Here is a 55,886-nt window from a genome sequence, read left to right on the forward strand (position 1 = left end):
CAAATATGGAAAGCCGGATTGACCGAATAAAAAAACAGCTGCATGCGGCAAGCTACAAATTAACACCGCAGCGTGAAGCTACTGTGCGTGTTCTTCTTGAGCATGAAGAGGACCACTTAAGTGCTGAAGACGTGTACCTCCTCGTTAAAGAAAAAGCTCCTGAAATTGGGTTGGCCACAGTCTACAGAACGCTTGAATTACTAAACGAACTTAAAGTTGTTGATAAAATAAATTTTGGAGATGGTGTCTCCCGCTATGATCTTCGTCAGGAAGGCGCTGCGCACTTTCACCATCATCTTGTTTGCATCGAGTGTGGAGCAGTGGATGAAATTCAAGAAGATTTGCTCGATGATGTGGAAGCCATTGTGGAAAGTAGATGGAATTTTAAAATTAAAGACCACCGCTTAACTTTCCATGGTATTTGCAGCAGATGCCATTCAAAGCAGCAGGAAGATGAGCAGGAAGATTTAGAAAAGCAGCATGTAGAATAAAACCTTTCGATCCAAGTCGAAAGGTTTTTTTATCATGAAGGAGGCAGGCGGATGAATGACTATGTAAATGATTTCCTGCATTTTTCACTTGTAGAAAAAGGGCTTTCTGATAATACCATTTCAGCATACCGGCGTGATCTTCGCCATTATACAGAATACATAGAAAAAGTAGAGCAAGTGAAAATACCGGATATCACACGGCTGCATATTTTGCATTTTTTAGAACAGCTGCGGGATCAGGGAAAGTCATCGAAGACGATTGCACGCCATATTTCCACGATCCGCTCTTTTCATCACTTTTTAATTCAAGACCGGATTAGTACGCATGATCCGACACATCATATTGAAACACCAAAGTCGGGCCGTACGCTTCCAAAAGTATTAAATATGGATGAAACGGAAGCACTGCTGGCAGCACCGGATACTACAACGCCCCTTGGCATGCGGGACAAAGCAATGATTGAACTGATGTATGCATCAGGGCTGCGGGTCAGTGAATTAACAGCTTTAAACAAAGAAGACGTTCATTTAACAATGGGATTTGTGCGCTGCACAGGAAAAGGCGGCAAGGAAAGAATTATCCCGGCCGGCAGTCATGCACTAGGCGCCATTGAACGATACTTGCAGGAGGGTCGCCCCAAGCTTGTATCACCGAAGCGGCGCGATGAAGCCCTGTTTTTAAATCATTATGGACAGCGGCTGACGCGGCAGGGATTTTGGAAGGTGATTAAAGCGCTGGCGAAAAAAGCCACCATTGAAAAAGAGCTTACGCCCCATACGATTCGCCACTCGTTTGCGACCCACCTGCTTGAAAACGGAGCGGATCTGCGGGCTGTCCAGGAAATGCTCGGCCATGCCGATATCTCGACCACGCAGATCTACACACATGTAACGAAAACACGACTAAAAGATGTATACAGCCAGTTTCATCCCCGCGCCTGAAGAAGGTCAGGCGCTTTTTGTTTTTTATAACGAAATGGATTATACTAGAAACGAGAAGTCAGACTTCTGACAATTGCCAGGCAAAGCATGATTTATCCGGCAGTCTGGGTAAAAATAAAGAAGAATGTGATTAGAAGGGAGAAGCGGCCAGATGAATCATTCATTTAAACGGATTCACTTAATCGTTCTCGACTCAGTAGGTATTGGAGAAGCACCGGATGCTTCTGCTTTTGGAGACGAGGGCGCTGATACGCTTGGGCATATTGCCGAAAAAATGAACGGGCTCAATATGCCGAATATGGCAGCACTTGGCTTGTCAAATATTAAAGAAATTCAAGGTATCCCGAAAGCGGACCGTCCGGCGGCTTTTTGGACGAAAATGCAGGAGGCATCAAACGGAAAAGATACCATGACAGGACACTGGGAAATTATGGGTCTCCGTATCGATACGCCTTTCCAGGTGTTTCCGGATGGGTTTCCTGCTTCACTGATTGAAGAATTGGAAGAAAAATCAGGGCGCAAAATTATCGGAAACAAGCCGGCAAGCGGTACTGAAATTTTAGATGAGCTTGGAGAAGAGCATATGAAAACCGGGGCCCTGATCGTATATACATCAGCAGATTCTGTTTTGCAAATTGCTGCTCACGAGGACATCGTGCCGCTTGATGAGCTGTATCGTATCTGTGAAACGGCGCGTGAAATGACTAAAACCAGTGATTATATGGTCGGCCGCGTGATTGCCCGCCCGTTTGTCGGTGAACCGGGGCAGTTTAAACGAACGGCTAATCGGCATGACTATGCACTGAAGCCATTTGGCCGCACGGTCATGAATGAATTGAAGGATGCCGGATTAGATGTGATTGCGGTAGGGAAAATTTCTGATATTTATGATGGGGAAGGCGTTACCGAAGCCATTCGAACTGTATCAAACATGGATGGAATGGATAAGTTTATTCAAGCGGCAGAAAAAGACTTTACTGGCTTGTCTTTTTTAAACCTGGTTGACTTTGACGCACTTTTTGGGCACCGCCGGGACCCAGAGGGTTATGGCAAGGCGCTCGAGGAATTTGATGCGCGGCTGCCAGAGCTTTTAGAAAAACTGACTGAACAGGATCTGCTTATTTTAACGGCGGACCACGGCAATGACCCTGTTCATCATGGAACTGATCATACACGCGAATTTGTACCGCTGCTCGTTTATTCAAAAGCGTTTGCTGAAGGCCGCGGGCTGCCTATTCGCAAAACATTTGCGGATGTTGGCGCATCGGTTGCGGAAAACTTTAACGTTAAAATGCCAGAGCATGGAAATAGTTTTATGGGGGAATTAACATGAACATTCAACATATTGAAGAAGCTGCCGGATTTTTAAAAGAAAAACTAAATGCCACACCAGAAATCGGATTGATTTTAGGATCTGGCCTCGGCGTATTGGCGGACGAAGTGGAGAACGCTGTTTCGATTCCATATGAAACCATTCCACACTTCCCGGTTTCAACAGTAGAAGGCCATGCCGGAGAACTTGTCATTGGAACTTTATCCGGAAAAACTGTTGCAGCCATGAAAGGACGCTTCCATTATTATGAAGGGTATTCATTCCAAGAAGTGACATTTCCGGTGCGTGTGATGAAAGCACTAGGCATCGAAACAATTATCGTGACGAATGCAGCGGGCGGTGTAAATGAATCGTTTGAGCCGGGCGACTTAATGCTCATTTCAGATCATTTAAATTTAATGGGCGGAAATCCGCTGATCGGCAAAAATGATTCACGTCTTGGCGTTCGTTTTCCGGATATGTCTGTTGCTTACAGCCGGGAATTAAGAGAACTGGCAAAAAAAGCAGCGGAGCGGATTGGCTTGAACGTTCGAGAGGGTGTTTATGCAGGCAATACGGGTCCAGTTTATGAAACACCGGCGGAAGTGCGTATGGCACGTGTTCTCGGCGCGGATGCGGTCGGGATGTCTACAGTGCCGGAAGTGATTGCAGCCCGCCACGGCGGCATGAATGTACTCGGTATTTCCTGCATTTCCAACATGGCAGCTGGTATTTTAGACCAGCCTCTGGCACATGACGAAGTAATTGAAACAACAGAGAAAGTACGCGCGGAATTTCTTGCTTACGTGAAGGAGATTGTTCAATCTTTGTAAAGGTGTGATGGATGAATGAGAATGGTGGACGTAATTCATAAAAAGCGTAACGGACAGGCACTGACAGACGAGGAAATTCAATTTTTTGTTCAAGGTTATACAAAAGGCGAAATTCCAGATTATCAGGCATCCGCTTTTATGATGGCGATTTATTTTCAAGGAATGACCCCGCAGGAAACCGCTGTTTTAACAAAAGCGATGGTTGATTCAGGTGAAACGATTGATTTGTCTGGCATTAAAGGCCATAAAGTTGATAAGCACTCAACAGGCGGAGTCGGAGATAAAGTCACATTTATTGTCGGGCCGCTTGTTGCTTCGGCAGGTGTGCCGGTAGCAAAAATGTCCGGCCGCGGCCTTGGCCATACCGGAGGCACGCTTGATAAGCTCGAAGCGATAGCGGGCCTTCAAATCGAAATGTCCAAAGAGCAGTTTATTGATAATGTGAATAAACATAAGCTTGCTGTTGCCGGCCAGACCGGAAATCTCGCTCCAGCCGACAAAAAGCTGTACGCTCTGCGTGATGTAACAGCAACAGTAGAAGCCATTCCGCTGATTGCCGGCTCCATCATGAGTAAAAAGCTTGCGTCTGGTGCAGACAGTATTGTATTAGATGTAAAAACAGGGTCTGGTGCGTTTATGAAAACGCTGGAGGACTCCGAGACTTTAGCAAAAGAAATGGTGGCCATCGGCAATAACCTTGGCCGCAGAACGGTTGCGATTATTAGTGATATGAATCAGCCGCTCGGATTTGAAGTCGGCAATGCCAATGAAATCAAGGAAGCGGCGGCCATTTTGCAAGGAGAGAACGTAGAAGACCTCCGGACCCTCTCGCTTGAAATTGCTTCTTATATGACAGTGCTGGCCGGTGCGTTCAGCGATTACGAAGAAGCACGTGATGCACTTGAGGCGAATCTGGAAAATGGCAAAGCATTCGAAGTATTCCGCCAGTTTGTGATCGCTCAGGGCGGCGATGTGGGCATGATTGATGATCCTGCTAAGCTTCCACAGGCCGCTTTTCACATTGATGTTGAATCAGAGCAAGAAGGCTTCGTAGCCCAAATTGATGCAGAATCCATTGGGATAGCCGCTATGTATTTAGGGGCGGGACGCGCAACAAAAGACGATCAAATCAATCATGCTGTCGGTATTACATTAAAGAAAAAAATTGGTGACTTCGTTCAAAAAGGAGAGGTACTCGTTACGCTCCACGCGGATAACGCCACACCAAAAGACTCCATTGAAAAAGTAAAGCAGGCATATCGTTTTTCGAATGAAAAAGTGGAACGGCCGACGCTTATTCATAAAGTGATCAGGGACTGACAAATGTCAGTCTCTTTTTTTGTCGAAAATTGAGAGCTTTTTTCTAGTTTTGGCAAGGGGAAGGAAAATGGCTCCTAAAAAAAGAATTGAACGTATCAGCATGTAAAGGAGGAATGACGATGGTAACCATGAAAGCAGAAGCAAAAGGAAAAGTTCTCATTATTCGATTAACGGGAGAGCTCGACCACTACTATTCCGAGCAGGTGAAGGAATTTACAGAGCAGCAAATTGACAGCCATCAAACGCAGCACTTGATTTGGAACTTGTCGGGTCTGCCTTTCATGGACAGCTCAGGTCTTGGAGTGATTTTAGGGCGCTATCGCCAGGTAAATGAAATGGGCGGCAGTGTGACCGTTTGTGGATTGAATACACAGGTGAAACGCCTGTTTCAGCTTTCGGGGCTGTTTAAAATTATGTATGTGGATCAAACTGAAGAAGAAGCGCTCGGGAGATTGGAGGAATCTTCATGCAAAACACAATGACGATCTCATTTAACGCACTGGGAGAAAACGAAGCGTTTTCGCGGGTAGCCGTTGCTTCTTTTGCAGCAAAACTCAATCCGACTGTAGACGATTTAGCAGAATTAAAAACAGCTGTTTCAGAAGCGGTGACAAACGCTATTATTCATGGATATGACAGTAATCCGGCAGGAATTGTTTATATAAGTGCCACCATTGAGGACGGAGAAATCGACGTGATTATCCGCGATGAAGGGCGCGGAATCGGAAATATTGAAGAAGCGAAGGAACCTCTTTTTACAACAAAGCCTGAAATGGAAAGAGCCGGTATGGGCTTTACAATTATGGAGCATTTTACGGACCTCTTGGAAGTGGAATCGAGCACATCTTCGGGTACAGTCGTTCGCTTTAAAAAGCGGCTGGCGGGAAAGCGTGTTAACTGTGTTTAAGGAAAGAGTGGATTTCTTATGAAGCAGGCTGTACAGTTAACCGATGGTGAAGTCAAGGAGCTGATTCGGCAAAGCCAGGAGGGCGACGTGGAAGCGCGCAATAAGCTGGTTGAGTGGAATACACGGCTCGTCTGGTCGGTGGTGCATCGATTTTTAAATCGTGGTCACGAGTCAGAAGATTTATTTCAAATCGGCTGTATTGGTTTAATTAAATGTATTGATAAGTTTGATCTTTCCTATAACGTTAAGTTTTCAACATACGCGGTTCCGATGATTATCGGTGAGATTCAGCGGTTTTTGCGTGATGATGGAGAAGTAAAGGTGAGCAGGCGCTTAAAGGAAACAGCCGGGAAGATGAGGCGCGAACGAGAAGCGTTTATTGCAGAAAGCGGACGCCCTCCGACTGTACAGGAACTGGCCGGAAAGCTTGGTATATCGATGGAGGAAGCGATGATGGCCCAAGAATCTTCCCGGCGTCCGGCGTCTATCCATGAAACCGTTTATGAAAATGAAGGAGAACCTATTACGCTGCTTGACCAGCTTGCAGCACCAGAAGCCAAGTGGTTTGATTCATTGGTTGTAAAAGAAGCAATAGAAAAGCTGCCTGAGCGGGAACAGCTTATCGTATTTCTCCGTTTTTTCAAAGACTGCACCCAGTCGGAAACCGCAAGCAGACTCGGGATTTCCCAAGTTCAAGTATCAAGACTTGAAAAACAGATTATTAAAAGCCTGCGGTCAGATATGAATAAAACCTAGTCGGCACGGGGAAACTTCGTAAAAAGCGGAGGTGCTTGCTATGGGTCAAATCGTGTACATCACCTTAAAGCGCCATGTTCGCCTCGACGAACGGCGCATTTCTTTTTTTGATGTGGCTGAAGCCGAAGTCGACCAGGAAGCAAAGCCCATTTTAGAAAAACTGATTGTGAAAACGGCAAAGCCATCATCAGGCAATGTAGTCATTGTAACGATTTTAGATGTTGTGAAAGCATTAAAAACGGTTTTTCCTGATGCGCAAACGGTTATCACAGGCGATACAGAAACGATTGTCAGCCTGCAGCCTGTACGTGCACGAGCCCCGCTTTGGAAAATCACATTTGTCTGGCTTGTGTTGTTTACAGGTGCTGCACTGACCATTATGAATTTTCATGAGGACGTATCCATGCAGAAAGTGCATGCGATTTTATATGAAAAAATAACAGGCATTAAAAATGAAAACCCGCTTATGCTTCAAATCCCTTATTCTATAGGGCTGGGGCTCGGGATGATTTTATTTTTTAATCGGCTCTGGCAAAAAAGACTCAATGAAGAGCCAGGCCCGCTTGATTTAGAAATGTTTAAGTATGAGGAAGACATCAATGCCTATCTGGCAGCCAATGAAAAGGAAAAGCCGTAGCATGACGACGCTTTTTGTTTTGTTTTTAGGTCTATCAGGTGGATTGGCTACAGGTGCTGGGTATGTGGCGTTTATTTCAGTCCTTGGTGTGATCCCGAGGCTGATGTCAGCCACGAAAACACAGCCGTATATTCACTTGTACGAGCTTTCACTGGTGCTTGGTGTACTCACAGGAACACTTCTGCATATTTTTAATACGCATTTTCACTGGCCATCTGTTACAACTGCCTTTATCGGTTTATTCAGCGGCTTGTTTATCGGCATGGGTGCGGCTGCCCTGACTGAAGTACTGAATGTGTTCCCTATACTAGCCAGGAGAGTAGGGGTTTTTGCCGAGGTGAACATGCTGATGATGGCTGTGGCACTTGGCAAGATAACAGGCTCGCTTATTCAATGGATTTTACTTTCACCGATGTAAAAGGAGGCAGCACGATGATTTCGCCAGAAGAAATGGATGTTTACTTAGAAAAAGAAGCAGGGCTTGGTAAAAGTTTTGATACCGGCATAAGAAGGCTGACAGTAGCAGGGGAGCCGCTTCATATTTATTTCGTTAACGGGCTTTGTGAAACACGGTTTATTATCGAAATTATGGAATCATTGATTGCACTTGAAAAGGAGGAGGGGAAAACGACTGCTGCCCTCGTCAAAGAGCATCTTGTCCATCAGGCAGTCGAAGAAGTCACAGATCCATCAAAGCTGCCGGCTGCGGTCATGTCGGGACTGATTGGTATTTCAGTACCGGGAACGGCGTTTATCATTGATGTAAGAAGTTATCCAGGACGGCAGCCGGCAGAGCCTGATACAGAAAAAGTTGTGCGCGGCTCCCGTGACGGTTTTGTGGAAAATATCATCGTGAACACAGCTCTTACGCGAAGAAGAATTCGTGATGGCCGTCTTAGGTTTGAAATTATGAGAGCGGGAAGTGTTTCGCAACTGGATATTGCTGTCGGCTACATGGAAGGTGTAGCTTCCGATGAATTGGTTGAGCGGGTTAAGAAAGAAGTCACTTCTATCAAAACAGCCGGTCTCCCTATGGCAGACAAAACAGTAGAAGAATTTTTAATTAAACAACACTATAACCCCTACCCTCTTGTTCGTTATACTGAACGAGCGGATATTGCTGCCGCCCATTTAATTGAAGGGCATGTCCTCCTTTATACCGATACGTCACCAGCGGTTATGATCATGCCGGCTACTTTCCTGCAGCATATGCAGCATGCCGAAGAATACAGGCAGCTTCCGGCAGCAGGCACATTTATCCGTCTGCTTCGCTTTGTCGGTTTATGGATGTCCTTATTTCTGCTGCCGCTCTGGTATCTGTTCGCTGCTTATCCCGCCATGCTTCCTGAAGCGCTTTGGTTTATCGGTCCACGTGAAACAACAGAAATCCCCCTTGTTTTACAAATCTTTATTGCCGATCTTGGCATAGAGTGGCTGCGAGTTGCTGCCATTCATACACCGCAGCCGCTATCAACTGCTATGGGGCTTGTTGCTGCCGTGTTAATTGGACAAATGGCCATTGATACGGGGCTTTTTGTGCCTGAGGTAATATTGTATACAGCACTTGCAGCCATTGGCACGTTTTCTACACCCAGCTATGAGCTGGGGCTCGCGAATAAATTGACACGCCTTTTTATTCTGGCAGGAACGGCCCTGTTTGGTCCAATTGGATTTGTTGTGACGGTTATGCTTGTGTTTATATATCTCGTTCGTTTAAAACCGTTCGGCGCACCTTATCTATGGCCGCTGATTCCCTTTGACGCTTCATCGCTTTGGACGATCCTCATTAGACGGCAGGCACCGGAGCAAACCGGAATTCCAGAAATCAACCGAACAGATTTACGGTAAGCAGGAATATTTCGTGTATTGAGCGAGGGGTGAATGTATGATATAGTACTTTTATTCTCATGCCGGGTAAAAGGCATAAAGACAATAGAACGGGGCGATTATGCATATGCACACATATGGGACAGCAGCTGTGAATGACCGCGGACATTTAGAAATTGGCGGTGTTGACGTAGTAGAAGCGGCAGCTCAATTCGGCACACCGCTTTATTTATATGACGTAGCGCTTATTCGTGAGCGTGCAAGAGGATTTAAAGAAACATTTGATAAATTGGGAGTCAAAGCGCAGGTGGCGTATGCGAGCAAGGCATTTGCTTCGGTAGCCATGATGCAGTTGGCCGAACAGGAAGGACTGTCGCTTGATGTTGTATCAGGCGGGGAATTATATACAGCACAAAGAGCCGGGTTTCCCGTAGAGCGAATTCATTTTCATGGAAACAACAAAAGTCGTGAAGAAATCGAAATGGCTTTTGAAGCAGGGATTGGCTGTATGGTAGTCGATAACTTTCATGAATTAGAGCTTATTGGTGAAATCGGTGAAGCCCGCAGTCAAGTGGTGGATATCCTGCTTCGCATTACGCCGGGTATTGAAGCTCATACGCATGATTACATTTTAACGGGTCAGGAAGATTCAAAGTTTGGCTTTGATTTAAATAATGGACAAGCGGAAGAAGCATTGAAACTGGCACTTGAAAAGCCGTTTATCCACGTATTAGGCCTTCACTGCCATATCGGATCGCAAATTTTCGAAACAACAGGCTTTGTTTTAGCGGCCGAGAAAATTATCGGAAAGTTGGCTGATTGGCAGCATCGTCTCGGTTTTGAAGCGAAAGTATTAAACCTTGGCGGCGGTTTCGGTATCCGTTATACCGCTGAGGATGATCCGCTTAAACCAGCCGCTTATGTAGAAGAGATTATCAGCAAAGTGCAAAGTGAAACAAAAAAATATGGAATGAGCATGCCTGAAATTTGGATTGAGCCGGGCCGTTCCCTTGTGGGTGACGCAGGTGTGACAATTTATGAAACAGGTTCAGTAAAAGATGTGCCGAATGTGCGCAAATATTTAGCTGTGGATGGCGGCATGAGTGATAATATCCGTCCTGCTTTATATGAAGCGAAATACGAAGCGGTACTCGCAAACCGTGTAAACGACCCGGTTGAAGAAACGGTATCGATTGCCGGAAAATGCTGTGAATCCGGTGATATGCTCATTTGGGATCTGCCGCTTCCGAAAGCAGAAGCCGGGGATTTGCTCGCGATGTTCTGTACGGGCGCTTACGGCTATTCCATGGCGAACAACTACAACCGTATTCCGCGTCCGCCAGTTGTATTTGCCGAAAATGGCGAGGCGAGACTGGTCATTCGTCGTGAGACATTTGAGGATTTAGTGAAATTAGACTTGCCGCTTGGGCTGCCGCAGACAAACTAATTGGAGCAGGCAGTATGAAAAACAATGTTGTTTTGCTCCTTTTATTCACTGTGCTGGCACTGGGATGGGGACTGTATTACTGGTTTTTTATTGCGGGTTAACATCGCCTCTTGCGGTCGGGCTTTAGATTTAGTAAGATAAAGTACGTGGCGATATCAAGCAGGTAAATCCTGCTAATTGAAGAGGGATTTTAAATGCTGATTCGATATAAAAAGTCGTTTAAAAAAATTGCAATGGGCTTGCTTTCCTACATGCCTCGCGAAAAAGAGCTGCGGACGCTGACCGAAACGATGGAAAGCTACGAAGCAGATGACAGCAGACAGCTGTTTCTTTGGAAAGAGGGCGAGGACATTGTAGGCGTAGTTGGTGTAGCCGTCAGCGATACAAGAGCTGAGATATTGCACATAGCGGTCAATCCGTCTTTCCGCGATGAAGGAATTGGAACGGAAATGATTGCCGCTGTAACAAAATTATTTTCGGACCGGACTGTTGCGCCAAGCGAAGCAACGAACCGATTTTTTGAAAAGTGTACGAAAGAAAGCCGGTAAAGGACGATTATCTCGTCACCTTACCGGCTTTTTTCAATGCGATTGCGGCTGTGCGGGCATCCAATACGTCCGTACGGTCACGCAGTTTGTGTTTGTTGAGTAGAAATTGTTCATTGGATTCCGGCTCAAAAGCAGCAGTAAACTGCTTCAATTCGTTTTGAAGCTGCGGATCCGCAATCGGAATCTCAATTGGCTCAAAAGGAACATCAGCTTTTACATCGTCTGCCGCCTGCTCAATCAGGAGAAGAAAGTGCTCTGGATCAACACCGAGCTCCCTCAGAGCTTCCCGGCGGCGGATCAAGCAGGAGATTGATTTTTGAGCCATGCGGAGTGCGCCGGCTTTGTTTCCGCGCCGGTAATGATAAAGGAAAACAGCACACTGGATAAAGCCAACCCAGACGGAATCACGCGTGCCATCTATTTTTTTCCAATATTCTTCTAGCACCTCGTGGCATTCAAAATAATCGCGGTCAATATGAAAATGTGCCAAAAAAGCCAGGTAAGGTACTGGATATGAATACATTCGGTTTCCCCCAGTTCAAGTGGATGAATCGAAGTAAGCGTATCATGATTTAATCCTTTTCTCAATAGCAGCCGTCTGAATGCGCTGATGACCAGCGGAAGGGAATAGAATGTAAAAAATGCAAGAAGTACAGGGGAGCAACCAATGGAATATAAAGTGAAAATTGATTCTTTTGAAGGGCCGCTTGATTTGCTGCTTCACTTGATCCAGCAGCTTGAAATAGACATATACGATATTCCTGTATCGGAAATTACGAATCAATACTTATTGTATGTAAATGCAATGCAGCAGCTTGAACTTGATGTAGCCAGTGAATATTTAGTGATGGCCGCTACATTAATTGCCATGAAAAGCCGTTCACTGCTGCCGGATCATTCGGCGGAAGAAGAAGATTATATAGAAGAAGAAGATCCGAGAGAAGAGCTGGCCCGCCGGTTAATCGAGTATAAAAAGTATAAAGAGGCAGCCGGCCGTCTTCATGAGCTTGAGGAAGAGCGGACAAAGCTTTTTTCAAGACCGCCCGCAGACCAACTTTTTTCATCTAATGAAGAAGGGCCGCTCAATGTGTCCCTTTTTGATATGCTCGGCGCTTTTCAGAAAATGGCCCGCCGTAAAAAGCTGGCTGTGCCGCCGCGAGCGACGGTCCGCCGGGAAGAGCTTTCAGTAGAAAAAAGAATGGAGCTGCTCAAAGAAAAGCTGAGGCTGTCAAAAGAGCCCATTCTTTTTGATGACTTGTTTGACTCTCATGAGCGGAACGAGCTTGTGGTTAGTTTTTTAGCCATTTTAGAGTTGATGAAGCAAAATGAAGTTGTTGTTTCACAAGAAGGAAATTTTGCCGACTTATATGTAACGGCTGGAGGAAATAAAGGATGAAACATAAAAGCATTATAGAGAGCCTGCTGTTTGCAGCAGGAGACGAAGGGCTGACAGCGGAGCAAATCGCCGAGGTCATGGACTTGCCGGTACAGGAGGTCAAAGACATTCTTCAATCGATGGAGGAAGCTTTGAAACAAGATGAAGCGAGGGGAACAGTGATTACCTCCTTTGGCGACGAATACCGGATGATGACAAAAAAAGAAAATGCGGCCTTTATTCAAAAGCTCGCTGAAAAGCCGTCACCGAAAACACTGTCCCAGGCAGCGTTGGAAACGCTCGCCATTATTGCTTATAATCAGCCGGTTACACGCATCGAAGTGGAAGAAATCCGGGGAGTGAAAACAGAGCGTCCCATTGCCACCTTGTGCGCACGGGGGCTCATTGAAGAAGCTGGCCGTGCAGATGCCCCGGGCCGGCCTATTTTGTATGCGACTACAGCTGAATTTTTAGACGCTTTTCAGCTTAAAAGCATCAAAGATCTGCCGCCGCTCGAAGAAAGCAATGGATCTATGCAGCAGGAAGCCGACTTGTTTTTCGGCCGATTCGAAGAAGCCCTTGAGGATTAGTCATGCTCGTCTTTCTTTTTTCATATAGTAGTGAAAAAAGAAAGGAGCGGACTGATGAAAAAAAAGAGGTTGTTCGCTTTCATCCTGCTCCTGGCACTTTCTGTTATGCCGACAGCTGCAAGAGCAGAACCATCTCTTTCTGCTCAAAGTGCCGTGCTGATGGACATGGAAAGCGGGCGGGTTTTAGCCCAAAAAGATGCACATGTGCGCCGGCCGATTGCGAGCATTACCAAAATTATGACCGCGCTGCTTGCAGTAGAATCCGGACGGCTGAATGAAACAGTGGCCATCAGCGATCGCGCCCGCCAAGTAGAAGGGTCTAGTCTGTACTTGGAAAAAGGGGACAAGTTGAAACTGGAGGAACTCGTATATGGATTAATGCTTCGTTCTGGAAATGATGCTGCCATTGCGATCAGTGAACACGTTGCCGGCACACCAGAAAAGTTTGCCGCTTTAATGAACAAAAAAGCAAAAGAGATCGGAATGAAGAACACTTCTTTTATGAATCCGCATGGACTTCACGATCCGGCCCACTATTCAACCGCTTATGATATGGCTCTTTTAACATCAGAAGCGATGAAAAACAGTACGTACCGGAAAATTGTTTCAACGGATTTGTACAAAACAAAAAGCAAGCCGATTCGTGTTTGGGAAAACAAACACCGTCTTGTCCGGAGCGGAGGCATCATTACGGGAGGCAAAACGGGCTTTACGAAAAAGTCAGGCCGTACACTGGTCACAACAGCCAAAAAGGATGGCATGTCTTTAGCAGTCGTAACACTGAATGCACCGGGTGACTGGCTTGACCATACTTCTCTTTTTGAGTATGGCTTCCATTCGTACAGCCAGACCATGATTGTCGGCAAAACGCCTTTCGCCGTTCCGGGGGAAAAACAGTTGTATTATGCAAAAAAACAGGTCCGCTATCCCATGACATCTGACGAAAAAAAGTCTGCCTACATTCGGCTGGTCATAGGGTCTGGCCAAACTGGAAAAGCAGAGTTATGGATTGGGAACGAAAAACAAACATCGATCACGGTTTATAAAACAAAAGAACGGGCGGCCACATCTCTATGGGCAAAGCTGAAAAAGGAGCTGATGGCATGGTAAGCGTCGCTTTTGCTTTTTTAATCCTGGCCGGGTTTCTTTTTGCAGCCATTAACGGAACGATGGACGAGGTGAATGAGGCCTTGTTCGCGTCCATGGGGCAATCCATTGAATTGGCGATTTCACTCGCTGGAATTCTTTTGTTTTGGACGGGCGTGATGAAAACAGCGGAAGCCTCTGGTATGGTAAAAGGACTGGCGGATGCAGTCCAGCCGCTTTTAGCCCGGCTTTTCCCGGAAATACCGGATGGACATGTTGTATTTGGCTATATTGCCTCGAATATGGCCGCGAATTTTTTTGGGCTCGGTAATGCAGCCACACCGATTGGTCTTAAAGCGATGCGGGAGCTCAAAAAGCTGAGCAGCGACGAGGACAAAGCAAGCCGCTCGATGATCACCTTTTTAGCGCTTAATACAGCAGCGATTACGCTTATCCCTACCACTGTAATCGCTATTGGAATGAAAAATGGAGCATCAGATCCAACGGATATTATTATACCGGCACTGGCTGCGACCATTTTGTCTTTTTTCTTTGCCATTGTGCTTGACCGTTATTACGCTTTCAGAAGGAGACGATAATGGCTGTTTGGCTTGTGCCGGCTATTGTAGCAGTGGTAATTGGCGTAGGGATCTTTAAAAAAGTAAACATTTACGAAACACTGACAGACGGAGCAAAAGAAGGCATGCAGACATGGGTGTCTATCGTTCCGCATCTTGTCATTATGATGGCGGCTGTGACGATATTCCGCGCTTCCGGTGCTGCCGGTGAGCTGGCCTCATGGCTCGCGCCGCTGCTTTCTCTGGTCGGTATTCCAGCTGATGTGGTACCCCTGGCCCTTATGCGTCCGATTTCCGGCACGGCGACACTAGCTATGCTGGATCAGATTATGCAGGAGCATGGAGCAGATTCGTACATTGCAAAGCTGGCAGCGATTATGCAGGGCAGCACCGACACTACTCTTTATGTGCTGGCTGTCTACTTCGGGGCTGTCGGAATCAAGAAAACCGGTGATGCTTTGAAAATTGGCCTGCTTGCGGATGCGGCTGCGTTTTTCTTTTCCGTTCTTGCAGCAACCTGGCTCCTGTAGCCAGGTTTTTTTGCATTATACACACAGAACCCAAGCCGCTTCTGCATAAAAGCTTTCGGAATGTGGCAGTGTTAAAGCAAGGCATGCAGCTCGTTATCCAAGATTTGTTAGATCTGAAAGGATTTTATTATAACCGGATGGTATAACTTGCTTAAAAGCATTTTTACTGCGTTTTTTTGTTTTCTTTTCCTTTTTGAATATTTGTGCCATAATGCTTAATGGACGAAAAGACAATTATAGAGGTGAAATAGATGGAACGATTGCAAAAAGTAATTGCGCAGGCAGGAATCGCATCGCGCAGAAAAGCGGAACAGCTTATTCAGGAAGGGAAAGTAACGGTTAACGGAAAGAAAGTAACCGAGCTTGGCACAAAAGTAGGATTAAACGATGATGTGCGGGTAGAAGGCGTGCCGCTTGAACGGGAAAGAAAAGTGTATTACTTGTTTTATAAGCCGCGCGGTGTTATTTCAGCTGTAACAGATGACAAAGGAAGAAAAACGGTTGTGGACTTTTTCCCTGGAGTAGAGGAACGCATTTTTCCGGTGGGGCGTCTTGATTACGATACATCGGGGCTTTTGCTGCTCACTAATGACGGTGAATTTGCTAACTTAATGACGCACCCGCGCTATGAAATGGATAAAACCTATATTGCCAAAACAGAAGGCATCGTGCAGCGCCATTTATTAAAACGGCTTATGAGCGGTATCAAGTTAGAGGACGGAATGACGGCGCCGGCAAAAATAAAAGAGCTGTCAATTGACCGGAAGAAAAATCGTTCCCTGCTCGAAATTACCATTCATGAAGGACGCAACCGGCAAGTGCGCCGCATGTTTGAAGCGATCGGGCATCCGGTGCAAAAGCTTCGCCGGGATCGTTTTGCTCACCTGACGCTGCATGGCTTAAATGCGGGCGAATATCGCGAGCTGACGGCTCATGAGGTGAAACAGCTGCGTACGCTTGCTGAAACAGGTTCTCTCCGCTAAGTCATAAAAATGTCACATTTAAAGATTGAAGCCGTTTTCTTTTACAGCAAAAAATAATGATATAATAAGTGTAGTGTTTATTCCTGCCCGCGTAGTGGAACGGGCCTGGAGGCTGTCAAATGGAAAAAAAGAAAAAACGACTCGTTATACGAACCGCTATTTTAGCGGTTTTGGCTGGACTGGTTATGTATACGCTTTATACGAACTTAACGAAAGAATCCCGCGGCAGTCTGGAAGAAGGGGATGAAGCTCCGGATTTTGTACTGAGGGATGTAAACGGTCAGACGCATCAGCTTTCCGACTACGAAGGAAAAGGCGTGTTTTTGAACTTCTGGGGTACTTGGTGCGAACCGTGCAAAAAAGAAATGCCGTACATGGAAAAACTGGCAAAAGAGTATGAGGGCCAGGTAGAGATTTTAGCGGTAAATGTAGGTGAATCGGATTTTCAAGTTGAGAACTTCGCCAAGCAGTACGGTTTAACATTCCCAATCGCGATTGATGAGGGAAAAGAAGTGATGGATACGTACGGGGTTGACCCGCTTCCGACAACATTTATGATTAAGCCGGATGGCACGATTGATCAAATTGTCATCGGCGGCCTTGTTCAGGAAGATCAGCTGCGTGCACTGTTTGAACGGGTAAAACCATCATCGTAAAGGGAGTTTTTGTATGGGGAAAGTGAAGTGTGAATGCGGCCGTCTAAACCCGGCCGGTACGATTTTATGTGAATCGTGCGGGCGTGCACTGACGGAAAAAGCAAAGCAGGACAAGCTTGTGGACATGCGCTATGAGGGAAGCGCACGCCGTTCACAAACCTATAACAAAACACTGATTGATAAAGTCTGGAATTTCTTTTCCTCCGTAAAAGTAGGCATCTGGATTATTGTGCTGCTGCTCGTAGCGGCCTCATTCGGAACGATCTTGCCGCAGGAGTTTTACATTCCATCCAACGTTTCCGCTGAGACCTATTATGAGGATGTATATGGCACATTCGGCAAGCTCTATTACATGATCGGTTTTCATGATTTATATAATTCCGTCTGGTTTAGCGCGCTTGTTGCCGCGCTCGGCGTGTCGCTTGTGATTGCCAGCCTCGACCGCGTGGTTCCCTTGTACCGTGCACTGAAAAACCAGCGCGTCGACCGGCATGAAACGTTTATGAAAAAGCAGCGCTTTTTTGCTCAGCGGCAGGGTAAGCTTGAGCCTGCAGAGTGGGAAAAGATAAAAGAAGCCCTGATAAAAAAGAGATATAAAGTCCGCACAGAAAACGGGGCTCTTTTAGCAGAGAAAAATCGCTTTACAAGATGGGGGCCTTATGTGAATCATGTTGGGCTCATTATTTTTCTGCTTGGTGCGCTTCTTCGTTCGGTGCCCGGAATGTACGTAGACGAGCTGCTTTGGATTCGAGAAGGAGAAACCCTTCAAGTTCCCGGCACAAACGGAGAATATTATGTGAAAAATAACGGGTTTACTCTCCAAAATTACAAAGCAGGGGAAGACCCGGAAGTATTTAATGAAGCGATTGACCGTGTTGGAACCGTTGCAAAAAATTATCAGACGGATGCCGTATTATACCGAAATAAAAACAATGAGCTGCCGGGGGCGGAGCCCGAGCTGACAAGGGTGCAGGAGGACTCAATCCAGGTCAATCAGCCAATGAAGTTCGGCCAGTTTGCCGTTTATCAAACGAGCTTCCGTCAGGATGAGATGAAGGCCATGCACTTTGCCCTTACAAACAAAGAAACGGGCGAAGAGTTCGGGGAAGTGGTCATTGATTTGTTTGACCAGCAGGCCGCGTATGATCTTGGCGGCGGATATAAAGTGGAACTGCTTGGCTATTATCCGGATTTTGATGGGTTTACAAAAGAAGGAGAACCGACCTCAAAATCACCGCTGCCGAACAATCCGGCATTTTTATTTAATATGATTACGCCAGAGACGCCAGATGGAGAAGTGAGCTTTGCCCAAATCCGTAATACAATGGAGCCGCTCGGTGAAACAACGTTTAAAATGGCTTTTAAGAGCCTGGACACCCGGGATGTTTCAGCCCTGACCATTCGCAAAGACTTAACGCTTCCTATTCTGGCAGCGGGCGGCATTATTTTCATGATCGGTGTGATTCAAGGCTCGTATTGGAATCATCGCCGTCTATGGATTCGTGAAAAGAACGGCCAGGTATACGCTGCTGGCCATACGAATAAAAACTGGCACGGCCTCAAACGGGAAATTCATTCGGTTTTAGAAGGGACAAGCGTTCCGGAGCCGGAAGACAGACAAAAGGAGTAAGGGGGCACACGTTGTATGGTCCATTTAGCGGATGCGAGCAGTACGCTGCTTGAAGCGGCTTTTTTCTTTTATCTAGCTGCAACCTTTCTTTTTGGCGGGGCGATCCGTCAAAAAGGTCTTCGTGAAGGGGAAGCGCTGAATCGGTGGGGCAGGCTTGGCATTATCGTAACCATCATTGGGTTCGCGGCACAGCTGGGATACTTTTTTACAAGATGGGCGGCGGCAGGCCATGCACCGGTCAGCAATTTATTTGAATTTACCACTTTCTTCGGGATGATGATTGTGGGCGCCTTTATTCTACTTTTTTTTATTTACAAAACAACAGTGCTTGGTTTGTTTGCACTGCCGGTGGCGATTATTATTATTGCCTATGCAAGCATGTTTCCAAGAGAAATTAATCCTCTTATTCCAGCACTGCAAAGTCATTGGCTGGCGATTCACGTAACAACAGCAGCAGCGGGGCAGGGAATACTGGCCATCAGCTTTATTGCAGGGATGATCTTTCTCGTAAAAAACATTGATCAGACAACAAGCACGAAAAAAACAAAGTGGCTGGAAGCTGTCATGTTTTTTATCGTTTCAGTGATTGCGTTTATTTTGCTTACCACCGGTTTTGCCATGGCGGATTACAAAGCAGAATTCGAGTATGTAAACAAGGAAGAGCAGGCAGCCAAGCAGGAATTTACCCTGCCAGCGCTTGTAGGGCCGAATGAAGGTACTCTTCTCACCAAGGAGAAAATGGAGCCACTCGCCCATGTGCCGGCGTTTATTAATGCGAAAAAGCTGAATACGGTAATTTGGTCGCTTGCCGGCGGTATTGTCTTATATGTGCTGATTCGCTTGATTACCCGAAAACGGGTGGCTGCTTCTTTACAGCCGCTTGTTCGACAGGTAAGCTCGGATTTACTGGATGAAATCAGTTACCGGTCTGTTTTAATTGGTTTTCCGGTGTTTGCACTCGGTGCACTTATTTTCGCCATGATCTGGGCACAGATTGCCTGGACGCGCTTTTGGGGCTGGGACCCAAAAGAAGTATGGGCGCTTATTACCTTTTTGTTCTATGCCGCTTTTTTGCATTTGCGTTTGTCCAAAGGATGGCATGGAGAGAAATCAGCCTGGCTTGCTGTTGTAGGTTTTGGCATTATTATGTTTAATCTTATAGCGGTGAACCTTGTGATTGCAGGGCTTCACTCTTACGCATAAGAAATTTAGCCCTTGCCTTTGGCGGGGCTCTTTTTTTGTATTATAATAGTAGATAATGTGCGTATGGGAGGGAATGTTTTTGGAAAAAGAAATGAGCATTTTAGTCGTAGATGATGAAGAACGTATTCGCAGACTGCTGCGGATGTATCTTGAGCGGGAAAACTATGCCATTGATGAAGCGGAAAATGGAGAAGAAGCGCTTGAAAAAGCACTTCAAAAAGACTATGACTGCATTTTGCTTGATCTGATGATGCCGGGTAAAGACGGCATCGAGGTATGCCGCGAGCTGCGTGTAACAAAAGCTACTCCGGTAATTATGCTGACGGCAAAAGGAGAAGAAGCAAACCGTGTTCAAGGCTTTGAGGTTGGCACGGATGATTATATTGTGAAGCCATTCAGTCCCCGCGAAGTTGTGCTGCGGGTGAAAGCGCTCCTCCGCCGGTCCTCTCCAACCACTTATTTACATACGGACACAAAGTCAAAAGACTTGATTGTTTACAACCATTTAACGATCGATAACGATGCGCACCGGGTAACAGCCGATAGTGCAGAAGTGAATTTAACGCCTAAAGAATATGAGCTTCTTTATTTTCTGGCAAAAGCCCCGGATAAAGTATTCGACCGTGAGCATTTATTAAAGGAAGTATGGCATTATGAGTTTTTCGGTGATTTAAGAACAGTCGACACCCACGTAAAGCGTCTGCGTGAAAAACTGAGTAAAGTCTCGGAAGAAGCAGCTAAAATGATTGTGACGGTGTGGGGCGTCGGATATAAATTTGAGGTTGGGAATGAATGAAGATATGGAGAAGCGTTGTCGGGAAGCTATGGATCACCATCCTGCTTCTCGTTTCCTTTGTACTGGCTTTTTTAACGATTTTACTGCTGGAGTTCTTCGAGACGTACAATATTGCTCAAGTAGAACAGCAGCTTGAAAATACGGCCGAAAAAATTGCCACGGTTATTCAAAATTACGGTGATGAAGAAACGAGGCTGGAAGTGGCCTGGGAGCTTGTAGATGAACCGGCTCATATTGTCATTGCCGAAAATGAGCAAACCTTTCATTTCTCCCCGCTTGAAGAGGAAGAGTCCAGAATCAGCCAGAGCATCATTACGGACAACCCTAATCTGGCAGCTGTTTTCGACGGGGTGGAAAAAGTAAAAGCTGAAATTAATACAGCTGCGGGAGCGGACGGGGACCGCCGCTTTGAAAATTCCTTTATTGTCGGAGTGCCTTTTAAGCTTACAAATGGTGAGACAGGCGCGGTATTTATTTATCAGTCTCTTGAAGTAATGAAAGAAACGACGGAACAGACAACGAAGCTCATTCTGATTGCGGCGGGGATTGCCATTATTTTAACAACCGTGTTTGCGTTTTTTCTTTCCAGCCGTGTTACCGCGCCGCTTCGTTCTATGCGTACAGCCGCTACTGAGCTGTCCCAGGGGCATTTTGATACAAAGGTTCCGATTTTAACAAATGATGAAATTGGAGCACTTGCGACTGCTTTTAACCGAATGGCTTATCAGCTGAAGGGAAACATTCATGCACTCAATCAAGAAAAAGAGCAGCTGTCGAGCATTTTAAGCTCCATGGCAGACGGTGTGATTACGCTCGATCAAGATGGAGCAGTGTTAATTAAGAACCCGCCGGCCCGGCAGTTTTTGCATGACTGGAATTTTGAAAAAAAAGCGCTTGGAATCGAAGCAGAAACGCCGACACTGCTGCAAAATTTATTTCAAGAAGCGGTCAAAACGGAAACGGAGCAGGAGGGCGAATTAACGATGCAGGGCCGTTCCTATGTCATGATTGTCAGCCCGCTTTATAACGACGATTCGGTGCGCGGAGCGGTCACGGTTGTGCGGGATATGACAGAAGAACGCCGCCTGGACAAACTGCGTGAGGACTTTATTGCCAACGTATCTCATGAGCTTCGGACCCCTATTTCAATGATGCAGGGCTACAGCGAGGCCATTGTAGATGATATTGCCGCAACCGAAGAGGAAAAACGGGAAATTGCTCAAATAATTCATGAAGAATCGCTTCGAATGGGCCGTCTCGTCAATGAACTGCTTGATCTTGCTCGTATGCAGGCAGGGCATATTACGCTTCATAAAACGGATACAGTGCTCGAACCATTTTTACAGCGTGTCACTAACAAGTTCCAAGGACTTGCGAAAGAAAAAAATATCGTCCTTTCTGCGCAAACGAATAAAGCAGAAACAAACGTATCCATTGACGAAGACCGGATTGAGCAGGTGCTGACCAACTTGATTGACAATGCTCTTCGGCACACACCAGAGGGCGGACGGGTAACGGTTATGCATGAAATAAAGGAAAAGGTTCATCTTATTCAAGTTCAAGATTCCGGAGCAGGTATACCAGAGGAAGATCTGCCTTTTGTATTCGAGCGGTTTTACAAAGCCGATAAAGCGAGGACGCGCGGAAGAAGCGGGACGGGGCTTGGGCTGTCGATTGCCAAAAACATTGTTCAGGCCCACGGCGGGACAATTAAAGTTCAAAGCCGGCTTGGACACGGCACTGTTTTCTTTTTTACCCTTCCAAGGCAGTCATAACTGCCGGAGCTGTGCTTTACGCCGTTTTCTCCATTTTCAAGCAAAGAAGGAAATAGCTGCGGTAATAAAAAATCCGGTTTCCATTTTAGGAACCGGATTTTTTATTTATTCGAATTTTAACGCGTCGCCTTCAAATGGCTCGTCGGCAATTTTAATTGAATCAGTCGGGCAGCCTTCGAACGCGTCCTGCATATCTTCTTCAAGAACGTCAGGGACAACAGCCGTTCCTTCATTATCGTCTAAAATAACGAATGCAATGCCTTCATCATCATAGTCATAGATATCAGGGGCTGCAGCTCCACAAGCGCCGCAAGCGATACATGTGTCTTTATCGACAATCGTATACTTCGCCAAAATGTAAACCTCCCATAAAATCAGTCAGTAAGCGTATGTGAAAACACTTCTATTGTTCATTTTAAGTCTGATTAATTTACTTTTCAATAAAAAACTTCCCACACCCTGCATGAAAGGGGTTTCAAATAAAAGTGGAAGCAAAAAGAAAAGACAGGAACGCATGTTTTGTGATACACTATCGCTGTATAGAAAGGTGGGAGACAAATTGGAATGTCTTGAAGCGGTGATGCTTTGTATGCTGAAAGAAGTAGAGGGAGAGCGAACAGCTTCGTCTGTTTTTCATTTGTTAAAAGGAAAAAAGTCGGCCCAGACTATTCAGGATGCCCATTTGTTCAAACTGGACAAATGGTTTCAAACCACACCGTTTCTTACCATGGAGCTGTTTGACCGGGTGATAGAAGAGCTCCTGGCATCCGGCAGTCTCCAGGGTGAGCGGCAGCGCCTGTTTGTCACAGCGGAAGGAACGAATAAAATGAGAGCCGCTTTTGAGAAAACGGGTGAATTTCCTCAGCTGTCAGGCTGGAAGCTGGCAGGTACTGCGCCTGTGTTTTTCAGCCGCCTCCAGTTGGCTGTACAAGTTGTCTCACACCTTGCTTATAAAGATCGGACATATTACCCCATTACGCGCGATGAAGGCGTACAGCAATGGGTCAAACAATTTGTGAAAGAAAGCGGCTTTGAAAAAGGACAGCTTGCCGCCGAGCTTCATCGGGAAATTCGTTTTGTGCTGGAAGAGCAGCCGGAACACCCGGACTGTCTGCTGCTGCGCTTTTCCGGACATACACAAACAGGCAAAACGGTGCAGCAGACAGCAGACATCCTCGAAATGGAACCGACAGAATACTGGTTTCGCTTTTTACACAGCCTGCATGCTATTGTGCAGACTGTCATGGAAAAAGGCGGCCAGCTTCCTCTTTTAAAGCATCTTTTAAGCGATATCACGGTATCGGTCCCTTTAACTGAATCTGCACGGAAAACAGCTGCTTATTTACATAAAGGAAAGACCATTGAAGAAGTGGCGGCTGCGAGAGGACTGAAAAAAGCGACCATTGAAGACCACGTAGTAGAACTGGCTTTAAACGATCCTCACTTTTCCATTCGTCCATTTATCGATGAGCAAAAAGAAGCGGAAGTATTAAAAGCAGGCGGGTCAAGCGGCGTGCGCCAGCTTAAGCCGCTTAAAGATCAATTGCCAAATCATTCGTATTTTGAAATCCGGCTTGTTTTAGCAAAGGAAAGGGGGGGAACAATATGACCATTGATGAACATCTGCGCCGGACATTTGGTTTTTCTTCCTTCCGTCCGGGGCAGCGGGAAACGATTGAATCGCTGTTGGACGGGCGTCATACCCTGAGCATGCTGCCTACCGGAACAGGCAAGTCGCTTTGTTATCAGCTTCCCGGGTATATGTTAAATGGCTCAATTGTGATCGTTTCACCGCTTCTTTCCCTTATGCAGGATCAAGTGGAGCAATTGAAAGTAAGAGGAGAAAAGCGGGTGATTGCGCTGAATTCGTTTCTTCAGTATAAAGAAAAAAATGCGGCGCTCCTGCGACTTGACCGTTACAAGTTTATTTTTTTATCACCGGAAATGCTGCAAATGCCGAATGTGATGCGGGCGTTGCGTGCTCTTTCGATCGCTTTGTTTGTAATTGATGAAGCGCATTGTATTTCACAATGGGGGTACGATTTTCGCCCGGATTATAGTTTGCTCGGCAAGGCCCGCGCAGCGCTTGGCAGCCCGCTTACTCTTGCTTTGACAGCAACGGCTGACGAACGAGTCCGTGCGGATATTTATGAAAAGCTTTGGCTCGATGATGTGGCAGAATGGGTTTTTTCTGTGAACAGACCGAATATCGCACTTGAAATTGAAACACTGGAAGAGCCGCTGCAAAAAAGAACCCGGCTGTTAGAATGGCTGCAGTTTTTGAAAACACCAGGCATCATTTATTTCTCGGGAAGAAGAGCTGCAGAAGAAGCGGCTTCCTACTTGAAACAGCATGGTATAAAACGGTCCGCTTTTTACCACGGTGGAATGGATGCCGGCGACCGCTTATTGATTCAGCATCAATTTTTAAACGGCGATGTAGATGTGGTATGTGCGACAAGCGCATTTGGAATGGGGATCAATAAAGATAATGTCCGTTTTGTTATTCACTATCACATGCCGTCACAAATAGAAGCTTATTTACAGGAGATTGGCCGGGCAGGACGGGACGGGGCTCCGGCGATTGCGATTCTCCTGTATGTACCCGGAGATGAGAAGCTGCACGAATTTATCGCAGAATCTGAATTTCCTGATGAAGGGCAGATCCGCCAGGTAACAGAATACGGTTTTCATCCGCGAGATGTACAGCCGCCGCTTTCGGAAACGCAGGAACGCTTTTTGATCCACTATGCAAAAGCTGCCGATGAACGCGGCGCACCAAGAGGAGCATGGATCAGCAGAGCGCGAATGACACTCCTGGATAAGAAAGCGGCCAAGCGGAATGAGCTCAAGCAGTGGATTGAGTCAACAGAGTGCCGCCGTGCCGCTTACATGCGTATGTTTGATGAACAACCGATTGAGCAGCCGCAGTGCTGTGACCGGTGCGGGTTTGATCATGCGCCGTACAAAACGAGCGGTGGGAGCGAGGCATCCGAGGAACGGTTTGACTGGCGGGAGCGGCTAAATAGTTTGTTGCCAGGATTTTAACCTATTACGTTATTGGAGCTGGTCGGGTATAATAGAAATAATTTCTTTTACGATGACCAATGGGAGGAACGATGATCATGAAGGACCCTTATCGTGAAATAGCAGAGCAGCATAAGCAGCCGCTTGAAAAAGTAAAAGAGCCTGTGTTGGCAGAAGGTGAAACACTGCAGCGCCCTGTAAAAGAAAAAGCTGAAAAAAGAAACCATTTTCCACTCATTACAGCGCTGCTCGTATTTTTTATTGCATCTCCTTTTTTAGCGGTGTATGCTTTCAAAGAAGAAAAGCCGGCAGTGAACCAAATCGTACACGAACAGCCGGATGATGCGCATCAGGAAACGGCTCAAAACGAGCAGTAACCAACAGAAGAGGACTGAAAATGTTATGTGGAAACAATTAATGACAGGTGCCGCACTTCCAATAGCGGCAGCTGGTTTATATATGTGGAAGGAAGCATTCCGAAACGAGGTAAAAGAAACGGTTGTAACTGATGATCGATTTCCGGAAAAAGCGCCGCTCGCGCTTTTTTTTATTTCTGATATTCACCGGCGCCGCGTTCATCCTTCTATTATCTCAGCCGTTAAAGGCCGCGCAGATGCTGTCATTATTGGCGGCGATTTGTGCGAAGGCGGTGTGAAAAGGGAGCGTATCCGTGAGAATATCAAGCGCCTGTCTTCCATTGCACCGGTTTATTTTGTGCCGGGCAATAATGATTACGAAGCAGGTATAGAGCAATTAACGGCAATGCTTGCCCGATGGCAGGTAACAGTATTAAAAAACAGCTGGGCGATACTGGCGGATGATGTATACCTGCTTGGAACGGACGATTTAAGCGAAGGAAAAAGCGACAAAGCGGCTCTTTTTCACAATGTTCCAGTCAGCGCATTTAAAATTATTGCGAGCCATAATCCCGCTTTTATCCGAATCATTGAGCCAGAGGACCAGGTAGCGGTTTTGCTTAGCGGCCACACTCATGGCGGCCAGATTCGTGTAGGACCGTGGGGGATGTATGAGAAAGGCCGTTGGAAAAACGCGGGTGGTATTCATATGCTTGTATCAAACGGATATGGAACGACCGGACTTCCGCTTCGGCTGGGCGCCCGGGCAGAAACACACCTTATTACGATTTGCCGGCCGGGGCAGACGACTTAAATTTTACGGCTCCCAAGCCGGCCCGTATAATGAATGTACAACCTATCCGTGAAAGGGAAGAGCTTTATGACTGAAGGGAAATACAATATAAAAGCGGTATCGACGTTAACCGGGATTCAGCCTGGTACTCTCCGCGCATGGGAGCGGCGTTATGCCATTTTGGAACCAGTCCGAAATGAAGCAGGGCACCGGCTTTATACGGAAGAACATATTCGAAAGCTGAAATGGCTTTCAGAAAAAGTACAGCAGGGCTTTACAATCAGCCAGGCCGCCGCTCTTCTCGATCAGCATGAAGATACTCATACGAGTCTTCAGCATGTTGAAACAAGCCAGCATGAGGCGCTGTCTGAAGAGCTGCTTCAAGCGCTGCTTCGGTTCGATGAAGTTAAAGCACAGGAGCTAATCAACAAAGCTTTTGCGCTTTATACAATAGATAACGTAACCATTAATATTTTAGCTTCATTGCTCGTTCGAATTGGAACGCTTTGGGAGGAAGGCAAGATTACGACTGCTCATGAACACTTTGCCACCTCTATTTTGCGTGCGCGTATCGGAATGGTCATGCATTCCTTTCCTCACAACGGAGTTCTGCCGAAAGTAGTAGCGGTCTGCGGGCCGGATGAGTGGCATGAGCTCGGCCTTCTCATTTTCACCCTGTTTGTCAGACGTCTTGGCTACGAAGTGGTTTATCTGGGAGCAAGCCTGAAAGAAGGCGATATCTTTACAGTGCTCCAAACAGTAAAGCCAAAATTCGTCTTTCTTTCTTGTACACTCCAACAAAATTTGGAGCCGACTTTGCAGCTTGCAGAGGATATTAAAGAAACGTACCCTGACATGCATATTGGTGTTGGGGGTGCAGCAACGGCAGGTCCTATCCCCGAGCATGCCGGCCAGTATATCGTCGGTACCACTCAAAGCCAATGGAGCGAGTGGATGAACAGCCGTCTATAAGCGGCTTAATTGAAATAAGCTGGTTTTTTTTCTACAATAGAATAGCAGAGAAAAAGAACGGGAGCGGATGACATGAAAACCGAAGAATGTATTATTGTGGGCGGCGGGCCATGCGGGCTTGCAGCTGCGATAGCACTAAAGGAAATAGGCAAAAATCCGCTTGTAATTGAAAAAGGGAATGTTGTGAATGCTATTTATGGCTATCCAACCCATCAGACGTTTTTCAGTTCAAGTGAGAAGCTTGCGATTGGTGATGTGCCTTTTATTATTGAAGGGCGGAAGCCTCATCGAAACCAGGCACTTGTATATTACCGGGAAGTCGTGAAACGGAAAGAGCTGCGGATCAACCGGTTCGAACAGGTTGAGCATGTGGACAAACAAGAAAGCGGGCTTTTCCATGTATACACGTCTAAAGGATCATATGAAACACCTTATGTGGTGATTGCAACAGGATATTATGATCATCCTAATTATATGAATATCCCCGGAGAAGAAATGGAACACGTTTTTCATTACTTTAAAGAAGCCCACCCTTTCTTCGACACAGATACAGTCGTCATCGGCGGAAAAAATTCATCGGTAGATGCAGCACTTGAACTTCATAAAGCGGGAGCCAGAGTAACGGTTCTTTACCGGGGAAACACGTATTCTCCAAGCATAAAGCCTTGGATTTTGCCGGAATTCGAAGCACTCGTTCGAAATGGTGAGATTGGGATGGTTTTTGACGCGAACGTGAAAAAAATTGACCGGGAAACACTAACGTATGAAGTGCGTGGTGACGAGCATACCATTAAAAGTGATTTTGTATTTGCCATGACCGGCTATCATCCAGACCATGCCTTTTTAAAAAAAATGGGCGTCGAAATTGATGACATCACAGGCCGGCCTATTTATAATGAGGCAACCAAAGAAACAAATGTTGAAAATATCTTTATTGCGGGTGTGATTGCTGCCGGCAATAATGCGAATGAAATTTTTATTGAAAACGGCCGTTTTCACGGTGGTGAAATCGCGGCTGCCATTCGGGGAAAAGAAGAAGACGGGGCGTAACACTCCGTCTTTTTTACAGAAATACATGCTGCAGCTGCTCGCTATATCCTGCCGATAGAGCGGCAATCAGCTTTAATCGGGCTTTAGGGCCATTTAAGCCGCCGGCAAAAAAAGCACCCGCTTCTTTGAGGGCAGCACCTCCGCCTTCATAAGAATAAACAGGCTGGACCATTCCACTTTCACATCTTGAAGTAATGACGACTGGAAATCCAGATCGAATCAGTGGAAGAAGTGCTTTAGCAGCTTCAGGCGGCACGTTCCCCTGTCCCATCGCTTCGATGACGACTCCATCACAACAGCCAGCCAGCTGCTCAATCAAAAAAGCATCCATTCCAGCATATGCTTTTAAAATAGGTACGCGGTAATGCAGCTCTTTTACCGCGTATGTTTTCTTTTTGAGCGGTGCAAAGAAAAAGTGGGGTCCGCTTTTTAGAACCGTGCCAATGGGCCCGCTGTCGCGGCTTTGAAAGGAATCAAGGCTGCCTGAATTGGTTTTTGTAACAAATTCAGCACTGTGAATACTGTCATTTATAACGACGAGCACTCCTTTATCGCGCGCTTCGCAGCTGGCCGCTGTTTTAACAGCAGCTATTAAATTGGGGATGCCGTCTGCACCTGCCTCATTGCTTGAGCGCATCGCACCTGTCAGCACAACAGGAATAGCCGTATTCAGCGTTAAGTAAAGAAAAAACGCGGTTTCTTCCATCGTGTCAGTGCCATGTGTGATCACGACGCCATCTGCATCGGATGCCTCGATTTCCTGTTTCAGCAGAAGCATCTTCTCTACACTCATGTGGGGAGAAGGGAGCTGGAATGGTTCTTTTACCGTATAATATGCCTCAACCCCGGGGATATGGACCACTTCGGCAATAGGGTTGGCACCATCTGGAGCTACGCTTCCGGCTGCATTTTCTTTCATGGAAATCGTTCCGCCGGTATGCAGCAGTAAAATGTGTTTTTTCGACATGTTTTATGCTCCTTGTTTTCAATCTTTATGTCTCATGATACGATGGAAAAAACAGAAAGAAAAGAGGGAACATGGATGATCCCGATTCTTTCAGCAGGGATTGCACCTGGTCTTGCACTTTTAGTCTTTTTTTATTTGCGTGACCGCTATGAAACAGAACCGATCTCAATGGTTGCCAAAGCGTTTTTATACGGTATTGTGGTGACATTTCCGGTTATGTTTTTTCAATATGTGCTGATGGAGGAAAAAGTCATCGATGAAGGCTTTATTCAGGCGTTCTGCGCGATTGCTATCCCGGAAGAGTTTATGAAATGGTTTATTTTGTATTTTCTTATTTATTCGCATACACATTTTGATGAGCCTTATGATGGGATTGTATATGCAACGAGTGTTTCGCTTGGATTTGCTACGGCAGAAAATGTCCTGTATTTAATCGCGCATGGGGTAGAATATGCCTTGGTAAGAGCGCTCCTGCCTGTGTCAAGCCATGCGCTGTTTGGCGCGATTATGGGGTACTATATCAGCCGTGCCAAATTCGGAGACCGGCGTTTGGAAAAGAAAATGCTGGCTCTGGCTTTTTTCGTGCCGTTTCTGCTTCACGGGTTATTTGACTATATTCTGGTTATCGAAAGCACTTGGATTTATTATGTGGTTCCGTTTATGCTGTTTTTGTGGTGGTTTGCCATGCAAAAAGTAAAAAAAGCACACATTCTGACAGAGGCATACCATAAGCTGAAATTGTAAAAGAGGCTGCTCAACCGAGCGTCTCTTTTTTTCGTATAAAAAAGGAGGAGGATGACAAACTACTTGTATATTTCGATAGGATGGTGAACGAAATTGACAAAGTGGAAAAAGCAGATTGCAGTTTTTCTAACGCTTGTACTGCTGCTTGCATCCGGGCATGCAGGAGCGTTTTCAGGACAGGTGATTCAGCGCGGAGCTGAAGGGGACGATGTCATCGAATTGCAATCAAGGCTTCAATATACCGGTTATTACCGTGATCAAATTGACGGGGTATTTGGCTGGTCAACGTACTGGGCATTAAGAAACTTCCAGGAATCATTTGGCCTCCCGGTAGACGGGCTGGCAGGCACAGCTACGAAACGAAAACTTGAACAGGTGTCTAAATACGATAAACAGCATGTGAAAAGCCAAATGCGTAAAGGGAAAGCATTTACGTATTACGGTGGAGCCGAAACGTCGGCCCAATCAGTGAATACACCGACTGGATTTTCCCAAAATGATATTCAGCTTATGGCGAATGCGGTTTACGGTGAAGCACGGGGAGAGCCTTATGAAGGCCAGGTGGCCGTTGCTGCGGTTATCTTAAACCGGATTGGCAGTGAATCCTTTCCTAATACTGCTTCGGGGGTTATTTTTGAGCCGGGCGCTTTTACGGCTGTAGCAGACGGGCAAATTTGGCTGACACCAAACCCGAGAGCGAAGGAAGCCGTATTGGATGCTATTAACGGATGGGATCCGACGGGCGAAGCACTTTATTATTTTAATCCAGACACCGCTACAAGTGCATGGATTTGGTCACGGCCGCAAATCAAGAAAATCGGGCAGCACATCTTTTGCGAATAGGAGGCGATCAACATGCGGACATTTATCACAGTCGCACTCGCTGTGCTCTTAGCTGTAACGGCAGTTTGGGGATACAGGCAGCACCAGGAAAAAGAAAGATTGGCGATCGAAGCGGAGAATGGATATCAGCAGGCATTTCACGAACTCGTGTACCAGGTAGATGTGATTCATGATCGAACGGGAGAAGCGCTGGCAATGAATTCGAAAGATAATCTAACACCTGCGCTGACAGATGTATGGCGCCTTACCTCTGAAGCGCACAATGCCATCAGCCGCCTTCCACTCGGTTTTATGCCGTTTTCAAAAACAGAAGAATTTTTAGGGAAAAGCGGTGATTTCACCTATAACACAGCGGTGCGGGACTTGGATACCCAGCCGTTAACCGATAAAGAATATGAGCAGCTTGAGTCTCTTTATAAGCAGTCTGCCGATATTCAAAATGACCTTCGGGCCGTACAAATGAATGTGTTAGATAAAAATTTGCGCTGGACAGATGTAGCCCATGCAGCGGCTGACGGAGATGAGCCGAGGGACAATACGGTTATCGATGGGTTTAATACAATTGAGAAAAAAGCATCCGAATTTTCCGAATCAGACACTTTCCGGGCGACTCAAATTGAAAAATCCGTTTCAGATGATGCGCTCAAAAAGCTGGAAGGGCCTATGATCACCGAAAAAGAAGCGGCTCAACAAGCAAAGGACTATTTTCAGTTTGATGCGGAGGTTACGTCTGTAGACAGCAGTTTAAAAGGAGCTTCCGTTCCGTTTTATCACGTATCTGTTACAGGACAAGACGGTGAAGAAGCCAGCATGGATATTACCAAAAAAGGCGGTTATCCTTTAACGTTTACTGTAAATAGAACCCCAGGTAAGAGTCGAATAAGTTTGCATACTGCTTCTCAGAAAGTGGAAGATTTTTTAGCGAAGCACGGATTTGAAGGGATGGTCATGACGAACAGTGCGCAGTATGACCATACCGGTGTTTTTACCTACACTAAAAAAGTGAAAGACACGCTCATTTACCCAGAATCTGTGACGATCAAGGTGGCGCTTGATACAGGTGCAGTTACGGGTCTTGAAGCACAAAACTATTGGAAAAATAAAAAAGAACGGAACATTAAGGAGCCTGCTTTAAGCGAAGAAGAAGCGAAAAAAGAGCTGCATCCAAAATTAACGGTAATGGAAACAAAAAAAGCGATTGTGACGAATGAAGAAATGAAGGATAAGATGTGTTATGAATTTTTAGCGGAGAATGGCACAGCTTCTTACCGGATCTTTATTAATGCAGAAAACGGAAAAGAAGAGCGGATCGAAAAACTGTCAGAAGCGGAAGCTGCCTATAGGCAATAAGATCATATTGCATTTAGGTCTTAAATCCTTTATAATTTTTTCCAATAAGTGTTTTGGCCTACAAAACGCAGTAAGGGAAAAAGAGAGTGATATGAATGCTTCAGCCTGGTATCGTACTAACACTGGAACCATTTGAAAAAACAGATAAAAAAGAAGAGTATCGATGCAAAGTAGTCGATATAGAAGACGGAAAGCTGTTTATTGACTACCCGGTTAGTATTCAAACAAACCGGGCGGTTTTTTTGATGGAAGGAATGCAGCTTGCTGTCAGTTTCCTTGATCCGGCTGCTTCATCCGCTGTTTTTTTATTCCGTACCGAAGTGATCGCCCGGGTCAAAAAGAAAATTCCTATGCTTGTATTGCAGGACCCGGGTTTTGACCAATATGTACGCATACAACGCCGAAAGTTTGTACGGGTCCAAAAAGCGATTGATATAGCGGTCCACTTTGACGGAATACCGCCTTTTTCTTCGCTGACGGAAGATATTAGTGCAGGTGGCGCAGCGATTGTACTGCCGAATTCTGTGCAGGCAGAGCCTGGGACAGAAGCTAGCGTATACGGGGTGATCCCCTCTCAGCAGGCTGAACCCTTCTATTTTGAAGCGAAAGCAGAGCTGGTGCGTACCCGTCAGGATGAAAAAAGCGGACGCTGCATTGGTTCCTTCGAATTTAAAGACCTCCCTTATGCGGAGCAGCAAATATTAATGCGTTTCTGCTTTGAACAGCAGCTGCGGCTGCGCAGGAAAGGATTGGAATAATAAAGAGCCCATCGTTTGGGTTCTTTTTTGTGTCTAAACCAATCTGTGATAAAATGAATAAGAATTTTTGGATGAGGTGACGACATGGAAAAACAACTGCAAATTGCCATTGATGGTCCTGCTGCTGCAGGAAAAAGCACAGCTGCAAAAATCGTGGCAGAACGGCTTTCTTATATTTATATTGACACGGGCGCTATGTACAGAGCGATTACGCATAAAGCGCTTAAACATAACATAGATGTAGAAGACGGGGAAGCTCTCGGAAAACTTCTTGCCGAGACGGCCATTTCACTTGAACAGGGAGAAAGCGGCCAGATTGTCCTGGTGGATGGAGAAGACGTAACCGAAGTGATTCGGACAGACGAAGTAACAAACAATGTTTCGGCAGTGGCCCGTCACAGTGAAGTTCGGCGTGATATGACACGCCGCCAGCAGCAGTTAGCGGCCAGAGGGGGCATTGTGATGGATGGGCGTGATATTGGTACAAGTGTGCTTCCGGAAGCAGATGTTAAGATTTTTCTGCTGGCTGGTGTGGATGAGCGGGCAAAGCGCCGCCATGCTGAAAATTTGAAAAAAGGATTTTCATCTGATTTGGAGAATTTAAAAAGAGAGATTGCCGCACGCGACAAAATGGATACAGAGAGGGAAGAGTCACCGCTTAAAAAAGCGGAAGGTGCGATTGAAATTGACACGACACATATGTCGATCGAAGAGGTAGCTGAGGCGATTATGGCTGCAGCAGGAGCGGGGGAGTAAGATGGTCACTTTTTATACATTTGCTAAAACAGTCGTAAAATCTATTTTAACCCCCGCCTACCGAATTCACGTTAAAGGTCATGAACATTTTCCAAAAGAAGGCGGGGTGCTTCTTTGTTCAAATCACATTGATAATCTCGATCCACCGATTGTAGGCATTACTTCTAAACGTCCCGTTCGCTTTATGGGGAAAGAAGAATTGTTTAAAAAGAAGTGGATGGGGAAATTAATGAAAGAACTGAATGTTTTTCCGGTAAAACGCGGCATGAGTGACCGGGAAGCCATTCGAACTGGTTTGAAAATTTTAAAAGAAGGACAAGTTCTGGGACTTTTTCCGGAAGGCACACGTTCGAAAACCGGCGAGTTAGGTAAGGGACTTGCCGGCGCGGGATTTTTCGCTCTTCGGACGGATGCAGCAGTTGTACCGTGTGCGATTATCGGCCCTTATAAACTAGGGAAGCCGCTGCAGGTTGTGTATGGACCGCCGATTGATATGGTTTCTCTTCGTGAGCGAAAAGCCTCAGCTGAAGAAGCAACGGAAGCGATAATGGAAGCCATCGCAAAATTAATAAAAGAGCATAAGGGCTGAGCTTCCAGCTTGACAAATTGGGCGGTTTGTAAGAAGTTAGAAGTAAGAATTTTTAAAATTGACGCAGTTTGTATTGAGGAGGATTACATATGACAGAGGATATGAACCAGGCAGAAGTGAATAACTACTCCGTTGGCGACAAAGTACGCGCTACGGTTGTGAAAGTCGAAGAAAAGCAGGTCCAGGTGGAAATTCCGGACAGCAAGAAAGACGGTATTATTCCCATCAGTGAACTGTCAAGCCTTCACGTAGAAAAAGCATCAGATGTCGTCAAAGAAGGCGACGAGCTTGAACTGCTTGTCACAAAAGAAGAAGATGATCTATATGTGTTGTCAAAACGCAAAGCCGATGCGGAAACTGCGTGGGACGACATGCAAAAACGATTTGAAGAAGGCACTATTTTTGAAGCGGAGATTAAAGAAGTCGTTAAAGGCGGCCTCGTCGTAGATCTTGGCATCCGTGGATTTATTCCGGCTTCACTCGTAGAGGATCACTTTGTTGAAGATTTCGAAGATTACAAAGGCCGCGTAATGAAACTTAAAATCGTGGAGCTTGAACAAGATAAAAACCGGTTAATTCTTTCACACCGGGCTGTATTGGATATTGAAAAAGCAGAAAACAAACAAAAAGTGCTTGAAAACATTCAAGCAGGTGATGTGATTGATGGAAAAGTACAGCGTTTAACTGATTTCGGCGCTTTTGTTGATATCGGCGGTGTTGATGGGCTTGTGCACATTTCCCAGCTTTCACATGAGCATGTAGAAAAACCATCCGATGTACTTACGGAAGGACAAGAAGTAAAAGTAAAAGTGCTGTCTATTGACCGTGACAGCGAGCGAATTTCTCTATCTATTAAAGAAACACTGCCTGGACCATGGGAAAACATCGCAGATCGTGCACCAATTGGATCAGAACATGAAGGCACAGTGAAACGCCTTGTTTCATATGGTGCGTTTGTCGAAGTGTTCCCAGGCGTAGAAGGTCTTGTTCATATTTCTCAAATCTCTAACCGCCACATTGGCACTCCTCATGAAGTATTGGAAGAAGGGCAGACTGTTAGAGTAAAAGTGCTGGATGCCAATGAGCAGGAGCATCGTTTATCGCTCAGCATGAAATCATTTGAAGAAGCAGAGCCGGAAGAAACAATTGATTCCTATGAATTGCCGGAAGAAAGCTCAGGCTTCCAAATTGGTGATATTTTAGGTGACCAGCTAAAAGATTTAAAATAAACAAGACGGTGATGACAACTTGAGCAGAGCGGAACGTAAGATTGACCATATTCATTATGCATTGTCAACGGGACAAAGCCGGCGGACAGGATTGGATCACATTCAATTTGTTCATCAGAGCCTCCCGGGTTCCTCTGTCAAAGATATATCGCTATCAACGGAAATCGGCGGACTTCAGTGGAGTTCGCCGATTTTTGTGAATGCGATGACAGGCGGAGGCGGAGAAGTGACAGCGCGCATTAATACGCAGTTAGCAGAAGCAGCCGCAGCATGCGGCATCCCAATGGCTGTCGGTTCTCAAATGTCAGCGCTTCGCCATCCGGATGAAAGAGCTACGTTTGAAGCCGCCCGGAAAGCCAATCCAAAGGGCATCATGATGGCGAATATCGGGGCAGAGGCATCAGTGGAAGAAGCTCGTGCCGTGTGTGAGATGATCGAAGCAGACATTCTGCAAATCCATTTAAATGTCGTTCAGGAACTTGCGATGCCTGAAGGGGATCGGGATTTTCGTGGAGCTGTTGATCGGATTGCTTCTATTTGCGAAACGGTAAAGGTACCGGTGATTGTAAAAGAAACCGGTTTCGGGATAAGCGCTGAAACGGCCCGGCTATTAAATGATCTTCCGTTGGCAGCAATTGATACAGCGGGGTTTGGCGGAACAAACTTTGCTGCTGTTGAAAATGAGCGGGCTGCACGCCCTCTTGCTTTTTTCAACAGCTGGGGCATTCCAACTGCTATATCTATTGTTGAAACCCTTTCGGGGGCTCCAGGTCGTCCTGTTATCGCTTCAGGCGGTCTGCAATATGCTGATGATGTGGTGAAATCATTGGCACTGGGCGCTTCAGCAGCCGGGTTGTCCGGCTTTCTGCTAAACGTTTTGATGACAAGCGGACAGGAAGCTCTGGTAGAGCATATCGAACAAATGAATGCAGATCTAAAAATGATGATGTGCGCGCTCGGTGCCCGGTCCATTTCCCATCTTCACAGCGTTCCGCTTATCATATCAGGAGAAACGTGCCAATGGCTGCAGGCCCGCGGGTTAAAGCCGGAGCGATTTGCTCTCCGCACGCCGGTGCCATTTGATTCATAACCAAAATATGATAAAATAAATTGTTGATTGAACCCCTTCTCATGGTAGAAGGGTTTTCTTTTGAACAAAATAAAGAAGTACTGAGAATAAATTGGGTGAACCATTGAAGGGAAAGATGTAATGATGAAACGGACTGTTGCGATCGTTGGAAGGCCAAACGTAGGTAAATCAACGATTTTTAACCGGATTGCCGGTGAGCGTATTTCCATTGTCGAAGATGTGCCGGGTGTAACCCGCGACCGTATCTACAGTTCAGGCGAGTGGCTGACGCATGAATTTAACTTGATTGATACAGGCGGTATTGACTTAGGTGACGAGCCTTTTCTAGACCAAATTCGCCAGCAGGCTGAAATTGCGATTGATGAAGCGGATGTGATTATTTTTATTGTAAATGGCCGTGAAGGTGTCACATCGGCAGACGAAGAAGTAGCCAAAATTTTATACCGGTCTAAAAAGCCGATTGTACTTGGTGTAAATAAAATTGATAACCCGGATATGCGGACGGATATTTATGATTTTTATTCACTTGGTTTCGGGGAGATTTTTCCGATTTCCGGTTCGCACGGTATTGGCCTTGGAGATTTGCTTGACGAAGTTGTCTCGCATTTTCCGACTGGAGAAGACAAACCGTACGAAGATGATGTCATTAAATTTTCGTTAATTGGCCGTCCGAATGTAGGAAAGTCGTCTCTTACAAATGCGCTGCTCGGAGAAGACCGTGTTATTGTCAGTGATATTGCGGGCACGACGCGCGATGCGGTTGACTCTCCTTACACGTACAATGGCCAAAAGTATGTAATCATTGACACAGCCGGAATGAGAAAACGCGGTAAAGTGTATGAGACAACTGAAAAATACAGCGTGCTGCGTGCGATGAGAGCGATCGAACGCTCTGACGTTGTGCTGGTCGTGTTAAATGCTGAGGAAGGCATTCGTGAACAGGATAAGCACATTGCCGGCTACGCGCATGAAGCAGGACGGGCTGTTGTGATTGTTGTAAACAAATGGGATGCTGTTGAAAAAGATGAAAAAACAATGGGTGAATTTGAAGAAAACATCCGCAGTCATTTTCAATTTTTAGACTATGCACCTATCGTATTTTTGTCTGCCAAGACGAAAAAACGAATTCATACACTGATGCCATATATTGACCGGGCGAGCGAAAGCCACTCAATGCGTGTTCAATCAAGTGTGTTGAATGATGTCATTACCGATGCCGTGGCGATGAATCCAGCACCGGCAGACAAAGGAAAACGGCTGCGCGTTTATTATGCAACACAGGTTTCGGTCAAGCCGCCGACGTTTGTTGTATTTGTGAACGAGCCGGAACTCATGCATTTCTCTTATCTCCGCTTTCTTGAAAACCGCATTCGTGATGCGTTCTCATTTGAAGGAACGCCGATTCACATTATTGCGCGCGCAAGAAAATAAGAAGGAAAGGCTGTGTTTCATATGACAGAAAAAATTGCAGTGCTGGGGGCAGGGAGCTGGGGAACAGCTCTTGCCCTTGTGCTTGCCGATAACGGTCTGGATGTGACCATGTGGGCCAAAAATAAAGAGCGGATAGCCGAATTGAATACACATCATACAAACAGCCGGTATTTGCCGGATATTTTACTGCCTGCCTCTATTCTCGGTACAACATCACTTGCTGAGGCGCTTGAAGGATGCAGTACGGTTGTGCTTGCTGTGCCAACAAAAGCGATCCGGGAAGTAGCACGTCAAATCGTTCAGACGGCTGCATCACCGGTTACCGTTGTACATGTGTCCAAAGGTATTGAACCTGATTCACTGCTACGCATTTCCGAAATGATTGAGCAGGAAATGCCTGAAAATGCACTGAAAGACGTAGTGGTGCTGTCAGGACCTTCCCATGCAGAAGAAGTAAGTCTGCGCCATCCAACAACCGTGGCGGTGTCTTCTCGCTCGCTTGAAGCGGCTCAACACATTCAGGACTTATTTATGAACCAGAACTTCCGGGTTTACACAAATCCAGACATGATCGGTGTAGAAATCGGCGGCGCATTAAAAAATATTATCGCGCTTGCAGCTGGAATTTCCGACGGACTCGGCTATGGAGACAATGCAAAAGCAGCACTTATTACCCGCGGATTGGCGGAAATTGCCCGGCTTGGCACAAAGATGGGGGCAAATCCGCTTACCTTCTCGGGCCTCGCCGGTATTGGCGATTTAATCGTCACATGCACAAGTGTTCATTCAAGAAACTGGCGGGCTGGAAATATGCTCGGTCAGGGCAAAAAGCTGGATGAAGTGCTCGAAAGTATGGGAATGGTTGTGGAAGGAGTCCGCACGACAAAAGCCGGTTATCAGCTTTCCCAAAAATACGATGTGCAAATGCCGATTACACAAGCACTCTATCATATTTTATTTAAAGAGCAGGATCCTAAAAAAGCTGTAGATGATTTAATGGCACGTGTAAAAAAACATGAACTGGAAGACTTAATCGATATTTTAGATACAAAGCGGGATTAGTGGAAAGGACGAACGCCCATGTCACCATCCATGCTGAAAATGTGGATTTCATTTGCCGGAATGGGGCTGATGATTGTCTCTATTTTTTCAATCTACATGAGCCGTTACAAGTTTCGTAACCGCTTTTTAAAAGGAATAACCGCACTTTTCGCTTATATATGCATGATTGTCGGCGGGCTTATTGTTGTTTATGTGGTTTTGAGCGGCCCGACCCGTTAATGAAGGGGTGAACCAGTAACCATGATAAGGAGAAACAGCCTGCTTCTTTTTTGGACGGCAGCGCTCTCTTTCATATTAAGCGGCTGCTTATATCCTGAGGAGAAGTTAAGCCAAAATGAACAGCCGTATGAAGACCAATTACGAGCCGTTCAAACGGCGGTTGATCAATTCCAAAGGGAAGAGGAAGGCATTTTGCCGATTAAAACAAAGGAAAATAATCCCGATCTTTATGAAAAGTATCCGGTTGATTTTGGAAAAATATCACCTCGTTTTATGGCGGAGACGCCAGGGAATGCATTTGAAAGTGGCGGCATTTACCAGTACGTACTTGTAGATGTCGAAAAAAATCCAACCGTCAAACTGATTGATTTGCGCATAGCTGAACAAATTCGAAGCGTGAATATCCGCCTTCTTGCCCACAAGTATCCTCCTTTTAAAGAGACACTGGCCGATAATGTATATTCACTCGATTTTAAGGAACTTGGATTTGAAGAAGAGCCCTATGTAACAAGTCCTTATTCCGGACGGCAGCTGCCACTTGTCATAAGTGGTGACGGAACGCTTTATGTAGATTATGCAGCTGATTTGTATACAGCCCTTCAAAAATTGGACAAGCTTCCTGCGCCTGGTGAAGATATTCGCAGCCTGCTTACCCAGTCTTCTCCCATTGTACCGGCATTTTCACTGCCTTATACGGTCGATGAACAAGGAGAGCCTGTTTTTATGCAAAAAAAGAAGCCTGCTTAACATGCAGGCTTCTTTTTTTGCATACATTTAAAAAAACGCTCATACACTGTATGGCAGGCGGCGGACGAGCCGTTCGAAACGGGAGGGGGCTGCTGATGGAAAACACAGAAGTCATTAAGGATATTGCCGAGCGGACCGAAGGCGATATTTATTTAGGCGTTGTCGGTGCTGTCAGAACGGGGAAATCAACATTTATAAAGAAGTTTATGGAGCTTTTGGTGCTGCCGAACATGGACAGTGAATCGGAACGGCGCCGTGCACAGGATGAACTGCCGCAAAGCGCCTCCGGCAAAACCATTATGACAACAGAACCGAAATTTGTTCCGAGTCGTGCGGCGGCTGTGCAGGCGGGCGGTGTGCTCGTCAATATTCGGCTGGTAGACTGTGTAGGCTATGTTGTGCCGGAAGCGAAAGGATATGAAGATGAACACGGTCCACGGATGATTCAGACACCATGGCATGATGAACCGATTCCGTTCGATGAAGCAGCGGATATTGGAACGAGAAAGGTGATTGAAGAGCATTCGACGATTGGGGTAGTAGTCACAACAGACGGGTCATTCGGTGAACTGCGCCGCCATACTTATATTGAGGCGGAGGAACGGGCCGTTGCAGGATTAAAAGAAGTGGGCAAGCCTTTTATCTTGATTATAAACTCGGCCCGGCCTGAGAATTTGGAGACTTTAGAGCTGCAGCAGGAGCTGGCCGAAAAATATGATATTCCGGTTCTCGCCATGTCGGTTGAATCGATGACAGAATCTAACGTGCTGCATGTTTTGCAGGAAGCTTTATTTGAATTCCCCGTTCATGAAGTGAACGTTCATCTGCCTTCCTGGATTATGGCGTTGGATGAATCGCATTGGCTTCGGGATAAATACAACGAAATGGTAAAAGAAACGGTCAAGGATATTAAAAGGCTCCGTGATGTGAACCGTGTTGTTGACCAGTTTGGCGGCGGTGAGTATATTGAGTCCGCTGTGTTGACAGGAATGGATATGGGGCAGGGAATTGCAGAAATCAACGTGAATGCGCCAAATGGCTTGTATGAAAAGATCGTCAACGAAATTATTGGGGAACCATTGCGCGGCAAAGAGCATTTGCTGGAAATTATTCAAGATTATGCTCATATTAAGGAAGAATATGGGCAGGTAGAAGAAGCGCTGAGAATGGTCAAGCAGACCGGTTACGGTGTAGCAGTTCCGTCCATCAACGAAATGCGCTTGGAAGAACCAAAAATTATTCGCCACGGCTCGCGTTATGGCGTGCGGATGAAAGCAGTGGCGCCATCTATTCATATGATTCAAGTGGATGTTGAATCGGAATTTTCACCGATCATCGGCTCAGAAAAACAAAGTGAAGAGCTCGTTCATCACGTGATGAAAGACTTCGAAGATGATCCGCTGTCCGTTTGGAACAGTGATATTTTCGGGCGTAATTTAAGCTCGATCGTCCGGGACGGTATTCAGTCGAAAGTATCCTTAATGCCTGATCATGCCCGAAGCAAGTTAAAAGATACGCTTGAAAAAATCATCAATGAAGGCTCAGGCGGAATGATTGCGATACTGCTTTAAAACGGGCTAGACTCTCAAAATGGGAGTCTTTTTTTGATGAAACCGGGGAAAATACCCGTTTAAGGTGGATTCTGCTTGATATGCCCGAACACATGTGATAATCTTTTAACAGAATTACGGTAAAACATTGATATAACAATGTTTATCGGGTCTCATGCGGGAGGAGGTGAATGGCATGAACAAAACTGACTTGATCAATGAAGTTGCAGAAACAGCAGAACTTTCTAAGAAAGACGCGACAAAAGCGGTTGATGCTCTTTTCGATGCCATCCAAGAAACATTGGCAAAAGGCGACAAAGTACAATTGATTGGTTTCGGTAACTTTGAGGTGCGTGAGCGTTCAGCACGTAAAGGACGTAACCCACAAACAGGTGAAGAAATCGAAATCGCTGCGAGCAAAGTACCGGCATTTAAACCGGGTAAAGCGCTTAAAGACGCGGTTAAATAAGTACATAGCCTACTCTGGCTAAAGCGGGACTGCCCCCATTGGGCGGTCTCTTTTTTTGAACACTTCACTTTGCCCAGAGTTGACCCGATATGCTAAGATGAAGTGCAGTACAAATAATAATATTACACATGCAATACATGTATACAGGAGTGGATAAAAATGGCTGAAGTAGATCATGCCAAAATTCAGCAGGCCGTACGCCTGATTTTAGAAGCGGTTGGTGAAAATCCGGACCGGGAAGGTCTTCAAGATACACCGAAACGGGTAGCGAAAATGTATGAAGAAGCATTTTCAGGTCTTCACGTGGATCCAAGATTTTATTTCGAAACTGTATTTGAAGAACAATATGAAGAGCTTGTTCTTGTAAAGGACATTCCTTTTTACTCGATGTGTGAGCATCACCTTGTGCCGTTTTTCGGCCATGCTCACGTAGCGTATATGCCAAAAGGCGGAAAAGTAACCGGCTTAAGCAAGCTGGCACGAGCCGTTGAATCGGTTGCCCGCCGTCCGCAGTTGCAGGAGCGGATCACAAATGAAGTAGCAGACGCAATTATGGACATGCTTCAGCCGCAAGGGGTAATGGTGATTGTGCAAGCGGAGCATATGTGCATGGCTATGCGCGGGGTGAAAAAGCCAGGCGCTAAAACGGTCACCACAGCCGCGCGTGGTTTGTACGAAAACGACGCCCAGCTTCGGACCGAGCTGCTTTCGCTCATTCGTTCGTCATGAGAACACGAGTGTGATATACTAAGTGTGCGTAATGAAAAGGAACGAAACGATTTGAAATGATTTGCGAGTGAGGGGTTTTCACAATGAAGGAGTGGCAGGAGCAACAGAGTACACTGCTTGAAGAAATCAACCGGGCATGCCGGCAGCCTTTTTTAGATAAAGTGATCGGCAGGCCGGTTATAAACCCGCTTCGGGCATCTGCTTTAATGCTGGCATTTACAGACGAGGAAAGAAAAAGTGAACAGGTGCAGAAGCTGATGCGGGCAGCTGTTCTCATTGGGCTGGCAATGGATGTACATGATGCCATTCCGTCTGTGACCAAAGAAATCACACAAAAAAACCAGTTGATCGTATTAGCGGGTGATTATTTTAGCGGGATGTATTACCGGACCCTTGCAGAAGCGGGCTGTGTCCACTGGGTAGGCGTTCTTGCAGGAGCGGTAAAAAGGGTGAATGAAGCGAAAACATCGCTTCACCGGTATCAGCTTGAAACAAAAGAAGCCATATTAGACGCTGTTGCAGTGATTGAAGGCGATATTATTGGCGCCGTGCACATCGAAAAGGGTACAGATGAAATATTGGCTCGTGCCCTGCGGCAGCTTTTGACGGCAGACCGGCTTCTTCGTGAGAAAAATGAACCCTTTATTCTTTTTGAAGCATTAAAACAACAATACGAGACAGACCAGCAGGTCATCGAGGTTATCGAGCAGCGGCTTAAAGAGATCCATGCGGATGTAACAAAGTGTATAGAAAGCATAGATTCCTATAAAGCGGCTGTCATTGAAGCGGAGCGCGACCGCCTTTTTGGCAGCAGGCCGCTTCGGCTCGTGGAAGAAGGGTGACAAATGCAGCAATCTAAAGAAGAAAAAGTGCACAGTGTATTTCAAAAAATATACGGTAACTACGATAAACTGAATTCTATTATCAGCTTTCAGCAGCACAAGCGCTGGCGAAATGAAACAATGAAAATCATGAATGTGCCTAAAGGTGCAAAAGCGCTTGATGTATGCTGCGGAACAGGCGATTGGACAATAGCGCTGGCGGAAGCCGTGGGGCCGCATGGAGTGGTCAAGGGGCTTGATTTCAGCGAAAATATGCTTGTTGTCTGCAGGCAGAAAATAGAGGCGGCCGGTTTGGAACAGGTAGAATTGATCCACGGCAACGCGATGGAGCTTCCGTTCGAAGACGATACGTTTGATTTTGTGACGATTGGTTTTGGTCTTCGGAACGTACCGGATTATATGCAGGTGCTTTCAGAGATGCGCCGTGTGTTAAAACCAGGCGGAATGGTCGTATGCCTGGAAACAAGCCAGCCGCAAATGCCTGTTTTTAAGGAAGGGTACGAGCTGTATTTCCGCTTCATCATGCCGGCGGTTGGCCGTCTTTTCGCGAAAAGCTATGAGGAATATTCATGGCTGCAGGAATCAGCGCGCCATTTTCCAGACATGAAAGAGCTTGCCCGCATGTTTCAGCAGGCCGGCTTTCAAAATGTGCGTTTTAAAGCTCACACAGGCGGTGTAGCTGCCACACATTACGGAAACAAATAATACTAGACCAAGAGCCGGGTGAAAAGAAATGAATATAAAACTAATTTATACGCGGTTAAAAGCGGATATTGATTTAATTGAGCAGGAGCTGGAACACGCCGTTCGTTCGTCATCGTCCATTCTGGAGGAGGCGTCTGTACATCTTCTTCAAGCAGGCGGAAAACGCATTCGCCCGGTAATGCTTCTGCTTGGCGCGAAGTTTGGTGATTACGATATTCATCGTGTGAAATATGCAGCTGCTACTCTTGAATTGATTCACATGGCTTCACTTGTTCACGACGACGTTATTGATGATGCCGTTATCCGACGGGGAGAGCACACGGTGAAAGCGGAGTGGGATAACCGGATCGCCATGTATGCTGGCAATTACATTTTTGCCGCTGCGCTCGACTCTATGACAAGAATTAAAGAAGTAGAGGCTCACCAGATTCTATCCCATACGATGACAGAGCTGTGTATCGGAGAGATCATTCAAATTCAGGATAAGTACCGGTATGATCAGCATCTGCGCGATTACCTTCGCCGCATCAAGAGAAAAACGGCTATTTTGATCGCAGCCAGCTGCCAGCTTGGCGCTATTGCAGCGGGCGCTCCAGCTTCGATCCACCGGAAGCTGTACGATTTCGGCTACAATGTAGGGATGTCTTTTCAAATTACCGATGATATTCTCGACTTTACAGCAAGTGAAAAAGAACTGGGCAAACCAGCCGGCGGTGACCTCCTTCAAGGAAACATTACGCTTCCTGTTTTGTATGCGATGCAGGACAGAGACATGCGTACGCGTATTACTTCTATTCACGCTCATTCAAGCCGTGAAGAAATAGACGATATTATTGCCCGATTAAAGCGCAGCGATGCGATTGAACAATCTCACGCGTTAAGCAGAAGATATCTCGATCGGGCACTGGCTATTTTAACAGAATTACCGCCGGGCCGGCACCGGAATTCATTACGTGATATTGCCCATTTTATTGGCAAAAGAAAATATTAATTTTTTCCATGAAAGCGTTGTAAATTTACAAAGGAAGTGTTACGATTCATCTTGTCCGCATGTAAGCGGTATACATAACACAGGAGTGGTGAAAGATGGAGCAAACATACTTAATGGTAAAACCTGATGGAGTACAGCGTGGTTTGATTGGGGAAATTGTGTCGCGTTTTGAGAAAAAAGGCTTCCGCCTTGTGGCTGCAAAGCTGATGCATATATCACCTGAAACAGCTCAACAGCACTACGGGGAACATAAGGAACGCCCATTTTTCGGTGAATTAGTAGATTTTATTACTTCTGGACCTGTTTTCGCCATGGTGTGGGAAGGTGAAAATGTCATTGCGACTGCTCGTCAAATGATGGGGTCTACAAACCCGAAAGACGCAGCACCGGCAACGATTCGCGGTGATTTTGGCGTTATTGTAGGGAAAAATGTCATTCATGGTTCTGATTCTCCTGAAAGTGCCAAGCGTGAAATCAGCCTTTTCTTCCAAGAAAATGAGCTGACAGCGTACGAAAAATCAGGATCTGAATGGGTCTACTAATCATTCCTTGAGTTTTCAGCCGGCTGGGCTGGAAACTCTTTTTTTGTGAAATTTTTCCCACTTCTTTTCCCGAGATCAGCTATAATAAAGAAAAAAGAAGCGAATCGACAGAAAGGATGAGCACAATGGGGGATTACGAACAGTTTGTCGGCTCGATTAAGCGAAAAACAGGCATTGACCTTGGTTTATATAAAGAAGCACAAATGAAAAGAAGGCTGACGTCTTTATACGAAAAAAAGGGGTATCCATCCTTTTCTACGTTTTTTGACGCATTAAATTCAAATCAAACGATGATGAATGAATTTTTAGACCGGATGACCATCAATGTGTCAGAATTTTATCGGAATGGTAAGAGATGGGAAGTATTAGAGAACAAAATTCTGCCGCAGCTACTCCAGGAAAACAAGCGGCTGAAAGTGTGGAGTGCGGCCTGCTCTACAGGAGAGGAGCCCTATACGCTTTCTATGATTTTGTCCGCTTATATGCCGCTTGCCTCCGTGTCTGTTCAGGCGACGGATCTTGACGTAAATGTGATTCAAAAAGCAAAGCTCGGTCTTTATCCGGAACGGTCGCTCGCTGAACTGCCGGAACCTATGAAGAGGAAGTATTTTCAGCAGGAAGGTGCTTTTTATAAAATTTCCGATGATATTAAAAGGACGGTCACGTTTAAAAAACAAAATCTTTTGTCGGATCGATTTGAAAGCAGCTTCGACTTGATCGTCTGCCGGAATGTGATGATTTATTTTACAGAAGAAGCAAAAGATGAGCTGTACCGGAAATTTAATGCAGCACTTCGGCCTGGCGGTGTCCTGTTTGTCGGAAGCACGGAACAAATATTTAATCCGGAGCGGTACGGTTTTCAGGTAGAAGATACCTTTTTTTATAAAAAAGTATAAAGCCGGCATGCCGGCTTTTTTAAATTTGTCTCCATGCAGCGCAGAAATTGTGATAAAATTCTCAAAAACAGCCGTTTCGGCTGTTCCAATGAATTTTAAATATGATATAGTAGTACATAACCGCTTTAACGTATTGAAGGGAGCAGGAGAATGAGATATTTAACAGCTGGAGAATCACATGGACCACAATTAACAACGATTATCGAGGGGCTTCCGGCCGGTATGGAGCTTCTTGCAGAAGACATCAACCATGATTTGCTTCGCCGTCAGAAAGGGCATGGGCGCGGCCGCCGCATGCAGATAGAAAAAGATTTAGTAGCGATCAAATCAGGCGTCCGCCACGGATATACACTTGGCTCACCTGTCACGCTGGTTGTGGAAAATGATGATTGGAAGCACTGGACGAAGATCATGGGAATTGAACCACTTGAAAACGAGGAAGCAGCGGAGGAGATCAAGCGGAAAATTACACGTCCTCGTCCTGGACATGCAGATTTAAATGGCGGTATCAAATACGGTCACCGGGATATGCGGAATGTGCTGGAACGCTCATCTGCCCGTGAAACAACGGTACGTGTAGCCGCAGGGGCAGCAGCCAAAAAGCTGTTAAAACTACTCGGGGTAGAAATTGCCTCACACGTTGTGGAAATTGGCGGCATTCGTGCTGAAAATGTACAATTTGAAACGATTGCTGAACTGCAGGAGCGCAGTGAAGCATCATCTGTCCGCTGCCTGGATGAAGAAGCAGCAGCAAAAATGATTGAAGCGATTGATAACGCGAAGAAAAACGGTGACTCAATCGGCGGTGTTGTGGAAGTGATTGCAGAAGGAATGCCGATCGGGGTTGGAAGCTATGTTCACTATGACCGCAAGCTTGATGCGAAGGTCGCAGCTGCGATTGTCAGCATTAACGCATTCAAAGGAGTAGAAATTGGCATTGGCTTTGAAGCAGCACGCAAATTCGGCAGCGAAGTGCATGACGAGATTGCCTGGAGTGAGCAGCAGGGCTTTTACCGGAAAACAAATCGTCTGGGCGGCTTTGAAGGCGGCATGACAAATGGGATGCCAGTCGTTGTTCGCGGGGTTATGAAGCCAATTCCAACCCTTTACAAGCCGCTTGAGAGTGTGGATATCGATACAAAAGAGCCATTTACAGCAAGCATTGAGCGTTCAGATGCCTGCGCTGTTCCTGCAGCGGCGGTTGTGGCAGAAGCAGCGGTTGCCTGGGAGCTGGCTAACGCTATTTTAGAACAGTTTAACAGTGATCGGATGGATCATTTAATCCGCCAGGTAAAGGAACATGAAGCGTACACAAGGGAGTTTTAATGATGAACCGTGTACTTGTTGAAACGACTCATAAAACCTACCCAGTCATCATTGGGGAAGGAGCGGTACAGGAAATCAGCCGCGTTATTCTTGATATGCCCAAAGCACCAACCCGCTTGTTTGTCATTGCCGATGAAGCCGTTTATGCGCTTCACGGCGAGGCACTGCGGGACGCACTGCCGTCTTCGCTTGCCACAGACTGGCATTTCGTTCCGGCGGGCGAATCAGCCAAGTCCTTTTCTGTTTTTGAACAATGCTTAACGGCTATGCTTGAAGCAGCGCTTGACCGCCGCTCGCTTGTGATCGCATTTGGCGGAGGCGCCTGCGGCGACCTGGCAGGTTTTTGCGCGGCGAGTTATATGCGCGGTATTCCATTTATTCAAGTTCCGACAACGATATTGGCGCATGACAGTGCTGTCGGAGGCAAAACGGCCATCAATCATCCACTCGGCAAAAATATGATTGGCGCGTTTCATCAGCCGGAAGCGGTGGTGTATGACACAGCTTTCTTAAAATCGCTTTCTGAGAAGGAAACGAGAAGCGGTTTTGCGGAAGTGATCAAGCATGCCCTTATTGCGGATCGGGTACTGCTTGAAAACATTCAGCAGTCGGTGAAAAGCGCGGAAGATATAAAAGGCTCTTTTTTAGAGCATTGTCTGCAAAGAGGAATCGAAATTAAAAGTGCAATCGTAAAAGAAGATGAAAAAGAAACGGGCGTCCGGGCTTTTTTAAACTTTGGCCATACATACGGACATGCGGTAGAGGCGCTGTCCGGTTACGGAAAAACAGCGCACGGCGAGGCGGTTGCCTGCGGCATGATTTTTGCCCTTTATGCTTCACAGTTTAAAAATGACCTTTCCTTCGATACCGGTTCGTTTGCCGCATGGCTGAAGCGAATGGGATATCCGGTAAAAGCCGGTACGGTTTTTTCGTTTAAAGACATTTACGCTGTGATGGCCCGCGACAAAAAAGCATACGGCGGCACGGTCCGATTTGTTTTGCTGAACGAAGTAGGCAAGCCGTACGTAACAGAAATGACAAAAGAAGAGCTTCAGCATATTGACGAGCACTTTCGAAAGGAGTCCGACACATGGTAAGAGGAATCCGTGGAGCCATTACGGTGTCAGCAAATGACAGCCGTTTAATGGAAGAAGCGACAAAACGTCTCATGGAAGAGATGATTGCACAAAATAACATTGATCCGCAAACCGTCTGCTCGGCGTTTTTATCTGCTACCAATGATTTAGATGCCATGTTTCCAGCTAAGGTACTGCGTGAGCAGAACGGGTGGGAGTACGTTCCGGTTATGTGTATGCAGGAGCTGGCGATCAAAGGCGGTTTAGAACGATGCATTCGAATTATGATGCACGTGAACACAGATGTGGCGCAAAAAGATATTCAGCACGTTTATTTAGAAGGAGCGTCCGTCCTGCGTCCGGACTTGCAGCAATCAACAAACTGAAGGAGCGGAAAAAAATGAAATGGAAAGAACAAATACTCACATTAAAAGCATATCAGCCCGGCCGTACAACGGATGAAGTAAAAAAAGCGTATGGCCTGCAGGACGTTGTTAAGCTTGCATCCAATGAAAACCCATTTGGCTCATCGGAACGAGTAACGAAAAGTATCCGTGAATACGCGGAATCATTTGCGATTTATCCGGATGGTTATACAACGAGTCTTCGCCAAGAGCTTGCTTCCTTCTTAAACGTAAGCGAAAAACAGCTGATTTTCGGAAATGGCTCGGATGAAATTATTTTAATGCTTTCCCGTGCTATGCTTGAGCCCGGAAAAAACACGATTATGCCAACTCCTTCATTTCCGCAGTATCGCCATAATGCCATTGTAGAAGGTGCCGAAATACGGGAAGTAGAGCTGGTAAATGGCGCGCACGATTTGGACAAAATGGCTCAAGCCATTGATGAAAATACGGCTATTGTCTGGCTCTGCAGCCCGAACAATCCAACAGGTGTCCATATTACGGATGTACAGCTTCGCGGATTTTTAGACCGGGTACCGGAAGGCGTTTTGGTTGTGCTTGATGAAGCGTACTACGAATATGTAACAGCGTCTGATTACTATGACGCGCTTGAAATTATTAAAGAATATAAAAATGTGATTGTGTTGCGCACGTTTTCTAAAGTATACGGTTTAGCTGCTTTCCGTGTCGGCTATGGAATTGCAGACGAATCGCTTATCGCACAGCTTGATCCCGTTCGTGAACCGTTTAATGTGAATTCGGTCGGACAAGTGGCAGCAGCAGCGGCTCTGTCGGATCAATCGTTTATTGAACAGTGCCGTACAGCAAACAAAGAAGGCTTAGAGCAGTTTTATGCGTTCTGCCGTGAAAATAATCTGGCGTTCTATCCATCAGAAGCAAACTTTATTTTGATCAATTTCAATTGTGACAGCAACGAGCTGTTTGAATACTTAATGTCAAAAGGATATATTGTCCGCTCAGGCGCTGCTCTTGGCATTCCGGGAACGGTGCGGGTTACAGTGGGATCAAAAGAACAAAATGAAGGTGTTATTGAGGCAATGAAAAGCTTTTTAGCTGAAACTGTAAAAAGATAGAAGGTGATGCGCCGATGAGAGGAAATGTTTTTATTGCCGGTCTTGGCTTAATTGGCGGATCTCTTGCAAAAGCGATAAAAAAAGCCCATGAGCAGGCTCATATTATCGGATTTGATGTTCGAGAATCCGAAATGGGTCTTGCAGAAGCACTTAACATTATAGATGAAAAGGCTTCTTCGTTTGAAGAAGGAGCCAAACGAGCGGATTTAATTATTTTAGCGGTGCCGGTTTTAAAAACGGAGGAAATGATTGAGATCCTCGCTGGACTCCCGCTAAAAGAAGGCGTGCTGGTAACGGATACAGGCAGCACAAAGAGCCGTATCATGGAGCGGGCCAAGCTTCTTGAAGAAAAAGAAGTGGTGTTTATCGGCGGCCATCCGATGGCAGGTTCTCATAAAAGCGGGGTGGCTGCTTCAAAAGCGCTGTTATTTGAAAATGCCTTTTACCTGCTGACGCCAGGGGGCGCCGCGAAAGAAAAACACGTTGCGATTTTAAGAAAATGGCTGGAAGGCACGCGGGCAAACATTTTAGAAGTCACAGCAGAAGAGCACGATAAAATGACAGGTGTAATCAGCCATTTTCCGCACATTATTGCCGCCTCGCTTGTGCACCAGGCTCAAAAATTCAATGAAGACAATCCGTTGATTGAGCGGCTGGCTGCCGGCGGTTTCCGGGATATTACCCGCATTGCTTCCTCAAACCCGGAAATGTGGAGGGATATTTCACTTCACAATAAAGAAATGCTCGTCTCGTTATTAACCAACTGGCGTGATGAGATGGATGGGGTTTTATCGCTTTTGGAAACAGAAAATGGAGAAAAGCTCTATCACTATTTTAGCGACGCGAAAAAATTTCGGGATGGCCTTCCGACTGCTTCAAAAGGAGCTATTCCTGCTTTCTATGAAATGTACGTAGATGTGCCGGATTATCCAGGTGTCATCTCTGAATTAACAGGCTATCTGGCGGATGAGCGTATCAGCATTACCAATATTCGGATTGTCGAAACACGTGAAGATGTGTTCGGTGTTTTGGTGATCAGCTTTCAAAGCGAAAGGGACCGCCTTCGCGCCAAGCAGTGCATTGAGCAGAAAACAACGTATGATTTATTCTTAGCATAAGAGAGGGTCCAAAACATGAAACTGACGTTTACTAATCCGTCTCTTGGCGGGCGTATAGAAGTGCCGGGTGACAAGTCTATTTCTCACCGCTCCATTATGTTCGGAGCGCTGGCAGAAGGAAGAACAACAGTCCGCCACTTTTTAAAAGGGGAAGACTGCTTAAGCACAATTGACTGCTTCCGCAAGCTTGGCGTGCAAATTGAGGAAACAGATGAAGAAATCATTGTCCACGGAAAAGGCTGGGAAGGGCTGCAAGAGCCGTCTGCCATCCTAGATACAGGAAATTCAGGGACAACTACACGGTTAATGCTTGGTATTTTAGCCGGACGCCCATTCCATTCTGTGATGATTGGGGATGAGTCGATCGGCAAACGTCCAATGGACCGCGTAACAGTGCCTCTTGCCAACATGGGTGCAGATATCGCCGGACGCGACAATGGGCGTTTCACGCCGCTTTCCATTCGCGGCCGTAAGTTGAAGACAACCGAGTACCGCCTGCCAGTTGCGAGTGCACAGGTAAAATCGGCCGTTATCTTTGCAGCGCTCCAGGCAGATGGAGAATCGGTTATTATTGAACCGGAAGCAACGCGCGATCATACCGAAAAAATGATCGAGCAGTTTGGCGGCCAGATCCGCCGGCAGGGTGACCGGATTATCGTTCATGGCGGCCAGACATTCCAGGGAACAGATGTGTATGTACCGGGAGATATTTCATCAGCTGCCTTTTTTATGGTAGCAGCAGCCATTACGCCGAATAGCGAAGTCGTGCTCGAAAATACCGGCTTGAACGAAACAAGAACGGGAATCATTGATGTAATGAAGCAAATGGGTGCAGATATAACAATTGAGAAAACGACGGAACCAGGTGAAGAAATGGGCACCATTACCGTGAGAACATCTCAATTAAAAGGAATCGAAATCGGCGGCTCTATTATTCCGCGGCTGATTGATGAAATTCCGATTATTGCCCTGCTTGCGACGCAGGCGGAAGGCGAAACGGTGATTCGCGATGCGGAAGAATTAAAAGTAAAAGAAACAAACCGTATTGACACGGTTGTAAATGAGCTGAAAAAGCTGGGAGCAGACATTGAAGCAACCGATGATGGAATGATTATTCGCGGAAAGTCTTCGCTTCACGGCGGATCCGTTTCTTCACACGGAGATCATCGAATCGGTATGGTGATGGCGATCGCCTCTCTGCTGACAGATGGTGCTGTAGAACTTGAGAATCATGAAGCCATTGCCGTTTCATACCCTGAATTTTTCGATCATTTGAATACACTGGTTAAAGGAGCGTCCTCTTTATGAGGGCGTTTTTCTGTTTTGGAAAGAAGGAATATAACGGTCAAAGTAGAATACATGAAGTACAAGCCAAAAAGTTGCCCGATTGACCATCTTTGATTAAAATAAGGAATTAAGAAACGAAGACGGAGAAAGAAGAGGCGGTAAACATGAACAATGCGGAAAATATGATCGCACACCTGGAAAAGGGAGATATGGCAGGTGCATCTGCCATATATGAAAAGGTGCTCGCCTCTAGTGATGCAGAAGAACAATTTATGCTGGGGGAGCAGCTGCTCCAGCTTGGCTTTTTAGATGAAGCAAGGCAGCTGTTTGAAGAGCTGCTGCGTTCTTTTCCGGGAGAAGGAGAGCTGTCGCTGCTTTTGGCAGAGACGCTTGTAGAACTTGACCGTGAAGAAGAAGCGATGCTTATTTTAGACGAAATTGATGATAGTGACCCGTTTTATACGCGATCGCTGCTCGTGCTGGCCGATTTATATCAAATGCAGGGTCTGTATGAAGTCAGCGAGCAAAAGCTCCTGCAGGCACAACAGGCAGAACCAGACGAGCCTGTTATTAAGCTTGCACTTGGGGAGCTGTATTTAGAAGAAGGCAAGTTTTTAGAAGCCATCCGGCAGTACAAGGAACTTGAAGAAGCGGGCGTGGAGGAGATTGCCGGCATTTCGATTCAAAAGCGCCTGGCGGAAGCATACAGTGCCGGCGGCGCCTTTGAAGAAAGCCTGCCTCACTTCGAGCAGGCCCTTGATGATAAAATAGATATTGATACGTTGTTTATGTATGGTTTTACCGCTTTTCAAGCAGGCCAATACAAAACGGCCGCAGCGAAGTTAACAGAAGCAGCAGAGCTTGACCCTGATTATCATTCTGTTTACTTGTACTTAGCACGCGCGCATGAAATGGAAGAAGATTTAGAAGCGGCTCTTGAAGCGGCCCGTTCTGGAATTACGCGGGATGCGTATCAAAAAGAATTGTTTTTGCTTGCAGGAAAGCTGGCTTTAAAACGGGGCCTTGAAGAAGAAGGGGAGGCTCATCTTCGTGAGTCCCTCGCCCTGGATCCAGAATATACAGAGGCTGCCCTGGCACTGAATGCATTGCTGATGAAAAAGGAAGAATACGAAGGAGTGCTTGAAATTGCTTCGGTCTTCCGCGAAGCGGGCAGTGCAGAGCCTTTGCTGCTGTGGGACGCGGCTAGAGCTGCAGAGCGGCTGGAGGAGTACAAAGAAGCGGAAGAACTATATGAATACCTTTATCCGATTTTAAATGAAAATACAGAGTTTCTGGCCGAGTACGGCTATTTCCTGCTTGAGGAAGGACATCGCCAGCAGGCGCTTTCTATTTTCCAAAAGTTAATGAAAGAAGAGCCGCTTAATGACGAATGGTCAGAACTTGTAGAACGCTTAAATACAGATACCTATTAAAAAAGGCAGAGGAGTGATGATGATGGCTGCTCCGGTTTCCGTTCATGAGAAAAAGGATTTTATCCGCTGGTTTTTAAATCATTATCAGCTAAAGCGCAGAGAATCTGTCTGGATTTTAAACTATTTAATGAGCCATGACCAGCTTATGGAACATGTGCATTTTGTAGAGGACGCCCAGTACTGTCCAAGAGGCATGATTATGTCGTCTCATTGTGTAGACAGCGCACCGTTTCGCTTTTTTAAAGACAACATTATGACAACAGACGCAGAAAAGTCTTTTCATGATATTCGTTTAAATAAAGATGAAGATATCTTCATCGAACTAAAATTTAAAGATGCCCACTTGTCGCATCAATATGCGGCTGTACGGGTCGAAAATCCGTTTATGCCAAAACGGGTTCGGCTGACGGAAAAAGAAAAAGAGCTGGCCGAGCAATTTTTAAAATGGAGCGTGTACGATTTTCAGCGTGACCGCTTAAAAGAACAGATTGATGAGGCGCTTGATCGTGGAGACAAAGAAACCTTCTTCCGGCTGACCGACCAGCTCAATGAATTATTGGAACATACAAACGCATCCGACTGCTGACCGGATGCGTTTTTCATAGCCTTGTATTTACAACCCGAAGAAAAGCGCTATATGATAAAGGAGGGTGATAAAATGAATTGGAACGGGAAAGATGCTGCACTTGTTGAACAGCAAAAAAACTATATTGATACGGTTCTTATACCGCTTGTTCCGCTGGATTTTGGAACAGAGTTCAGGCAGTCAGCTGAGCAATATGAATTTATTGGACTGCTGGCTGATTTTCTTGAACGTCAGTTTAAAGGAAGGGTCGTTGTAACACCGCCGTACGCTTACGTACCGGAAATGGCAGGTAACGCTGCTCTTTGGTCAGAAAAAGCACGCTCAGCAGCGTTTAAGCACGTTTTTTTTCTAACGGCAGATGCCATGTGGCGTACGAGGGAAAATGAACTGGGCGGCTCAGTCATTTTGGTTCCGTCTGTCCCCCTTGGTGACATGGAAGAGTCCGTTAAGCACTCACTCATCTCCCACCAGGCAAAACAGCTTATTCAGACGGTTGTAGAGAAATGGCAGAGTAATATTAAATAATTCAGAAAAATTTCACAATAAAAAAAGCGTTTTCATCCCGAGGTTATTGACCTGCTATCCGGTATAGATTATCATAATAATGTCCTAGTTTATATTTATGTTCATATA

The 55,886-nt window shown here is 46.0% G+C and carries 62 protein-coding genes; 59 read left to right on the forward strand and 3 right to left on the reverse strand.

Translation table 11 applies throughout. The annotated features are described in order from the left end of the window. Positions 1-5: 5 nt before the first annotated feature. The 13 genes from fur to RIN81_RS04030 all read left to right on the forward strand — a co-directional run bounded on the left by fur (position 6) and on the right by RIN81_RS04030 (position 11,020). Entirely contained in the window at positions 6-491 is a 486-nt protein-coding gene (gene fur / locus RIN81_RS03970; protein WP_242233560.1) for a ferric iron uptake transcriptional regulator, read from the forward strand. Positions 492-542: 51 nt separating this feature from the next. After that, entirely contained in the window at positions 543-1,433 is an 891-nt protein-coding gene (gene xerD, locus RIN81_RS03975; protein ID WP_242233561.1) for a site-specific tyrosine recombinase XerD, read from the forward strand. 151 nt (positions 1,434-1,584) lie between these two features. After that, a complete protein-coding gene (gene deoB / locus RIN81_RS03980) occupies positions 1,585-2,766 on the forward strand; it encodes a phosphopentomutase (protein WP_309087632.1) in 1,182 nt (393 codons plus the stop codon). Next, positions 2,763-3,578, forward strand: coding sequence for a purine-nucleoside phosphorylase (locus RIN81_RS03985; protein WP_309087634.1), 816 nt, complete (start codon positions 2,763-2,765; stop codon positions 3,576-3,578). The genes deoB and RIN81_RS03985 overlap by 4 nt, the downstream gene beginning before the upstream one ends. A 15-nt stretch (positions 3,579-3,593) precedes the next feature. Continuing rightward, the gene (locus RIN81_RS03990; RefSeq protein WP_309087636.1) at positions 3,594-4,898 is read left to right on the forward strand and encodes a pyrimidine-nucleoside phosphorylase; all 1,305 of its coding nucleotides are present in this window, start codon (positions 3,594-3,596) and stop codon (positions 4,896-4,898) included. Positions 4,899-5,017: 119 nt separating this feature from the next. After that, a complete protein-coding gene (spoIIAA, locus tag RIN81_RS03995; protein ID WP_242233565.1) occupies positions 5,018-5,380 on the forward strand; it encodes an anti-sigma F factor antagonist in 363 nt (120 codons plus the stop codon). Beyond that, the gene (spoIIAB, locus tag RIN81_RS04000; RefSeq protein ID WP_309087638.1) at positions 5,365-5,805 is read left to right on the forward strand and encodes an anti-sigma F factor; all 441 of its coding nucleotides are present in this window, start codon (positions 5,365-5,367) and stop codon (positions 5,803-5,805) included. Before spoIIAA ends, spoIIAB begins: the two co-directional genes overlap by 16 nt. 18 nt (positions 5,806-5,823) lie before the next feature. After that, on the forward strand, positions 5,824-6,561 hold the full coding sequence (gene sigF / locus RIN81_RS04005) for an RNA polymerase sporulation sigma factor SigF (RefSeq protein ID WP_309087640.1): 738 nt from the start codon (positions 5,824-5,826) through the stop codon (positions 6,559-6,561). 40 nt (positions 6,562-6,601) lie between these two features. After that, positions 6,602-7,198 (forward strand): stage V sporulation protein AA, encoded by a 597-nt coding sequence (locus RIN81_RS04010; RefSeq protein ID WP_304653927.1) that lies wholly within the window; start codon positions 6,602-6,604, stop codon positions 7,196-7,198. Between the two features lies 1 nt (position 7,199). Beyond that, the gene (locus tag RIN81_RS04015) at positions 7,200-7,616 is read left to right on the forward strand and encodes a stage V sporulation protein AB (protein WP_309087642.1); all 417 of its coding nucleotides are present in this window, start codon (positions 7,200-7,202) and stop codon (positions 7,614-7,616) included. A gap of 14 nt (positions 7,617-7,630) precedes the next feature. Beyond that, the gene (locus RIN81_RS04020; protein ID WP_309087644.1) at positions 7,631-9,046 is read left to right on the forward strand and encodes a spore germination protein; all 1,416 of its coding nucleotides are present in this window, start codon (positions 7,631-7,633) and stop codon (positions 9,044-9,046) included. Positions 9,047-9,152: 106 nt separating this feature from the next. Further along, positions 9,153-10,472 carry a diaminopimelate decarboxylase gene (lysA, locus tag RIN81_RS04025; protein ID WP_309087646.1) on the forward strand — a complete coding sequence of 440 codons (1,320 nt, stop codon included), beginning with the start codon at positions 9,153-9,155 and terminating at the stop codon, positions 10,470-10,472. 194 nt (positions 10,473-10,666) lie between these two features. Then, a complete protein-coding gene (locus RIN81_RS04030) occupies positions 10,667-11,020 on the forward strand; it encodes a GNAT family N-acetyltransferase (RefSeq protein ID WP_309087649.1) in 354 nt (117 codons plus the stop codon). Positions 11,021-11,027: 7 nt separating this feature from the next. On the opposite strand, the gene RIN81_RS04035 is transcribed toward RIN81_RS04030, so the two are convergent. Next, on the reverse strand, positions 11,028-11,543 hold the full coding sequence (locus RIN81_RS04035; protein WP_309087651.1) for a DUF309 domain-containing protein: 516 nt from the start codon (positions 11,541-11,543) through the stop codon (positions 11,028-11,030). Between the two features lie 144 nt (positions 11,544-11,687). Here RIN81_RS04035 and RIN81_RS04040 point away from each other — a divergent pair, with 144 nt between their 5' ends. From RIN81_RS04040 to RIN81_RS04090, 11 genes are all read left to right on the forward strand, one after another. After that, positions 11,688-12,416, forward strand: a complete 729-nt coding sequence (locus RIN81_RS04040) for a segregation/condensation protein A (protein ID WP_309087653.1) — start codon at positions 11,688-11,690, stop codon at positions 12,414-12,416. Beyond that, entirely contained in the window at positions 12,413-12,985 is a 573-nt protein-coding gene (gene scpB / locus RIN81_RS04045; protein ID WP_309087655.1) for an SMC-Scp complex subunit ScpB, read from the forward strand. The genes RIN81_RS04040 and scpB overlap by 4 nt, the downstream gene beginning before the upstream one ends. A gap of 54 nt (positions 12,986-13,039) precedes the next feature. Beyond that, positions 13,040-14,095 carry a D-alanyl-D-alanine carboxypeptidase family protein gene (locus tag RIN81_RS04050; protein ID WP_309087657.1) on the forward strand — a complete coding sequence of 352 codons (1,056 nt, stop codon included), beginning with the start codon at positions 13,040-13,042 and terminating at the stop codon, positions 14,093-14,095. Continuing rightward, positions 14,089-14,670, forward strand: a complete 582-nt coding sequence (locus RIN81_RS04055) for a nucleoside recognition domain-containing protein (protein ID WP_309087659.1) — start codon at positions 14,089-14,091, stop codon at positions 14,668-14,670. Before RIN81_RS04050 ends, RIN81_RS04055 begins: the two co-directional genes overlap by 7 nt. After that, entirely contained in the window at positions 14,670-15,179 is a 510-nt protein-coding gene (locus tag RIN81_RS04060; protein WP_242233576.1) for a spore maturation protein, read from the forward strand. Before RIN81_RS04055 ends, RIN81_RS04060 begins: the two co-directional genes overlap by 1 nt. A gap of 251 nt (positions 15,180-15,430) precedes the next feature. Then, entirely contained in the window at positions 15,431-16,162 is a 732-nt protein-coding gene (locus tag RIN81_RS04065; RefSeq protein ID WP_309087661.1) for a pseudouridine synthase, read from the forward strand. A gap of 119 nt (positions 16,163-16,281) precedes the next feature. Next, entirely contained in the window at positions 16,282-16,818 is a 537-nt protein-coding gene (gene resA / locus RIN81_RS04070) for a thiol-disulfide oxidoreductase ResA (RefSeq protein WP_309087662.1), read from the forward strand. Positions 16,819-16,831: 13 nt separating this feature from the next. Further along, positions 16,832-18,448: a cytochrome c biogenesis protein ResB gene (gene resB, locus RIN81_RS04075; protein ID WP_309087664.1), complete on the forward strand. Its 1,617-nt coding sequence runs from the start codon at positions 16,832-16,834 to the stop codon at positions 18,446-18,448. 15 nt (positions 18,449-18,463) lie between these two features. Beyond that, entirely contained in the window at positions 18,464-19,651 is a 1,188-nt protein-coding gene (gene ccsB, locus RIN81_RS04080; RefSeq protein ID WP_309087666.1) for a c-type cytochrome biogenesis protein CcsB, read from the forward strand. Positions 19,652-19,730: 79 nt separating this feature from the next. Beyond that, entirely contained in the window at positions 19,731-20,447 is a 717-nt protein-coding gene (locus RIN81_RS04085; protein ID WP_309087668.1) for a response regulator transcription factor, read from the forward strand. Further along, entirely contained in the window at positions 20,444-22,222 is a 1,779-nt protein-coding gene (locus RIN81_RS04090) for an ATP-binding protein (protein WP_309087670.1), read from the forward strand. The genes RIN81_RS04085 and RIN81_RS04090 overlap by 4 nt, the downstream gene beginning before the upstream one ends. Positions 22,223-22,327: 105 nt before the next feature. Here RIN81_RS04090 and RIN81_RS04095 read toward each other — a convergent pair whose 3' ends face one another. Continuing rightward, positions 22,328-22,576 (reverse strand): ferredoxin, encoded by a 249-nt coding sequence (locus RIN81_RS04095; protein ID WP_242233583.1) that lies wholly within the window; start codon positions 22,574-22,576, stop codon positions 22,328-22,330. A gap of 205 nt (positions 22,577-22,781) precedes the next feature. Here RIN81_RS04095 and RIN81_RS04100 point away from each other — a divergent pair, with 205 nt between their 5' ends. The 6 genes from RIN81_RS04100 (at position 22,782) to RIN81_RS04125 (ending at position 28,420) form a co-directional block, all read left to right on the forward strand. Continuing rightward, on the forward strand, positions 22,782-23,831 hold the full coding sequence (locus RIN81_RS04100) for a YpbB family protein (RefSeq protein WP_309087672.1): 1,050 nt from the start codon (positions 22,782-22,784) through the stop codon (positions 23,829-23,831). After that, positions 23,828-25,270: a RecQ family ATP-dependent DNA helicase gene (locus RIN81_RS04105; RefSeq protein ID WP_309087674.1), complete on the forward strand. Its 1,443-nt coding sequence runs from the start codon at positions 23,828-23,830 to the stop codon at positions 25,268-25,270. The genes RIN81_RS04100 and RIN81_RS04105 overlap by 4 nt, the downstream gene beginning before the upstream one ends. Before the next feature lie 77 nt (positions 25,271-25,347). Further along, positions 25,348-25,626: a hypothetical protein gene (locus tag RIN81_RS04110; RefSeq protein WP_309087676.1), complete on the forward strand. Its 279-nt coding sequence runs from the start codon at positions 25,348-25,350 to the stop codon at positions 25,624-25,626. A 25-nt stretch (positions 25,627-25,651) separates the two neighbouring features. Beyond that, the gene (locus tag RIN81_RS04115; protein ID WP_309087678.1) at positions 25,652-26,419 is read left to right on the forward strand and encodes a metallophosphoesterase; all 768 of its coding nucleotides are present in this window, start codon (positions 25,652-25,654) and stop codon (positions 26,417-26,419) included. A 66-nt stretch (positions 26,420-26,485) separates the two neighbouring features. Next, complete coding sequence (locus RIN81_RS04120; protein WP_309087680.1) at positions 26,486-27,370, forward strand: MerR family transcriptional regulator; 885 nt, start codon at positions 26,486-26,488, stop codon at positions 27,368-27,370. 72 nt (positions 27,371-27,442) lie between these two features. Further along, positions 27,443-28,420, forward strand: coding sequence for a YpdA family putative bacillithiol disulfide reductase (locus tag RIN81_RS04125; protein ID WP_309087682.1), 978 nt, complete (start codon positions 27,443-27,445; stop codon positions 28,418-28,420). A 13-nt stretch (positions 28,421-28,433) separates the two neighbouring features. On the opposite strand, the gene RIN81_RS04130 is transcribed toward RIN81_RS04125, so the two are convergent. Continuing rightward, positions 28,434-29,387: an asparaginase gene (locus RIN81_RS04130; RefSeq protein WP_309087684.1), complete on the reverse strand. Its 954-nt coding sequence runs from the start codon at positions 29,385-29,387 to the stop codon at positions 28,434-28,436. Between the two features lie 75 nt (positions 29,388-29,462). On the opposite strand from RIN81_RS04130, the gene prsW reads away from it, so the two are divergent. The 29 genes from prsW (at position 29,463) to RIN81_RS04275 (ending at position 55,778) form a co-directional block, all read left to right on the forward strand. Further along, the gene (gene prsW, locus RIN81_RS04135; RefSeq protein WP_309087686.1) at positions 29,463-30,131 is read left to right on the forward strand and encodes a glutamic-type intramembrane protease PrsW; all 669 of its coding nucleotides are present in this window, start codon (positions 29,463-29,465) and stop codon (positions 30,129-30,131) included. Between the two features lie 93 nt (positions 30,132-30,224). Beyond that, the gene (gene sleB, locus RIN81_RS04140) at positions 30,225-30,974 is read left to right on the forward strand and encodes a spore cortex-lytic enzyme (protein WP_375164492.1); all 750 of its coding nucleotides are present in this window, start codon (positions 30,225-30,227) and stop codon (positions 30,972-30,974) included. A gap of 12 nt (positions 30,975-30,986) precedes the next feature. After that, positions 30,987-32,324, forward strand: a complete 1,338-nt coding sequence (ypeB, locus tag RIN81_RS04145; RefSeq protein WP_309087688.1) for a germination protein YpeB — start codon at positions 30,987-30,989, stop codon at positions 32,322-32,324. Between the two features lie 95 nt (positions 32,325-32,419). Next, positions 32,420-33,082, forward strand: coding sequence for a flagellar brake protein (locus RIN81_RS04150; RefSeq protein ID WP_309087690.1), 663 nt, complete (start codon positions 32,420-32,422; stop codon positions 33,080-33,082). An 84-nt stretch (positions 33,083-33,166) separates the two neighbouring features. Then, on the forward strand, positions 33,167-33,838 hold the full coding sequence (cmk, locus tag RIN81_RS04155; RefSeq protein ID WP_309087692.1) for a (d)CMP kinase: 672 nt from the start codon (positions 33,167-33,169) through the stop codon (positions 33,836-33,838). A gap of 1 nt (position 33,839) precedes the next feature. After that, the gene (locus tag RIN81_RS04160; RefSeq protein ID WP_309087694.1) at positions 33,840-34,427 is read left to right on the forward strand and encodes a lysophospholipid acyltransferase family protein; all 588 of its coding nucleotides are present in this window, start codon (positions 33,840-33,842) and stop codon (positions 34,425-34,427) included. 89 nt (positions 34,428-34,516) lie between these two features. Beyond that, entirely contained in the window at positions 34,517-35,656 is a 1,140-nt protein-coding gene (gene rpsA / locus RIN81_RS04165; protein ID WP_309087696.1) for a 30S ribosomal protein S1, read from the forward strand. 19 nt (positions 35,657-35,675) lie between these two features. Further along, positions 35,676-36,746 carry a type 2 isopentenyl-diphosphate Delta-isomerase gene (fni, locus tag RIN81_RS04170; protein ID WP_309087698.1) on the forward strand — a complete coding sequence of 357 codons (1,071 nt, stop codon included), beginning with the start codon at positions 35,676-35,678 and terminating at the stop codon, positions 36,744-36,746. Between the two features lie 120 nt (positions 36,747-36,866). Beyond that, a complete protein-coding gene (gene der, locus RIN81_RS04175; protein ID WP_309087700.1) occupies positions 36,867-38,177 on the forward strand; it encodes a ribosome biogenesis GTPase Der in 1,311 nt (436 codons plus the stop codon). Positions 38,178-38,198: 21 nt separating this feature from the next. Then, the gene (locus RIN81_RS04180; RefSeq protein WP_309087702.1) at positions 38,199-39,239 is read left to right on the forward strand and encodes an NAD(P)H-dependent glycerol-3-phosphate dehydrogenase; all 1,041 of its coding nucleotides are present in this window, start codon (positions 38,199-38,201) and stop codon (positions 39,237-39,239) included. 18 nt (positions 39,240-39,257) lie between these two features. Continuing rightward, positions 39,258-39,458: a DUF2768 domain-containing protein gene (locus RIN81_RS04185; RefSeq protein WP_242233600.1), complete on the forward strand. Its 201-nt coding sequence runs from the start codon at positions 39,258-39,260 to the stop codon at positions 39,456-39,458. A gap of 21 nt (positions 39,459-39,479) precedes the next feature. Beyond that, a complete protein-coding gene (locus RIN81_RS04190; RefSeq protein ID WP_309087704.1) occupies positions 39,480-40,205 on the forward strand; it encodes a hypothetical protein in 726 nt (241 codons plus the stop codon). 95 nt (positions 40,206-40,300) lie between these two features. Further along, positions 40,301-41,776: a stage IV sporulation protein A gene (spoIVA, locus tag RIN81_RS04195; RefSeq protein WP_242233602.1), complete on the forward strand. Its 1,476-nt coding sequence runs from the start codon at positions 40,301-40,303 to the stop codon at positions 41,774-41,776. A gap of 175 nt (positions 41,777-41,951) precedes the next feature. Continuing rightward, complete coding sequence (locus RIN81_RS04200; protein ID WP_242233603.1) at positions 41,952-42,224, forward strand: HU family DNA-binding protein; 273 nt, start codon at positions 41,952-41,954, stop codon at positions 42,222-42,224. A 159-nt stretch (positions 42,225-42,383) separates the two neighbouring features. Continuing rightward, positions 42,384-42,953 (forward strand): GTP cyclohydrolase I FolE, encoded by a 570-nt coding sequence (folE, locus tag RIN81_RS04205; RefSeq protein WP_242233604.1) that lies wholly within the window; start codon positions 42,384-42,386, stop codon positions 42,951-42,953. 83 nt (positions 42,954-43,036) lie between these two features. Next, positions 43,037-43,795 carry a heptaprenyl diphosphate synthase component 1 gene (locus tag RIN81_RS04210; RefSeq protein ID WP_309087707.1) on the forward strand — a complete coding sequence of 253 codons (759 nt, stop codon included), beginning with the start codon at positions 43,037-43,039 and terminating at the stop codon, positions 43,793-43,795. Positions 43,796-43,798: 3 nt separating this feature from the next. Further along, positions 43,799-44,500, forward strand: coding sequence for a demethylmenaquinone methyltransferase (locus tag RIN81_RS04215; protein ID WP_309087709.1), 702 nt, complete (start codon positions 43,799-43,801; stop codon positions 44,498-44,500). A gap of 28 nt (positions 44,501-44,528) precedes the next feature. Continuing rightward, positions 44,529-45,491, forward strand: coding sequence for a heptaprenyl diphosphate synthase component II (hepT, locus tag RIN81_RS04220; protein WP_309087711.1), 963 nt, complete (start codon positions 44,529-44,531; stop codon positions 45,489-45,491). Between the two features lie 95 nt (positions 45,492-45,586). Further along, positions 45,587-46,033, forward strand: a complete 447-nt coding sequence (gene ndk, locus RIN81_RS04225; protein ID WP_309087713.1) for a nucleoside-diphosphate kinase — start codon at positions 45,587-45,589, stop codon at positions 46,031-46,033. A gap of 125 nt (positions 46,034-46,158) precedes the next feature. Beyond that, a complete protein-coding gene (locus RIN81_RS04230; protein ID WP_309087715.1) occupies positions 46,159-46,929 on the forward strand; it encodes a CheR family methyltransferase in 771 nt (256 codons plus the stop codon). A 150-nt stretch (positions 46,930-47,079) separates the two neighbouring features. Next, the gene (aroC, locus tag RIN81_RS04235; RefSeq protein WP_309087717.1) at positions 47,080-48,255 is read left to right on the forward strand and encodes a chorismate synthase; all 1,176 of its coding nucleotides are present in this window, start codon (positions 47,080-47,082) and stop codon (positions 48,253-48,255) included. Continuing rightward, the gene (gene aroB, locus RIN81_RS04240; protein WP_309087719.1) at positions 48,255-49,352 is read left to right on the forward strand and encodes a 3-dehydroquinate synthase; all 1,098 of its coding nucleotides are present in this window, start codon (positions 48,255-48,257) and stop codon (positions 49,350-49,352) included. Before aroC ends, aroB begins: the two co-directional genes overlap by 1 nt. Further along, positions 49,346-49,717: a chorismate mutase gene (aroH, locus tag RIN81_RS04245; protein ID WP_309087721.1), complete on the forward strand. Its 372-nt coding sequence runs from the start codon at positions 49,346-49,348 to the stop codon at positions 49,715-49,717. The genes aroB and aroH overlap by 7 nt, the downstream gene beginning before the upstream one ends. A 14-nt stretch (positions 49,718-49,731) precedes the next feature. After that, a complete protein-coding gene (gene hisC / locus RIN81_RS04250) occupies positions 49,732-50,829 on the forward strand; it encodes a histidinol-phosphate transaminase (RefSeq protein WP_309087723.1) in 1,098 nt (365 codons plus the stop codon). A 14-nt stretch (positions 50,830-50,843) separates the two neighbouring features. Continuing rightward, positions 50,844-51,947: a prephenate dehydrogenase gene (locus tag RIN81_RS04255; RefSeq protein ID WP_309087725.1), complete on the forward strand. Its 1,104-nt coding sequence runs from the start codon at positions 50,844-50,846 to the stop codon at positions 51,945-51,947. Positions 51,948-51,962: 15 nt separating this feature from the next. Then, a complete protein-coding gene (gene aroA / locus RIN81_RS04260; RefSeq protein WP_309087727.1) occupies positions 51,963-53,255 on the forward strand; it encodes a 3-phosphoshikimate 1-carboxyvinyltransferase in 1,293 nt (430 codons plus the stop codon). Between the two features lie 143 nt (positions 53,256-53,398). Then, positions 53,399-54,667: a tetratricopeptide repeat protein gene (locus RIN81_RS04265; RefSeq protein ID WP_309087729.1), complete on the forward strand. Its 1,269-nt coding sequence runs from the start codon at positions 53,399-53,401 to the stop codon at positions 54,665-54,667. A 22-nt stretch (positions 54,668-54,689) separates the two neighbouring features. After that, positions 54,690-55,253, forward strand: coding sequence for a ReoY family proteolytic degradation factor (locus RIN81_RS04270; protein ID WP_242233617.1), 564 nt, complete (start codon positions 54,690-54,692; stop codon positions 55,251-55,253). Positions 55,254-55,325: 72 nt separating this feature from the next. Further along, entirely contained in the window at positions 55,326-55,778 is a 453-nt protein-coding gene (locus RIN81_RS04275) for a YpiF family protein (protein ID WP_309087732.1), read from the forward strand. Positions 55,779-55,886: the final 108 nt, after the last annotated feature.

Source organism: Domibacillus sp., assembly GCF_031181085.1.
In the GTDB taxonomy this organism is placed as follows: Bacteria; Bacillota; Bacilli; order Bacillales; family Domibacillaceae; genus Domibacillus.

Excerpts from the sequence above, each read along its gene's own strand:
- fur (WP_242233560.1), top strand. The coding sequence starts at position 6 with ATGGAAAGCCGGATTGACCGAATAAAAAAACAGCTGCATGCGGCAAGC.
- xerD (WP_242233561.1), top strand. The coding sequence starts at position 543 with ATGAATGACTATGTAAATGATTTCCTGCATTTTTCACTTGTAGAAAAA.
- deoB (WP_309087632.1), top strand. The coding sequence starts at position 1,585 with ATGAATCATTCATTTAAACGGATTCACTTAATCGTTCTCGACTCAGTA.
- RIN81_RS03985 (WP_309087634.1), top strand. The coding sequence starts at position 2,763 with ATGAACATTCAACATATTGAAGAAGCTGCCGGATTTTTAAAAGAAAAA.
- RIN81_RS03990 (WP_309087636.1), top strand. The coding sequence starts at position 3,594 with ATGAGAATGGTGGACGTAATTCATAAAAAGCGTAACGGACAGGCACTG.
- spoIIAA (WP_242233565.1), top strand. The coding sequence starts at position 5,018 with ATGGTAACCATGAAAGCAGAAGCAAAAGGAAAAGTTCTCATTATTCGA.
- spoIIAB (WP_309087638.1), top strand. The coding sequence starts at position 5,365 with ATGCAAAACACAATGACGATCTCATTTAACGCACTGGGAGAAAACGAA.
- sigF (WP_309087640.1), top strand. The coding sequence starts at position 5,824 with ATGAAGCAGGCTGTACAGTTAACCGATGGTGAAGTCAAGGAGCTGATT.
- RIN81_RS04010 (WP_304653927.1), top strand. The coding sequence starts at position 6,602 with ATGGGTCAAATCGTGTACATCACCTTAAAGCGCCATGTTCGCCTCGAC.
- RIN81_RS04015 (WP_309087642.1), top strand. The coding sequence starts at position 7,200 with ATGACGACGCTTTTTGTTTTGTTTTTAGGTCTATCAGGTGGATTGGCT.
- RIN81_RS04020 (WP_309087644.1), top strand. The coding sequence starts at position 7,631 with ATGATTTCGCCAGAAGAAATGGATGTTTACTTAGAAAAAGAAGCAGGG.
- lysA (WP_309087646.1), top strand. The coding sequence starts at position 9,153 with ATGCACACATATGGGACAGCAGCTGTGAATGACCGCGGACATTTAGAA.
- RIN81_RS04030 (WP_309087649.1), top strand. The coding sequence starts at position 10,667 with ATGCTGATTCGATATAAAAAGTCGTTTAAAAAAATTGCAATGGGCTTG.
- RIN81_RS04035 (WP_309087651.1), bottom strand. The coding sequence starts at position 11,543 with ATGTATTCATATCCAGTACCTTACCTGGCTTTTTTGGCACATTTTCAT.
- RIN81_RS04040 (WP_309087653.1), top strand. The coding sequence starts at position 11,688 with ATGGAATATAAAGTGAAAATTGATTCTTTTGAAGGGCCGCTTGATTTG.
- scpB (WP_309087655.1), top strand. The coding sequence starts at position 12,413 with ATGAAACATAAAAGCATTATAGAGAGCCTGCTGTTTGCAGCAGGAGAC.
- RIN81_RS04050 (WP_309087657.1), top strand. The coding sequence starts at position 13,040 with ATGAAAAAAAAGAGGTTGTTCGCTTTCATCCTGCTCCTGGCACTTTCT.
- RIN81_RS04055 (WP_309087659.1), top strand. The coding sequence starts at position 14,089 with ATGGTAAGCGTCGCTTTTGCTTTTTTAATCCTGGCCGGGTTTCTTTTT.
- RIN81_RS04060 (WP_242233576.1), top strand. The coding sequence starts at position 14,670 with ATGGCTGTTTGGCTTGTGCCGGCTATTGTAGCAGTGGTAATTGGCGTA.
- RIN81_RS04065 (WP_309087661.1), top strand. The coding sequence starts at position 15,431 with ATGGAACGATTGCAAAAAGTAATTGCGCAGGCAGGAATCGCATCGCGC.
- resA (WP_309087662.1), top strand. The coding sequence starts at position 16,282 with ATGGAAAAAAAGAAAAAACGACTCGTTATACGAACCGCTATTTTAGCG.
- resB (WP_309087664.1), top strand. The coding sequence starts at position 16,832 with ATGGGGAAAGTGAAGTGTGAATGCGGCCGTCTAAACCCGGCCGGTACG.
- ccsB (WP_309087666.1), top strand. The coding sequence starts at position 18,464 with ATGGTCCATTTAGCGGATGCGAGCAGTACGCTGCTTGAAGCGGCTTTT.
- RIN81_RS04090 (WP_309087670.1), top strand. The coding sequence starts at position 20,444 with ATGAAGATATGGAGAAGCGTTGTCGGGAAGCTATGGATCACCATCCTG.
- RIN81_RS04105 (WP_309087674.1), top strand. The coding sequence starts at position 23,828 with ATGACCATTGATGAACATCTGCGCCGGACATTTGGTTTTTCTTCCTTC.
- RIN81_RS04110 (WP_309087676.1), top strand. The coding sequence starts at position 25,348 with ATGAAGGACCCTTATCGTGAAATAGCAGAGCAGCATAAGCAGCCGCTT.
- RIN81_RS04115 (WP_309087678.1), top strand. The coding sequence starts at position 25,652 with ATGTGGAAACAATTAATGACAGGTGCCGCACTTCCAATAGCGGCAGCT.
- RIN81_RS04120 (WP_309087680.1), top strand. The coding sequence starts at position 26,486 with ATGACTGAAGGGAAATACAATATAAAAGCGGTATCGACGTTAACCGGG.
- RIN81_RS04125 (WP_309087682.1), top strand. The coding sequence starts at position 27,443 with ATGAAAACCGAAGAATGTATTATTGTGGGCGGCGGGCCATGCGGGCTT.
- RIN81_RS04130 (WP_309087684.1), bottom strand. The coding sequence starts at position 29,387 with ATGTCGAAAAAACACATTTTACTGCTGCATACCGGCGGAACGATTTCC.
- prsW (WP_309087686.1), top strand. The coding sequence starts at position 29,463 with ATGATCCCGATTCTTTCAGCAGGGATTGCACCTGGTCTTGCACTTTTA.
- ypeB (WP_309087688.1), top strand. The coding sequence starts at position 30,987 with ATGCGGACATTTATCACAGTCGCACTCGCTGTGCTCTTAGCTGTAACG.
- RIN81_RS04150 (WP_309087690.1), top strand. The coding sequence starts at position 32,420 with ATGCTTCAGCCTGGTATCGTACTAACACTGGAACCATTTGAAAAAACA.
- cmk (WP_309087692.1), top strand. The coding sequence starts at position 33,167 with ATGGAAAAACAACTGCAAATTGCCATTGATGGTCCTGCTGCTGCAGGA.
- RIN81_RS04160 (WP_309087694.1), top strand. The coding sequence starts at position 33,840 with ATGGTCACTTTTTATACATTTGCTAAAACAGTCGTAAAATCTATTTTA.
- rpsA (WP_309087696.1), top strand. The coding sequence starts at position 34,517 with ATGACAGAGGATATGAACCAGGCAGAAGTGAATAACTACTCCGTTGGC.
- der (WP_309087700.1), top strand. The coding sequence starts at position 36,867 with ATGATGAAACGGACTGTTGCGATCGTTGGAAGGCCAAACGTAGGTAAA.
- RIN81_RS04180 (WP_309087702.1), top strand. The coding sequence starts at position 38,199 with ATGACAGAAAAAATTGCAGTGCTGGGGGCAGGGAGCTGGGGAACAGCT.
- RIN81_RS04185 (WP_242233600.1), top strand. The coding sequence starts at position 39,258 with ATGTCACCATCCATGCTGAAAATGTGGATTTCATTTGCCGGAATGGGG.
- RIN81_RS04190 (WP_309087704.1), top strand. The coding sequence starts at position 39,480 with ATGATAAGGAGAAACAGCCTGCTTCTTTTTTGGACGGCAGCGCTCTCT.
- spoIVA (WP_242233602.1), top strand. The coding sequence starts at position 40,301 with ATGGAAAACACAGAAGTCATTAAGGATATTGCCGAGCGGACCGAAGGC.
- RIN81_RS04200 (WP_242233603.1), top strand. The coding sequence starts at position 41,952 with ATGAACAAAACTGACTTGATCAATGAAGTTGCAGAAACAGCAGAACTT.
- folE (WP_242233604.1), top strand. The coding sequence starts at position 42,384 with ATGGCTGAAGTAGATCATGCCAAAATTCAGCAGGCCGTACGCCTGATT.
- RIN81_RS04210 (WP_309087707.1), top strand. The coding sequence starts at position 43,037 with ATGAAGGAGTGGCAGGAGCAACAGAGTACACTGCTTGAAGAAATCAAC.
- RIN81_RS04215 (WP_309087709.1), top strand. The coding sequence starts at position 43,799 with ATGCAGCAATCTAAAGAAGAAAAAGTGCACAGTGTATTTCAAAAAATA.
- hepT (WP_309087711.1), top strand. The coding sequence starts at position 44,529 with ATGAATATAAAACTAATTTATACGCGGTTAAAAGCGGATATTGATTTA.
- ndk (WP_309087713.1), top strand. The coding sequence starts at position 45,587 with ATGGAGCAAACATACTTAATGGTAAAACCTGATGGAGTACAGCGTGGT.
- RIN81_RS04230 (WP_309087715.1), top strand. The coding sequence starts at position 46,159 with ATGGGGGATTACGAACAGTTTGTCGGCTCGATTAAGCGAAAAACAGGC.
- aroC (WP_309087717.1), top strand. The coding sequence starts at position 47,080 with ATGAGATATTTAACAGCTGGAGAATCACATGGACCACAATTAACAACG.
- aroB (WP_309087719.1), top strand. The coding sequence starts at position 48,255 with ATGATGAACCGTGTACTTGTTGAAACGACTCATAAAACCTACCCAGTC.
- aroH (WP_309087721.1), top strand. The coding sequence starts at position 49,346 with ATGGTAAGAGGAATCCGTGGAGCCATTACGGTGTCAGCAAATGACAGC.
- hisC (WP_309087723.1), top strand. The coding sequence starts at position 49,732 with ATGAAATGGAAAGAACAAATACTCACATTAAAAGCATATCAGCCCGGC.
- RIN81_RS04255 (WP_309087725.1), top strand. The coding sequence starts at position 50,844 with ATGAGAGGAAATGTTTTTATTGCCGGTCTTGGCTTAATTGGCGGATCT.
- aroA (WP_309087727.1), top strand. The coding sequence starts at position 51,963 with ATGAAACTGACGTTTACTAATCCGTCTCTTGGCGGGCGTATAGAAGTG.
- RIN81_RS04265 (WP_309087729.1), top strand. The coding sequence starts at position 53,399 with ATGAACAATGCGGAAAATATGATCGCACACCTGGAAAAGGGAGATATG.
- RIN81_RS04270 (WP_242233617.1), top strand. The coding sequence starts at position 54,690 with ATGGCTGCTCCGGTTTCCGTTCATGAGAAAAAGGATTTTATCCGCTGG.
- RIN81_RS04275 (WP_309087732.1), top strand. The coding sequence starts at position 55,326 with ATGAATTGGAACGGGAAAGATGCTGCACTTGTTGAACAGCAAAAAAAC.